Origin of the sequence: Legionella parisiensis (genome assembly GCF_001467945.1) — a bacterium.
Classification (GTDB): Bacteria; Pseudomonadota; Gammaproteobacteria; order Legionellales; family Legionellaceae; genus Legionella; species Legionella parisiensis.
The window spans coordinates 1450418-1508088 of record NZ_LNYQ01000013.1; the positions used below are offsets into that span (position 1 = coordinate 1450418).

Below are 57671 nucleotides of genomic sequence, written 5' to 3' on the forward strand. Positions count from 1 at the left end.
CAAATCGTAGGAAAACACAGTATGTATTAAGTACATCTGTTTCACAGTAATTACGAATACTTTTTATTTGGCCTGATAAATACTGCTCCCATACTTTGGAGCCACTCATGCCCATTTTTCCAGGGAATCCAAGCATACTGGATATCTCATCCAAGGGGGCAAAAGCTTTATTTTGATATCCTGCAATGACATCCATAAGATCAAGATGTCGATAATGAAATCGACTTAAGTAATTGTTCCAACGGAAATTTTGTTGATTGTCACCGTTTTCCCAATAAGTGGGTGCTGTAATTCCATGCAATAAAGAGCGGTAATGTAAAACCGGCAAATCAAAGCCACTCCCATTCCAGCTGACTAATGTCGGGGTATGTTTGTCAATTCCAGCAAAAAAACGAGTTATTAGTTCCTTTTCGTCAGAGGTTTCATCACCTAATGACCAAACTTTTATTTGTGAGCCATGGCTCATAACTAAAGAGATGGCACAAATTTTTTGTAGATAGTGAGGTAAAAAATCATGGCCAACTTTGGAGCGGCGTAATGCAAACATCGCTTCTGCAGTATCTTTATCCGACAATCCGTGCAAATCATATAAATTACGTCCTGCTTCAATATCGGGGATGGTTTCTATATCGAATACAAGAATAGTCATTAGCTTAACTTAAATTATCATGAATGAATTCATATCTTAACACGGGGCAATTCATGGAAATAGTAGTTTATTTTTTAAAATAACAACTTATTTTGAGTTCGTCATGCGTGGATTGTAGCGCTTAAATTTGGTAAAATGATCTTTTTATTGTTTGGCTGCTCATGGACGCTTTATTGCAAAATGTTAAGAAGTTGCGAATAGGCTTTTTGTTGTTTACTTTGTTCCTTACTGCTTGTGTTAGCCATCCTCCTGCGGATGTCAATAACCTTTGTAATATATTTAGACAATACCCTAAATGGTATAAAGACGCTAAGGATGTCGAACGTCGATGGAGGGTTCCAGTTCCAGTACAAATGGCTATTATCCATCAGGAATCAAAATTTAATGCTCGGGCACGGCCGGCACGCAAAAAACTCTTCTGTGTTATTCCCTGGAAAAGACCTTCTTCAGCTTATGGATATACCCAAGCGTTAGATGGAACCTGGAGTCACTATAAACAAAATTGTGGAGGATGGTTTGCTTCACGAGGTGATTTTAGTGATGGTGTCGATTTTATCGGTTGGTATGCAAATGAGGCTTATAAAAAAGCAAGAATTCCTCGTACGGATGCTTATGCACTTTATTTAGCCTACCATGAAGGTATAGGTGGTTATCAGCGTAAAACCTATTTGAGAAAATCATGGTTAATACCAGTTGCACGCAAAGTCAAAGCGCGTTCACAGCTTTATGCAGCGCAACTTAATTCGTGTAAAAGGATGTTTGAATCACGCTCCTGGTTTTAGGTGTTCAATGAGAAAGCTGCCGGGGCGGAAGGTTAGGTTGTATTTGAATTTATATGGTTTAATAAGTAATAATATATTCAGTAATTAAAACTGATAGATTACTAAGGAGTTTTTTAATGCGATTAATGCTTTTGGGTGGGCCGGGTGCAGGAAAAGGAACCCAGGCTTTGCGGTTGATAGAACGTTATCAAATTCCGCAAGTCTCCACAGGTGACATGCTGCGTGCAGCTATTGCACAAGGAACTTCCTTGGGACTAAGTGCTAAAAAAATTATGGAAACAGGCGGTTTGGTACCTGATGATATTATTATTGGTTTAGTTAAAGAACGCTTAAAAAAGAGTGATTGTGACAATGGCTTTCTATTTGATGGTTTTCCTAGAACGATTGTACAGGCAAATGCACTGAAACAAGCAGAGATCTATTTAGATCATGTCATTGAAATTGATGTTAATGATGATGAAATTATTAAACGAATCAGTGGACGACGTATCCATCAACCTTCTGGGCGTGTATATCATATTCAAACTCATCCCCCAAAGCGCGAGGGTGTAGATGATGTTACTGGTGAGGCTTTAATTCAACGTGAAGATGATAAAGAGGAAACTGTAAGAAAGCGTTTAGAAGTTTATCGCAATCAAACAGCTCCTTTAGTTAATTATTATAAATCATGGGCTGAGAGCGGAACTCATGGTGCTCCTGAGTTTCATAGTATTTGTGGTACTGGCGATGTAGAGGAAGTCTTTCAAAAAATTGTCAATTCAATCGAAGCTAAGGAAGAAATATGACAAGCCTCAATGTTACTCATGCTGAGTTTCAATCTCTAATTGATGAAAACGAAATTGTATTTATTGATTTTTGGGCTGACTGGTGCGCTCCATGTAAACAATTTTCTAAGGTTTATGAGCAAGTTGCTGAACAGTTTCCTAATATAAAATTTGCAAAAGTAAATATTGAAGCGGAGCAACAATTATCTGATTTTTTTGAAATACGCTCAATTCCTCATCTGATGGTTTTCAAAGAAGGTATTGTAATTTATTCAAATGCTGGCAGTATGCCAGCCTCTACGCTAAAGGAGCTGGTTGAGCAGGCAGTGGCAGTTGATGTCAGTGCAATAAAAGCGGAGCTTCAAGAAAAGGATGAGAAGTAACCTGCGATAAGTACTTTGCAAGTTCTTTTTTTCCCACTTCATCGATGATTAGATCGAGCTTGGTCCGTCGCTTGAGTATATCATCACAACTTTGTGCCCATTCTTCTAAAATCAAATAATCTACTTCAACCTGATAAAGGTAGGTACAGTACTTTTTCCCCAAGGATTCCCTACTATTACAAGGAGCAAGGAATCTTTCCATACGACTTCCATAAGTATATAAATAGCGCTCTAGTAAGTCTTTATCCATCCATTTGTATTTTTCATTAGCATATTGTGTATATTGCTCAAAATTCATTTCTTCAAAAACAGCACCGGGTAAAGGAGTTGAGGCAGTAATTGAAGGACCCATTTGTGGGAATGTCTGCAGAAGTTGGTTGATGACCTCTTCTGCTAATTGGCGATAAGTGGTTATTTTTCCACCATAAATTGTAATGATAGGTGCCGGTATAAAATGTACTTTATAAGAATAGTCACGGCTTAAAGCCCTTGCCTCCCTGCTTTCATCGGCAAGTAAAGACCTAATGCCGCTCCAAGTATAAATAATATCTTTTTCGGATATTTTGCATTCAAAATATAAATTAACTAACTCAATTAAATACATAGTCTCTTCATTGCTAATCGTTGCATTCCCAGGATTATTACCAGTTAATGGAATATCGGTTGTACCTATCATACTAAATCCATGATAAGGAATAACGAAGATGATACGTTTGTCCTTATGCTGTAATAAATATGCGTGATTACCCTTATAAATTTGGGGAACAATAATATGACTTCCCTTAATTAAACTAATTTTCTGTCGATCAGGAGTTTGAGTAAGCTGTTCTACGGATTTAACCCACGGACCTGCCGCATTAATCACTGATTTAGCATAGAGTATATAGCTTGAACCTATTTTAGGTTGTACTGTTAATTGCCATAAATTATTTATAATTTCAGCATGAATTACTGTAGAGTGCGTTCGTATGCTTGCTCCATGATTCTTGGCTTGAATTGCATTAACAATCGTTAGGCGAGCGTCATCAGTTACCGCGTCATAGAATAGAAAACCCATATTCAGCTTGTTGATCAGGGCAGTAAAATAGTCTTTTTTACTCTTTCTATAAATTATTTTGCATTTGGGAAGGCGATTTTTGCTGCTCAAATGATCATAAATATATAAACCCAACCGCAAAAACCAGGCAGAACGCATGTGCTTGTCATAGGGGAGCACCATAGCTTGAGGATGGACCAAATGCGGCGCCAGGTCTAAAAGTCTTTGTCTTTCGGTTATTGCTTTTTTAACCATTCCAAACTCATAGTTTTCTAAATATCTTAGCCCGCCATGAATGAGCTTTGTACTGCTTGAGGATGTTTTAGAAGCTAAATCATCTTGTTCCAAGAGCACTACAGACAATCCTCTCAATGCTGCATCCGCAGCACAACCACAGCCATTGATGCCGCCGCCAATAATTGCAACATCAAAAACCGAATTCATATTTTGGTCTCCACAAAAAAAGTATACACTTACAATATACACATAATAGTTGGGACAAGGAACTCTGCAACAATGAATTATTTACTGGCGCTAGATCAAGGAACGAGTAGCACACGTGCAATGATATATACTGTTCATGGTGAATTAGTTGCCACCAGTCAATATCCAATCACACAGCATTATCCTCAAGCGGGTTGGGTCGAACATGATCCGGAAGAAATATGGCAAAAAACTTTAGCCGCAATGCGTGATGTGGTATCTCAAGTTTCAGTTGATCAGATCGTATCTTGTGGCCTCACTAATCAAAGAGAAACTACTGTTATCTGGAGTAAAAAAACCGGTGTATGTCTTGCTCCAGCTATTGTATGGCAGGATCGTAGAACAGCTGAATATTGCGATGCTTTGGTAGCTGATGAATCCATGATTCAAGAGAAAACTGGTTTAATTCCCGATTCTTATTTTTCTGCAACCAAATTAAAATGGCTTTTAGAAAATAATCCTGAAGCGAAAATGTTGGCAGATAAGGGTGACTTAGCTTTTGGTACCATTGATAGTTTCCTGATTTGGCGCCTAACGACAGAGCATTTGCATTTAACGGATGTGACTAATGCGTCAAGAACGATGCTATTTAATATCAAAGAAGAACAATGGGATCTAGATTTACTTAATTATTTTAAAATTCCTGAGTCTGTTTTACCTAAAGTTTGTGCAAGTGACAGTCATTTTGGGATGATTGATAAACAGTGGATTGGTTTTGAATTACCAATTACAGGAGTTGCTGGTGATCAGCAAGCTGGATTAATTGGCCAAGGCTGTTTCAAAATGGGGATGGTAAAAGCAACTTTTGGAACGGGGGCATTTTTATTACTAAATACAGGAAGCAAACCTGTATTATCGCAACATAAACTTTTAACAACAGTGGCTTATAAGATTCAAGGACAAACAACTTATGGACTGGAAGGAAGCATTTATCATGCGGGCACAGCTGTAAAATGGTTAAGAGACTCAATGAAACTGATTACTCATGCTGATGAAACTGAGACACTAGCGAATTCATTGAGTGGAAATGAGGGGGTTTATCTCGTTTCAGCATTTACAGGTTTAGGGGCTCCTCATTGGTTATCAGCATCTGGTGCATCCATGGTTGGTTTAAGTTTATCGAGTAATAGGGCGCATTTTGCCAGAGCCGTATTGGAAGGTGTTTGTTATCAAACTCGAGAGGTATGTCTTTGTATGCGAGAAGATAGCCAGTTGGATATATCACTATTACGTGTTGACGGTGGAATGGCGGTCAATCGATGGTTTTTACAATTTTTAGCTGATCAATGCCAATTAGAGATCCAAAAACCCAAGAATATTGAAACAACAGCTAAAGGTGCGGCAATATTAGCAGCTTTGGGGTGTGGCATCTTTAACTCTTTGGATGAACTGCATTCAATTTGGGATGTAGAACAAGCGTTTATACCACAAAGAGCCTTAGAGCAAGTGGAATTGGATTATCGTGGCTGGAGACATGCTTTACAAAAAATGGAAGTTAATTAGAACTATGAATGCAAGAGTCGTTAGTGAAGTAAGAGGCTAAATACCCACATCCCGCCCCGCGAACAAGTCGTGGGCGGATGATTACATTTTAGATGTTAGGGAACATCTCTGGTTTTTTCACCAGTATAAAGCTGACGAGGTCTACCAATTCTTGATTTGGTGGCAACCATCTCCATCCAGTGACTCATCCAGCCAACAGTACGAGCCAATGCAAAAACTACCGTAAACATATTGGTTGGAATTCCTATAGCACTTAAAGTCAGACCCGAGTAGAAATCAACATTGGGATAAAGTTTTTTCTCAATAAAATAATCATCTTCAAGGGCAATGCGTTCAAGTTCCATAGCGAGCTTGAATAATGGAGCATCTTTAGCTCCTACAGCTTCCAGAACGTCATAGCAGGTCTGGCGCATTACTTTTGCTCTAGGATCATAACTTTTATAAACACGATGGCCAAATCCCATTAATCGGAATGGATCATCTTTGTCTTTTGCTCGTTTGATGTAATGTTGAATACGATCAACACTGCCAATTTCTTTAAGCATATTGAGGCATGCTTCATTTGCACCCCCATGCGCAGGTCCCCATAATGCACCGATTCCTGCCGAGATGCATGCAAAAGGATTTGCACCAGTTGATCCAGCGAGACGAACAGTTGAAGTAGACGCATTTTGCTCATGATCTGCATGCAATATGAAAATTGTATCCATAGCGCGTACCAGGACTGGATCAGGAGTGGAGTTCTCTGTAGGGACACTAAACATCATATGCAAGAAATTTTCGGCATAAGACATTTTATTTTGTGGATAGATATAAGGCAATCCTATTGAATATTTGTAACTCATTGCTGCAATAGTAGGCATTTTGGCAACCATACGAATTGCAGAAATAAAGCGGTCTTCCGCGTTATTCAAATCCATGGTGTCGTGATAAAATGCAGATAGGGCGCCAACCATACCTACCATAATTGCCATAGGATGTGCGTCACGACGGAAACCATTCAAGAATTGATACATTTGCTGATGTACCATAGTGTGATTGTTAATTAAATTAACAAACTTCTTCTTCTCTTCAGCATTGGGCAGTTCACCATTGAGTAAAAGATAACTTACATCAAGAAAATCTTTCTTCTCTGCCAATTGCTCAATAGGATAGCCTCGATAAAGCAATATGCCTTTATCCCCATCGATATAGGTAATTTTAGATTCACAGGAGGCAGTCGATAAAAAACCTTGGTCAAAGGTGAAGACGCCATGTGCACCCAGTTGAGTGATATCAATCACATCATTCCCTAATGTGGGATTATATACGGGTAATTCAAGCGGTTCTTGGCCTTCAAGGCTAAGTTTAGCTGTTTTTTTTGTCATTGCTTCTCCTGATAAAGGATTCATTTGAATTGTGCGTGGCACTATATACAAAATGAGCACTTACAGTCAATTTTATTATGGTTTAGAATCTTTAAGAAAGACAGTAAAATATAATATATTTATCTCCTCAAGGCAGGGTTACACTCCTCAATTGCATTATATCGTTTTACCCTATATTTGAGGACTTTGTTTGAACTACATTTTAGTATAGATGATTTAATTAAATCCGTCTGTGTGGTATCCTTTATTATTAAAAATTTATCGTCAAGGATACGTCCAAACTATGGTTTATCTAGCTAAAGAAGTCTTGCCAGTTAATATTGAAGATGAGTTAAAGCAATCTTATTTAGATTATGCGATGAGTGTCATTGTAGGCAGGGCTTTGCCTGACGTTCGTGATGGATTGAAACCGGTTCATCGACGTGTCTTATATGCGATGAGTGAATTGGGTAATGATTGGAATAAACCCTATAAAAAATCTGCGCGTGTAGTAGGGGACGTAATCGGTAAATACCATCCACATGGAGATACAGCAGTTTATGACACTATAGTCCGCATGGCTCAGCCTTTTTCGATGCGTTATCTTTTGGTGGATGGACAAGGTAACTTCGGTTCTGTAGATGGTGATGCTCCTGCGGCAATGCGATATACCGAAGTAAGAATGTCCAAGGTTGCTCATGCTTTACTAGCGGATCTTGAGAAAGAAACTGTTGATTTTAGCCCTAACTATGATGAAACGGAATTCGCTCCAGTAGTTTTGCCTTCACGTATACCTAATTTATTAGTAAATGGCTCTTCAGGTATCGCTGTAGGTATGGCAACTAATATCCCACCGCATAACCTTACTGAAGTTATCAATGCGTGTATTGCTCTGGTTGATGATCCTGAATTAAGCCTAGATGACATTATGGAAATTATTCCTGGTCCAGATTTTCCAACAGCAGCTATTATTAATGGCCGAGCTGGAATTATTCAGGGCTATCGTACCGGAAAAGGACGTGCCATTATTCGAGCGCGCACAGAAATTGAAACAGATGATGATACTGGGCGACAAGCAATTATTATCACGGAGCTTCCTTATCAAGTGAACAAAGCCCGCTTGGTTGAACGGATTGCTGAATTGGTGCGAGACAAGAAGATTGAAGGTATCTCTGGGCTTAGAGATGAGTCTGATAAACAGGGAATGCGTGTTGTTATCGAACTAAAGCGCAATGAAGTTGCTGATGTCATTTTAAATAATTTGTACGCTCATACTCAAATGCAAAATGTTTTTGGAATCAATATGGTTGCCCTAGTTGATGGGCAGCCGCGCACATTAAATTTAAAACAAATTCTTGAGTATTTTATAAAGCATAGACGTGAAGTTGTAACCAGAAGAACTTTATTTGATCTGAAAAAAGCGCGTGCTCGTGCTCATTTATTAGAAGGGTTGGGAATTGCTTTAGCTAATATTGATGAAATGATCGCTTTAATTAAAAAATCACCTACACCTCAAGATGCTAAAGAGGGGTTACTTGCCAAATTATGGCAGCCAGGAATGGTTAAAGCAATGCTGGAAAAAGCAGGTTCCAATGCATCTCGACCCGATGATTTGGCTCCTGAATTTGGTTTAAGTGCTGATGGATATAAACTATCAGAAGCGCAGGCTCAGGCTATTCTTGAGTTAAGACTTCATCGCTTGACTGCCTTGGAGCAGGATAAAATTTTAGGTGAGTTTGAAGAATTATTAAAATTGATTCGCGAGTTGTTGGAAATATTAGCTTCTCCAGAACGACTTATGCAAGTGATCCGTGATGAGTTGCTTGAAATAAAAACCCAATTTGGTGACGAACGTCGGACTGAAATCACCGCATCACAAGAAGATTTGACAATTGAAGACCTCATCACTGAAGAAAATGTGGTGGTAACTCTATCGCATCAAGGGTATGTAAAATACCAGCCTCTCACTGCGTATCAGGCCCAACGCCGTGGCGGGAAGGGTAAATCTGCGACAAATGTTAAAGATGAGGACTTTGTTTCACGCTTGGTTATTGCCAGCACGCACGATACATTGCTCTGTTTCTCTAACCATGGAAAACTATATTGGTTAAAGGCATATCAGCTTCCATTAGCCAGTCGTATTTCTCGTGGTCGTCCTATTATTAACATATTGCCACTTGCTGAAAGCGAGGAAATTAATGCCATGTTGCCAGTTAGGGAATATCAGGATGGTTATTATGTATTTATGGCTACTAAAAAAGGAACAGTGAAGAAAGTACCTTTGAATGCGTTTAGCAGACCTCGTTCTAATGGAATTATTGCTGTTGATTTGGATGATGATGACAGTTTAGTTGGAGTTGATATCACTGATGGTAGTAAGGATATCATGCTATTTACTGATGCAGGTAAAGTAGTTCGCTTTGATGAAAACAAAGTGCGGCCTATGGGACGTACTGCTCGCGGAGTGCGAGGTATACGCATCGAACAGGGCCAAGCAGTGATCTCCCTGGTAGTGGCTCATGCAGATGGAACCATATTGACAGCAACAGAAAATGGATATGGTAAACGTACTTCAATTGAAGAGTATCGGGTTTCTGGACGTGGTGGACAAGGTGTGATTTCCATTCAGGTAAGTGAACGCAATGGTAAAGTTGTTCGTTCAGTACAGGTTACAGATGGAGATGAGGCTATGTTAATTACTGATAAAGGTACGCTGGTACGTTTTAAGATCAGTGAGTTATCTGTAATTGGTCGAAATACACAAGGTGTTCGTTTGATAAATGTCAGCCCAGGTGAAAAAGTAGTTGGTATGCAAAAAATTGAAGATTTGGGCGAGGAGTCCAATGATTTGAGTGAGGACTCCGATGAGTCCAATGATGTAACTGAAGTTGAAGATAACAGTGATGACAACTCGAGTTTATAATTTTGGTGCAGGTCCTTCTATGCTTCCTGAGGCTGTTCTTAAGGAAGCTCAGGAAGAATTTCTTGATTGGAAAAATCTTGGTGTTTCTATTCTTGAGGTGGGGCATCGTAGTCCGGAGTTTTCAGCTCTATTAAACCATGCAGAGCAGTCCTTAAGAGAATTGCTTTTTATACCCCAAAATTACCATGTTTTATTTTTGGGAGGAGCAGCCCGCACCCAATTTGCCATGATTCCAATGAATCTCTTAAATCCAGAAGAGCAGGCGGGATATCTGGTTACCGGAGTATGGTCACAGATGGCTTTTTCTGAAGCACAGCACTTAAAAAGCGCATATTGTATTGCGAGTAATGAAGAAACTGGTTATAAAACAATTCCTGAGCAGAAAAATTGGAAGATAAAAGAAAACACAACTTACATTTACTATACCCCAAATGAAACTGTAAATGGGATTCGCTTTCCTTTTGTCCCTAACTCCAAGGGAATTTCATTAATCGCTGATATGACATCATCGCTGTTGAGCGAGCCTGTAGATATCAAAAATTTTGGCTTAATCTTTGCTGGAGCACAGAAAAACATAGCTAATGCTGGATTAACCATAGTAATTATTAGGGATGATTTATTAGAAAGAATGCCTGTTCCCCCTGTACCTACAATGCTAAGTTATAAAACTCAAGCAGAGCATCATTCGCTTTATGCTACTTCGCCAGTTTTTAATTGCTATTTGGCTGATAAGATATTTGATTGGATGAAAGCACAGGGTGGAGTTGAAGAGATATATCGTTTAAACTGCCAAAAAGCCGCGAAATTATATCAATACTTGGACAGATCTGATTTTTATACTACTCATGTAAATCCTGAAGCACGTTCTATAGTTAACGTTTGTTTTTCGCTCAAAAATGATAAATTAGAGAATGAATTCCTTCGATTAGCTCAACTCAGAGGTTTATATGCTTTAAAGGGACATCGTTTGGTAGGTGGGTTGCGTGCCAGTCTTTATAATGCAATGCCAATGGCTGGAGTTGATGCACTTATTGAATTCATGTCTGAATTTGCAAAGGAACATAGTCGGTGAGAATACATAATTTTATAAGTAAACCTGTTCATTCAATAAAAGGTCAAATCACCGTGCCAGGTGATAAGTCAATTTCTCATCGCTCCATTATTTTTGGTGCTATAGCTAAAGGAACAACAATTATCAATGGATTTCTCGATGGTGATGATTGCATGGCTACCCTCAAAGCATTTCAATCCATGGGAGTCACAATAGAAGGACCCGATGAACAACAAGTGGTAATTTACGGTGTTGGTAAACAAGGACTGCAAAAACCAGAAAAGATTGTTGATTGTGGGAACTCTGGAACCAGCATGCGTTTATTAGCAGGATTATTGACCGCGCAATCTTTCGATAGTCAATTAACCGGGGATGAGAGTTTATTGAAGAGACCTATGCTGCGTGTTAGTAAACCATTAGCACAAATGGGTGCCGATATTACTACTGTCGATGGTAAGCCTCCTATTACAATTAAAGGAGGGAAAAAACTTACAGGGATTCATTATGTAATGCCTGAAGCGAGCGCTCAGGTAAAGTCATGTATTCTATTAGCAGGGCTTTATGCTGAAGGTGAAACGCGGATTACAGAAATAGGGGTAAGCCGTGATCACACAGAGTTAATGCTCAAAAACTTTTCTTATCCAGTGCATCGCTCGGACAATACTCTAATTATTAACTCTGCGAATGAATGTATAGGCACTGATATCTATATTCCAGGAGATATTTCATCTGCGGCATTTTTTATTGTTGCCGCTTCTATTATCCCTGGCTCCGATATTCTCATTCGTAATGTAGGTATTAACCCAACTCGTACAGGGATAATTCATATTTTGCTGGAAATGGGAGCTAATATTACACTTTTAGAGCAGCGACAGTTGGGTGAGGAGTGGGTCGCTGATCTACGAATTAAATATGCACCATTAAGAGGAATTAATATTGAAGCAAGTCTGGTTCCACTTGCAATTGATGAGTTTCCTGTTATTTTTATAGCCGCAGCGTGTGCCCAAGGAAAAACTACGCTGCATGGTGCAAGCGAGTTACGTTTTAAAGAAAGTGATCGAATTGCTGCAATGGTCGATGGTCTAAAAAAATTAGGTATTCATGCGCAAGCATTAGATGATGGAATAATAATTGAAGGAGGAACGATACATGGAGGTACAGTTGAGAGCAAAGGTGATCACCGTATTGCCATGTCTTTTGCAATTGCTGGGGCTGTAGCTAGTGATCCTGTTACTATAAAAAATTGTGTCAATGTAGCTACCTCGTTTCCTTTGTTTGTGGAAACTGCAAAGGAACTTCAATTACACATAGAGGAAACTATTGATAATGTACAATGACACTGTACCTGTGATAACCCTGGACGGACCAAGTGGAACTGGTAAAGGAACGCTTTGCCAATTACTTGCAAAACATCTTAAATGGAATATGCTTGATAGCGGCGCAATTTATCGTGTTCTTGCTTATGCAGCCAGAAAAAATAAAATCGATTTTCAAGAAGTACATGAATTAACTGCACTCGCGCGCTCTCTTAATTTACGTTTTGCATCCTCAGATGATTATGAAACACAAGTAATTTTGGATGATATAGATATCAGCGCAGAAATTCGCAGTGAGCAATGTGGCCAGGATGCTTCTCAGATAGCGGCCATTCAGGAAGTAAGGCAAGCTTTGCTTGAACGACAACGAAATTTTGCCCAACGTCCTGGTTTAGTTACGGATGGTCGAGATATGGGAACAGTGGTCTTTCCTAAGGCAATTTTAAAAGTCTTTTTATATGCAAGTGAAGAAGAAAGAGCGAATAGACGTTATTTACAGTTGAAACAAAAAGGAATTAATGTTAGCCTCGCGCAGGTTGTAGAAGAGTTGGCTAAACGTGATGTAAGGGATACTGCTCGTACGCATGCGCCATTAAAGCCTGCAGATGATGCAGTGCAAATTGATACAACCAGATTATCCATTGTACAAGTGTTTAATATTGTATTAAAATTAATTAACGAACGTTTGTTTGATGTTTAACTATTTGTTGGGGGAAAGATGAGTGGAACTCATTCTTTCATTTTTTTACTAAAGAGTTTATTAACATGTCTGAAAGTTTCAAAGAATTGTTTGAGCAAAGTATTGCCGGTGCTCAATTTTATCCAGGTGCCATTATTAATGCCAAAGTTATCGGTATCGATAATGATTATGTCATTTTAAATGCCGGTCTAAAATCCGAAGGTATTGTACCTAAAGAAGAATTTTATGATAAAGATGGTGCGTTGGAAGTTAACCTGGGCGATACCGTTGAAGTAGCTTTAGATTCTGTAGAAGATGGCTACGGTGAAACGATACTTTCGAGAGAAAAAGCGAAACGTCAGGAAGCTTGGCGTAAATTATCTAAATCACATGAGAACAATGAAACAGTTACCGGTCTTATTTCTGGAAAAGTCAAAGGTGGATTCACTGTTGAAATTGGTACTATACGCGCTTTCTTACCTGGTTCATTAGTAGACGTCAGACCTGTAAGAGATCCTTCTTATCTGGAAGGCAAAGAGCTTGAATTCAAAGTAATTAAAATGGATTTAAAGCGTAACAATATTGTTGTATCACGTCGTGCAGTCGTTGAAGAAGAAAGCAGCGCTGACAGGCAAGCATTGCTCGAGTCCTTGCATGAAGGTCAAGAGCTCCATGGTATCGTTAAAAATCTTACCGATTATGGTGCCTTTATTGACTTGGGCGGCATAGATGGCTTGTTGCATATAACTGATATTTCATGGAAACGTGTAAAACATCCTAGTGAAGTATTATCCGTTGGCCAAGATGTAAAAGTAAAAGTATTAAGTTTTGATAGCGAAAGAAACCGTGTTTCTTTAGGTATGAAACAATTAGGTAACGATCCTTGGGTTGATCTCGTTGAGCGTTATCCTATAGGCAAAAAATTACAAGGTAAAGTAACGAATATTACAGATTACGGTTGCTTTGTTGAAATAGAGGAAGGTGTGGAAGGTTTAGTCCACATGTCAGAAATGGATTGGACCAATAAAAACGTACATCCGAGTAAAGTGGTATCTTTGGGTGATGTGGTTGATGTTATGGTTCTTGAAATCGATGAAGAAAGACGCCGTATTTCTTTAGGTATGAAGCAATGTGTTGGCAATCCATGGCAACAATTCGCTGCAAGCCATTCTAAAGGTCAAAAAGTAAACGGTAAGATTCGTTCAATTACTGATTTTGGAATATTTATCGGCTTGGATGGGGATATTGATGGCTTAGTTCATTTGTCTGATATTTCCTGGACTGTTGCTGGCGAAGAAGCTGTAAAACAGTTCAAGAAAGGTCAAGAGATGGAAGCGGTTATTCTCGCTATAGATCCTGAGCGTGAGCGTATTTCTTTGGGTATTAAACAACTTGAAGGCGATAATTTTGCAAGTTTTGTTGATGAGTACACCAAAGGTGCTATTGTAAAAGGTACTGTTGTGGCTGTGGATTCTAAGACAGTTACTGTAGCACTGGCAGATGACATTACGGGTACTATTCGCGCAAGTGAATTGTCTGATGAGCGTGTTGATGATGCTACTACTCTTGTCAAAGAAGGTGATGAGATTGAAGCAAAAATTATAAATGTCGACCGCAAAAATCGTTCAATTACTCTTTCAGTAAAAGCGAAAGATGCTCAAGATGAAGCAGATGCGATTAAGAAATATTCTAGAACCGAAGGGGCTTCAACAACCTTAGGTGATTTGCTGAAAGAAAAAATGGCAAGTAAAGAGAGTGATTAATTTCTTTATTGTCAACTAGTTAAGAAAGCGTAGATTCTTCTACGCTTTTTTTTGTTTGTATATTTAAATAGCCTGAGAGTGACGCAAAGCATAACTTAGGTTATTGTTGTATTGTGTCTTGGGGAACGCCTGGGACTATTTCGCTCTGCCTGGGTAACAAAAAAGGAAGAATTTATGCGCATATTAATGCTGGTTATTTATATACTTTTGATCATTATTGGCGTTAGTTTTGCAGCTCTAAATGCTACTTCGGTAGATGTTAATTTGTATTTTAAAGTAATATCGATGCCTATCTCTGTTCTAATGACAATTATGCTGGGCATCGGTATTTTAATAGGTTTTATAATTTTTATGTGGCGATATTGGCGCTTAAAAGCTGAATGTCACAAAATTAAAAACCAATTAAAATTAACTGAAAAAGAAATTAAAAACTTACGATCAATTCCATTGCAAGATCAACATTAGTTTTTTTATTATAAACTTGACATGCACAGAGGAGGGTAATAATGATAGATTTATGGCCATTACTATTGCCTGCTGCTGCTTGGTCTGGTTGGTGGATGGCGAATCGTAATAAAGCTAAGGAAGATCCAACTTTTTATAATCGTTTGTCACGTGAATATGTTGTCGGACTCAATTATCTTCTAAATGAACAACCAGATAAGGCTGTTGATGTTTTTATTAAATTATTAGAGGTTGATAGCGATACGGTAGAAACACATCTTGCCTTGGGGAGTTTATTCAGGCGCCGTGGCGAGGTAGATAGAGCCATCCGTATACATCAAAATTTAATTGCAAGACCCCAGTTAAGTATTTTGCAGAGAAAAGAATCTTTAATGGCTCTAGGCCAGGATTATATGAGTGCCGGTTTATTTGATCGTGCAGAACGAATTTTTTTAGAGGTTGTAGAACTGGGCGGCTCTAAAGAAACAAGTAGTTTGCATGGCTTATTAGCAATTTATCAACAAGAAAAAGCATGGGAAAAAGCTTTAGATGTAATTAAAAAACTGGAGATTTCGACAGGGACAAGTTTTCATAACCAAGCGGCGCATTACTATTGTGAAATGGCGACTCAGGCATTAAAAACAAATGCAATTGATAGGGCGGCTTATTGTATTAAACAGGCAATCTCTGTCGACAATCAATCAGTACGAGCAAGTTTAATGAATGCAAGCCTTGAAATGAAAGAAGGGCGCTTTAAACAAGCAATTCGTTCATTAAAACGTATACCTCAACAAGATGCTGATTTTTTAACTGAAATTATCGAGCCTTTAGTTATATGTCATAAAGAATTAAATACAATGGATGAATGCGTCAAGTATCTTGAAGAGACCTTAGAGGATAATCCCAGAGCTTCAGTAATTTTTGTAATAGCGGAGTATTTAAGGCAACAAAAAAATATGGATGCAGCTATAGATTTCGTAGCCGATAATTTGAGCAAACATCCATCAATTCGGGGTTTAAATCAGTTAATCTATTGGCATCTTGAATCTGCTCACGGAAAAGTGCGTGACAAGTTACAAATGCTTTATGATATAACAAGTAAGTTTTTAGACAATAAGCCAGTTTATCGATGTGTTCATTGTGGTTTTGGTGGAAAACATCTTCATTGGCATTGCCCTAGTTGTAAAAATTGGGGAAGAATGAAACCTGTCCATGGCTTGGAAGGATATTAATTAATTTTTAAGAGATTATGATGCAATTTATCGATTTAAAAAAACAATATTCAATAATAGAAAACGAAATTTTGACTGGTATTAAAAACGTTTTGAATCATGGTCAATACATTATGGGGCCTGAAGTTGCACAACTTGAAAAGCAATTGGCTGATTTTGTAGGCGTGAAACATGCTATTGTCAATTCCAGTGGAACTGATGCTTTACTAATGGCATTAATGGCTTTGGAAATTCAGCCCGGCGATGAGGTGATTACTACTCCGTTTAGTTTTTTTGCTACTACCGAGGTGATTAGTCTTTGTCAAGCTAAGCCTGTTTTTGTAGATATCGATCCGCTTACTTATAATATGGATCCTAACAAGTTAGAGGCTGCAATTACTAGTAAAACTAAGGCAATAATGCCAGTTGGATTATATGGTCAATGTGCTGATCATGATGAAATTAATGCTATTGCCGCTCGTTACGGTATCCCAGTAATTGAAGATGCTGCACAAAGTTTTGGTGCTACTTATAACGGTAAATATTCTTGTGCTTTATCAACGATTGGATGCACCAGTTTTTTCCCTTCCAAACCTTTAGGTGGTTATGGGGACTCCGGAGCCTGTTTTACCAATGATGATGTTTTAGCCCAAAAGCTTATTGAAATAAGAATTCATGGCCAAAATGCACGTTATTGCCATAATCGTATAGGTATTAATGGACGAATGGATACAATTCAAGCAGCTGTTCTAATTGAAAAGTTGAAACTTTTTCCAGATGAAATCATTATGCGTCAACGTGTGGCTAAGTCTTATGACCAAATGCTTTCACCTTTTGTCAAAACACCTTTTATTCATAGTCATAACACCAGTGTTTATGCACAATATACTATTGAAGTAAATAATCGCGATGCGTTTCAAAAAGCGATGCAAGAATCAGGAATTCCAACAGCCGTTCATTATCCAGTACCCCTACATCAGCAAATAGCTATGGCTTATTTAGGGTATAAAGTGGGTGATTTTCCGCATGCGGAATATGCAAGTAGCCGAGTTATCAGTTTGCCTATGCATCCTTATTTGCAAGAAGCTGAACAAATGAGAATCGTTGCCGCAGTAAAAAATGCTCTAGAAATGCATAAAGAAGAGGCAGTAGCATAAATGACGCCTAAATTAATTGTTGCTTTGGATTTTGATAATGAGCATGATGCTTTAAATTTGGTTGAAAGATTTGATCCGGAACGTTGTGCATTAAAAGTGGGTAGTGAACTTTTTACACTACTTGGGACAAACTTTGTGAAACAACTCATCAAAAGACAATTTAAAGTTTTTTTAGATTTAAAATTTCATGATATTCCTAATACGGTTGCAAAAGCTTGTAAAGCTGGAGCTGAGCTAGGTGTTTGGATGATGAATGTTCACGCCTCAGGTGGAATGAGTATGATGCAGGCTGCAAGAAAAGCAATTGATTCATATGGTACCAATAGACCATTATTAATTGCTGTAACTGTTTTAACTAGTTTTGACCAAGTGGAATTAACTTCTATTGGAGTAGATGTACCGGTAATAAACCAGGTGAAAAATTTGGCAATTTTGACTAAAGAGTCAGGTTTGGATGGTGTTGTCTGTTCTGCTCAAGAAGTGAAAATAATAAAAAGTGCGTGTAATGATCAATTTATTACGGTTACTCCGGGTATTAGGCTTACAAGTAATTCAAATGATGATCAATCAAGAGTAATGACTCCTAAACAAGCAATTGCAGAAGGGAGTGATTTTCTAGTAGTAGGGCGTCCCATCACTCAAGCAACTAACCCGGAACTAGTTGTAGACGAAATTTTAAGCAGTATACAGAATATTTAATCCTCTCCGTGCAAACTCAGCATGAGTCTATAAAAAATTAGATAATGTAGAAAGGAGAAATGCTGGACTGTTAAGCTCAGCATTTCTTGAATGAGTTTTACTTATGAAATCCTGCAGTTCTACTTTGAGCCACCATTTATTCATTCTTTGACATTATGGGCATTCGATTTATGGGTGATTCAATCAATGAAACGATCCGACAGATCTGCTCTATTTAATTTCTGATAAATTTGTGTTAATTATATTTGTGATGGTTAAAAATAATAAAACCAACAAGCAGCCATCATATGTTTGGAACAAGAGATAATGGAGAAAAGTAAGACTCGAGTTAATTAAAGCAAGATCAATTGAGCAATATATCAACTGGAGTGATTCAATTATTGCTGAATGTTAATGGATTATCATAACTTAAGGATAAGTCATGACACCACAACACTTAATAAGTCAGCTGCTTGCATCTGACACACACCAATATCCTCAAAATCTGGATTTATTAAAAAAAATTATCATTACGGCCTATTTAGGACGTTTACAAATTAATGGATTGCCACCAGATAATAAAATTGCTTTTGGTAACTATCTATTTGATAACGAACAAATAATGTTCGATTTTACCCGAGTGAGTGATGAAAAAAGAGCATTGTTTAAGCAATGGTTTTTGGAGCCACATCAAAAAGATAAAACAAAGGCATTTTTAAGTGGTGTTACGGTGAATGAATATCGCGGTTTTACCGCCGAGGTTGCCTTAACATGGTGGGGTAGGCTCGTAAGTTGGTTTCAGGGAAAATATCAAGAACATTGGAAAATAAGTGATTTAGATTTATCACTGAAAAATATATCCCATTATCAATTGACTGGTATTCAAATGTGTCATGGCACTCATGGTACACTAATTGGTTTTAATCAATTCCTAGTCCCCGGTATAGGGACAAAATATAATGATCCTAATGATTCACAGCAAGAGCCGTTAGGGAATACCAAACGAGTTTTTATTACTGATAAATTAGTTGATAAGCTTATTGCGCTTAATATAAAAAATATCAAATTTGAATCAATATGCAAAAGCCCTCATCCACAATCTATAGAAGTATCCGATCCCCAAGAACGTTTGGATAAAATGCATGATTACCGGAAAATGCAGCGTTTTGTGTCACTGAAGCCATGGTATGCTCGAATTTGGAGTTGGTTTTTTCCTTGGTTAAATGATGAAAAAGTTAAAAGTAAATCAATTAAAGAGAAACAAGTAGTATCGCTGTATAAAACAAAAAAAATTGAGGTTTTCCGATTTTTAAAATCACATGAGATTCTGGTTAGAGAAAGAAAACCCAATATTGAAAATATAGTATTTTGTGGTGGTGGTGCAAAAATTTTTGCACATGTTGGGGTCTGGAAAGCGTTAAATGAAGCCAAAATATACCCTGATAAATTTGCTGGTAGCTCAGCAGGTGCGATCATGGCTTTATTGTGCTACTTAGGTTACTCTGCATCTGAAATTGAAGAGTTATTTAAACATTTCAAGCATGAGCATTTAGTTCATTTTGATATCAATATCAATGGGTTTTCTGAAGCAAACTCATTAAAGACAGCGCTTGATTATGCGATTGCTCATAAATTAAATCAAATTGTCACCGAATACCAAATCCCATATCCGCAAGGTAAAATTACTTTTGCTACTTTAGAGGCAATTCGGCAAAAATACCCTGGTTGTGGAATTGGAAAAGAGCTAATAGTTACGGCGACAAATAAACGCCAGGGCACAACTCGATATTTTTCTTTTTTACATTCACCAGAGTTTGAGGTAAGTGAGGCTGTTAAAACATCTGCAAGTTTTCCTATAGTCTATAGATCAACGCTTATTGATGGTGAAGAACATAATGATGGCGGTATATTAAATAATCTCCCCACTGAGCCTTTTTCTGATGATCATTCAACCTTACTTGAATCTGAATATGGAAATAATTTGAAAGTATTGGCTGTTAAGTTTGATGATGGGCCTGAGCGTAAGGCAATAGATCGGGTCATGGATAGGGTTTATAGAGAAAATGTTGTATTAAACTGGATTTATAGATTGCTAACCGGTGTGAGTGACCCGGCGAGCGGTTGGGAAAAAGATCGCTTGAAATTGAGAAAATATGCATGTCAATCCATCGTGATAAATGTCGATAATGTATCAACTTCGTCATTCACCGTAGGAGAAGAGACCAGGAAGCAAATGATCGATGCAGGTTACGAGGAGACAAAAAACTATTTGAATATGCGATATCGAAAAAATGATTCTGAAGAATGGGAAAATGAAGAATTTATGTATACGACTTTTAGTTCTCTAGGTGAATTACTTTCTTACTGTTGTTATCGAGGGGATAGGCACTGGTTTGAAATAGTATACCGACTTATTGAGGAATCCAGCGTACCAAATCGAACAGAGTTAATGCAACAAGCTGATGAGCTGAGGAGTCTTTATTTCAGTACAACTGCAATTTCGCCTAAAACTCCAAAACAGGATGAGAGTCCTTTAACTTTTTTTGGCAATGAAATAATACCACATACTTCATCTACCTCTATTGGGAATGAGAATCATAAGATTTTACTTGCTGTATACCCCGTGCTTTTAAAATTATCACAAGACTTACTCAATGACAGTACAGATAAAAAAATCTTTGATTTTGCTCGTCATTCTTTTTCATTGAAAACACCTTTTACATGTTTGAATCATTTTGCAAAAATTTATAATGAAACGCATGTAATTTTTCACATTACACTGAATTTATTAAAAGAACTGAAAAAAAATCCCAGTGATTCAGTATATGAAGCATTTGCACAACTGCTTGAATTGCTTAATAGCAGCAATAAAAACATGAACAAAGAAGAGTATTTTGCACGTTGGGATTTATCTTTTACCCAAAGTTTGCGCATATTAGGTTTATTGCGTAAGGATTCTAAAGTTCATCCTCGATTGCTTCGTTCATTAAGCCGGGGAAGTGAACCTATGCAAAGAGTTATTGATGGGGTTTTTTGTGAGGACAATTACGATGATTTGGAGTCAGAGGAAACTTTTTCTTTTAGTATGTAGAGCCTATTTATAATTCTACTATCTTGGTCGCAAGGTTTTGATTTAAAGTAAGTTTCGCTTCAGTACTCAAAAGTTAATACTTGCAGCTCAATTCAGTAAATTGTATTGAGACCCTGGTAATTTCATAAAACTATGATATTTTATTTTGTATCTCGCAAACAGGAAGTAAATAGGAAATAAGTTTTATTTATGAAAGTAAAAGGGTTTACGCTGCTTGAATTAGTGATAACCATGTCATTGTTTTTAGGTTTATCTATGGTTGGCATTGGCTCATATACCTATTTTATGAGAAAAAATGAACAGAAAGCCCTCATTGATGAACTGCGTACGGCAATACAGTATGCCAAGATGCAGGCTATTATCCTTGGAAACTCTGTATATCTTGCGCCAATAGATGCTACATGCAGTTGGTCAAAAGGGATGATTTTGAGTTTTTTAAATAAAGAAACAAATACAATTGAACCAATATATCAATGGCAATGGAGCCATCCTCGTTGGGAGTTGAATTGGGAAGGGGTAAGTGCAACAAATAAGATTGTATTCTCAACTTATCCAGGGCAGGCAATTAGTTATGGACGTTTTATTTTAATTAATAAAAATACCCATGAGCAGTTTATTATCATATTAAATCGACTTGGTAGAATAAGAATTAGCAATAACTTGTCGCTGCTTCGTTAATTTTGTAAGATCTTGCTGAATATATTTTTGTAATAGTACTAAATCCATGCCTATTAATACTCATTCTATTTATACAATAAATGCACAGAGTTCTGAGACGCTCAAAGAGTGGCTTAATTATCAAGACTCATTAACTGATAAACTACAACAAATTAAAGGTGATGCGCAAGTTGAGCTGATTTCCCAATGTTGGACGAATACGGACTGGTGGGATAAAAGCTTTTTGCAAATTGAAGAGAGGTTGGTTTTTCAACGTGAAATTGTTATGAAAAGCCACAATGTTGCTTATTGGTACGCTCGAAGTATTATTCCAAAGAAATGTTATGATCTTGATCCTGCTTTTTTTGGTCGTTTGGAAAATGAATCAATAAAAAACTTAATCTTTAATGAAGATAAAGTGTATCGTGTTCAGTCAATCAATTACCCAATTGATCAACAATGTTTGGAATATTATTGGGTAAAGAGAAATTTGGGCTCTGTAGATGGCGTACTTTGGGTTCGGCTTGCAGAGTTTATATTTCAGCAAAACGAGTCATTTTATCTAGCTGAAATTATGTTACCTGAACTTGAGAGTGTTAACTCATGAAATGGAATGCATATTGGCGGCTAATGCGTTTTGATAAGCCGGTGGGAATTTTATTGCTCTGGTTTCCAACAGCATGGGCTTTATGGTTAGCGAATAAAGGAATGCCGACACTTAGACTTTTAATCCTTTTTATATGTGGCACTGTATTCATGCGTGCCGCAGGGTGCGTGATAAATGATATAGCAGATCGGAATATCGATAAACACGTCGTACGCACTAAATTTAGGCCATTAACTTCTGGTGAAGTTACTTTGCCAGAAGCCTTTCTTTTATTAATAATTTTGCTTTTTGCTGCATTATTAATATTAATTCAGTTACCCCGAAATTGTTTTTATTTCGGATTAATCGCATTATTTATTTCTTTTTTATATCCGTTTTGTAAGCGGTTTCTAGATGCCCCCCAACTCATCCTGGGTTTAGCGTTCTCCATGGGAATTCCTATGGCTTATGTTGCCTCAAATCTTCCCTTAAATAGTGAGTTTTGCTTATTATTTTTAATCAATTTTTCCTGGATTCTTGTTTATGACACGATGTATGCCATGGCCGATAAAGCAGATGATTTGCGAATCGGTGTGAAATCTACTGCAATTTATTTTGCCAGTTACGATCGAATGATTATTGGTTTGTTACAAGCTTTACTTCATAGTTTGTGGCTATGTTGGGCATTGATGAATCACATAAGTTTATTGTTTTATATTTTTTGGTTTATGGCAGGAATCGTCTTGATTTACCAACAAAAGTTGATTAATAAAAGAATCCCTCAAGAGTGTTTTAAGGCTTTTGTTATTAGCGTGTATTACGGTACATTAATGTGGCTAGCTGTTGTAAGCAGATGATGAGCCGATTTGTTCTTCGTTCGTGGTAGTTTTCCAAAGTTCCATAAAAGAATAAATTAATTGCTCAAAATTTATAAAAATCATAAAGCTTCGTATCTATAAAAATGGATATTGTACTCACAAGGATTGTTGTTGATGATGTATTTAAAGATTTTTAAGTGTTTTTTCATTGTAGACATGTTTTTTACCTGTTTGCATTGGATAATTGATTCACAGATTATTGGAGTGAAATAAGAAACTCATTAACATCACAATCAACCTCATTTAAGAGGTAATAATACATATAAGTCAATATTGAATATGACAATTAAATCAACGGTTGTTATCATATTGTTTTATGATTTTTTTTCTTTTCTATTAGGATATAAAATATATCTCTCCACGTTCGAGATAATTATTTATTTTATATTTATTCGAACAGCATTTTTGAACCATAAATATGTGCACTCTCCCTCAAACAAAGTACCCGTACTATTTAAGTTTCTGCAAGAAATAATACTTGTTGATAAAAAATATCATAGAACTCATCATAATAATGATATTAAAACCTAAAAATTTTAGTTTTTTGTTTGGATTAATAGATCGACCTTGTAGCTATTTATTCAACGCTTCATATAAAAAGTATTTTGGCGAGTGGTGGGCAATAATAAAACTAAGTAACATTTTGTTGGGGTTAAGAGACAAGTATATGAAAACAATTATATTTCAATGAGTTATTTACTTGGAATTATGCATGGTTACCGTGGCGCCTTTAAGGAAGCATCAGTACCCGTGTTAGGGCATGATCCACTTCATACTTACGAATATATTTATGGATGACTAATATCCACGTATACCGCAAACAAGTCGCGGTACGTAGTGGGGATTGTTAATACACTCTATTTGACTTTCGGCTTTAATAGGCTTCGCTACCATTATCTGCAACAACACGTGTGTTTTTTCCATAGATTACGAGAATTTTTTGCTTCGTTTTTAGCTTCAGATCTTCCGCCTGGACTACAGAAATAATTCCGCCTGAATTTAATCTAATCACATACTCAACGCCATGAGATTGACTGTAGCCATTATCATCAAAACTATTGCTTGTGTTTTTAGTAATATTGCTCATGCTTCGACGCAAATTCACAGGCCGTTTTGAAATTATCGTGCCTGGAATTACTTTTTTTACTTTACCTACTTCAGCTGAGTCATACTCGCCTGGAGGCAATGTTTTGTTACAGCTGAGTAAAATAAAACCAAAGAGTAATACTAAAAGGGACTTAAATAAGTTTTTTCGATTCATAGGGCTTAAACTCCAGTTAGGAACATGAACGGAATAATATGCCTACTAGATAGTATCTTTCAGCAAAAAGGTAATTATCTGGGGCACATTAACATTAATTTTACTAGCCTTGCGCAGTATAACCGAGAATTAATTTATTTTTAACAGTTCTTCCAATAAACTGCTGGCACCAATTCGAAACCAGCTCTTATTAATTTGCTTGTCGAGCATCAACTCTGCGAGTCTTGCATAATTATAGGCGTACTGCGGTTTTCTAATGCCTCCTGAAATCTTGATCCCACAATATGTATTCATCTCGCGAATAGCGCATAAAATTGCAAATACTGCCGATAAAGATGCTCCTGATTGGGTTTTACCTGTGGAGGTTTTAATGAAATCGCATCCTAACTCAATTAACTGTTTGCTTGTGTTGTAAATTGTTTCCATATCAGGAAAAGAGCCTGTTTCTAAAATAATTTTTAAAACAAGTTTTTGTTGTTTGCATAATTGCGTAATAACCTGACATTGATTTAAAGCTTTTTCCTTTTGTCCCTGCAGATAAAGAACATAAGGAAAGACATAGTCAATTTCTGCAGCACCCAATTGAATCGCTTTTTCTATAGATGCAATTGAATCAGCCAACTCTTCAATTCCTTGCGGAAAATTAATCACTGTAGCTAAGTCAATGGAATTTTGCGAAGAGAATTGACTGAGATGCTGCAGATAAACACATAGTGCAGCAACCTGGTTTTGATTGGCACTGTATTTTAATTGGTTTAGTAATTCAACAGTCGCATATTCATCCAATAGGGTTAGATCAATGGTGTGAATGAGTTGCTTAGCGGTAATGCTACTCTTAGAGTAACTGCCAAGCAATGCATCCATAACTTCATTAAAATGGATTTCTAAACTCACTTTAAACTCGCAATGTATTGTTTTAGTATCAAATTAAGTTTTTCTGCGGCACTTTCTGCCATCGCAATCACCGATTCATGGCTGTGAGCTGTTTTTGAAAAGCCGGTAGCATAGTTGGTAATCATAGCAATAACTGCTACATGCATACCACAATGATTTGCTACCAATACCTCTGGCACTGTAGACATCCCTACAGCATCGGCTCCCCAAAGTTTAAATGCTCTGATTTCAGCAGCTGTTTCATAATGCGGCCCAAGTACAGATATATAAACTCCTTCTGTGAGGCGGATTGAGTTTTTGACAGCAATGGATAATAAATCAAAACGCATTTCTTTATCATATGCATTATCTAAAGGATAAAATCTTGGACCAAACTTATCATCGTTAGGGCCAATTAGAGGATTACTGGGTTGCAAATTAATATGATCGGAAATAAGCATCAATTCACCGGGACCAACATCTTCTCTTAATGAGCCTGATGCATTAGTGGCAATGAAATAATTGCATCCTAAGAGCTTTAAAGTACGAATGTAGGTTTTAACTGTTTCATAATTTTCCAAACCTTCATATGTATGAGCTCGACCTTGTAAACATACTACACCTACATTATTCCAATACCCAAAAATTAAATTACCGCCGTGACCTTGAACTGTTATTTTGGGGAACCCTGGAAGTTCTTCATAACTGATTCGAGTCGAATCTTGTAATTCCTCAGCAAATTTACCTAGACCAGACCCCAATACCACACCTATTGTTGGTTTAAATGAAGGATATAATTTTTTAATATAATTTGCCGCTAAATGGGCATAGCTCTGCTTTAGTGGGGTATCTGTCATAAAAATTTTCCTATTAGTTAGAGGCTGTTTCCATTTCTACAATGTTGGCCAAACCGTCCTGATTTTCTGCGCATTAGCGCTCAAAAAAGTCTGGCCATTTTGGCTCATGCTAGTGAAATGTCAACAGGGCCTAAGGTTTAAAATCAAGTTTAAAAGCCAAGGGTAGTAGTTCATTAATCTTTAAGCTATGTAATATTGAATTTTTATCACATAGATGGATCAAGGTATCAGGTGTTGAAAATTCATAAACTCTTTGCCTGCATGCCCCGCAGGGTGAACATAATAAATTTGTTCCTGCCAATACAACCATACTTTTAATACGTTGCTCGCCTGCAGAAACCATGGCAGAAATTGCTGAGGTTTCTGCACACACTGCCAACCCATAAGAGCTGTTTTCTACATTGACGCCTGTATATAAATTATCTTTGTCGGTACAAATACAACAGGCCACGCTAAATTTAGAGTAGGGTGAGTAAGAATAGGCAAGTGCCTTCTGTGCCTTTGAAATCATGTTCGCAATTGTTTGATCCATAATAAAGCTCAATTAAAACTGAAGGGAGTCAATTATAAAAGAGTCTTGCGCTGAAGACTATGCTCCGCTTGATTTTCTTTAATATCAGGTAATTCAATAGTATTGGAAGTAGAGAGTTTGGGAAATAAACAGTTGAAGAAACCAGGTTCTGGTGAGTTAGAGGGCTCTTCTGAAATTGAAGGCCCTAAGCTATCGCTCATTTCTGTGTAACTTCCTGGAATTTGGTCTGGTTTATGATTTCCAAAAGTGCAATTTAGCCAAAATTCAAATGCCAATGCACCAAGTCCTGCACAAATAATCAGAGAAAAAATAGTAATTGGTATTGCCATGGGCGGAAAAAAAAATATAAGGGTAGCCGAAATCGCGGCAACCAGGCTTATAGACATTGATGTTGCCGCATAAGCTACGTAGCTTTTTTGTCGCGTCGATGAGTAGTTAGGATCATTTTTTGGTGGATTTTTAAGTTTATGATATTCTCCAATTGCCCATATTGCATTACCAATCAGGAAGAGCCAAGCTGCTGGAGGAAATAGCGCAGGTATAAAAACTGCAGCGACACTGATTATTGTTGCGGTTAACCCTACAAATGAGGACAAAAGGAACTGTTCTTTAATTTGCGCAAAACCGTACCATTTACGGTAATTGACTGGATGGTCTGGGTGGAGAAGGGACGCTGTAAGCCAAGAAAGATATGCAAATGAATAGATTCCCAACGAAACGAATCTGAAAATAGCTGATGCGAGCGGGAAAGGAATATACTGGAGCTTTGAAAGCAAAAAGCCAGTGAAGAAAAAGACACCACTTGCTTTATCTAATTTCTGGGCTATGGTCATGTAAAAGTGATCCTAATGCTTCTATTACCCGGCATATTGTACCTTAATTAGACAGAGAATAACAGTTCTGCTTTATAAGAGATTATTTAGTTAAGTTTCTGTAACTGAATTCAATTCAGATGCTTTATTTTTGATTTGAGGTGTTGAATGAAGAATAATTCGTACAAGTAACCCTCCATCAGGCTTATTTGAAGCTGTAATTTCACCATGATGTAATTGAATTGCACGAAATGCGATAGCTAATCCCAAACCATACCCACCTGTTTTTTTTGTTCTTGATGTGTCCACACGATAAAATGGATTAAAAATTCTATCTAGCTGACTTTCAGGTACTCCTGGACCTTTATCACTGATATCAATATATATATATTCTTTAGTTTCATCATATTGTAATGTAACAATAATTTTTTCGCTGGCAGGTGAGTAATGGAGGGCATTGCGAACTACATTTTCTATTGCTCTGTGAATCAGGCGTTCATCGATTAACAAGCGGCACGCCTCAATTATTCCTGCTTTTACACGAGGCGTTTCTTCTCCAACTTCATAATTGGCATCATTAATGATGCCGAATAAAAGATCAGAAAGATCAATTTCGTTTAAATTAAGATCAGTTGTTGATTTTTCCAAACGAGCAAATTCCAACACCTCAGTGATTAAAGCATTTAACCTGGAGCATTCAAGTTCCATACGATTAAACTCAGTGTCTGCCAAATGAAGTGTTTTATTGCGTCCTAATTCAATAGCAATTTGCAATCGAGCGAGAGGGGAGCGTAATTCATGTGAAATATCTTGTAACAATCTTTCTTTTGAACTGACTAATGTTTCCAGTTGTTCGGCCATACGATCAAATTCGTGGCTTAATTGGGCAATTTCGTCATTATGATGACCTCTTAAACGACCAACACGTGTATTTAACTTTCCAGTAGCAATTGATTTGGCTGCCATTCCCAAAGACCGTAAGGGTTGAGTTAGATATCGTGATAATAAATAACAGATAAGACCACTAATAAATGTTGCTAAAGCGAGACGGATGGCTAGGCCAGCCCAGGGAACTCCGACAAAATGATAGATAGGCTTTTCACTCACGGCAGCAAGACGGTAAAATTTTCCTGAAGTGGATAAAATTTCATGGCTAACAATGAGTTTCCCTGATTTTAAAATACCTTCGCTCAGCTGATCCTGGAGCAAATTTTCTGCAACCCTCTTCACATTTTCTGGTGCAGCCTGGGTTCCAATGATTTCACCAGTACTGGTTAACAGGTAAATTGACATATGGCGTGAAATACCAATTTTATTGAGCCATTTTAATAATGCAGTTTGTCTTCCTGACTCATAAGTTGCAACTGCCGCATTGGCATAGCTGTCCATAAATAATTGTTCTTGGGCAGGCAATGATGATTTTTGTACAATATGACTGATTACCCAGGCGGTAGTGAAAATAATAAGTATTGTGGCTAACCAAAATGAAATAAAAATTTTCCAATATAAACTACGCATTAAACATATATCCAAATCCGCGTACGGTCTTGACTATAGGTTCACCTTGCGGGTTATCACCTAATTTATTCCTCAAGTTACTAATATGAACATCAATACTACGATCATATGCGGTGTATTTTATGCCTAGAGCATATTCAGTAAGTTCTTCTTTTGAAAATGCTTGTCCTGGTGATTTAATAAGCATCTCTAAAATATTAAATTCAGCATTTGTGAGTTCAAGATAATTTCCGGCCAAAGTTACATGACGCTTAGAACAGTCAACTACAATATTATGTTGTTCTATGATAGGTCTTGATGTGGGAATTTTTTGAGTACGTCGTAAAATTGCCCGTAAACGAGCTACCAACTCACGTGGATTACATGGTTTGGGTAAATAATCGTCTGCACCTATTTCCAGACCTACGATACGATCTATATCATCACCTCGGGCAGTTAACATAAGGACTGGGGTATCCAAATGTTCACGAATCGCTTTTAATACTTCAAAACCGTTTAGTTTAGGTAACATGACATCAAGAATAATAGCATCAAAAGCCTGATTTAAGGCTTTTTTCACTCCGCTTTCACCGTCATGAACACAAATAGCATGGAAACCCTCAGGTTCCAGATATTGGGTTAATAAATCAGTGAGCTCTATATCGTCATCAATTATGAGAATATTACCATTCATACTTCATTATGCCTTGCGTTTATCAATACATTCCATCAACTTGATTCTTCTTGCGTCCGCATTAATAATTCTAAACTCAAAAGAATCAATCGTAATGGTTTCCCCTCGTGAAGGTAAACGACCAAAACTATTCATTACAATACCACCTATTGTATCATAAAATTCATTACTAAAATCTGCTTTAAGTTGTTCATTGAACTCATCAATAGGCATATGGGCTTTTACAATATAGTGTCCGTCTTCATGTACTTTAATGTAGGCATCTTCATCGATATCGAATTCATCTTCTATATCGCCAATTATCTGTTCGATAATGTCTTCAATAGTGACAAAGCCTGAAACTTCGCCATATTCGTCTACAACAATAGCCATGTGATTCTTGTTACTGCGGAACTCACTGAGCAAGCTGTCTAAGCGTCTACTTTCAGGAACAAAAGTAACTTGCCGACAAATATCGAGCAAATTAAAGGTGTCAAGGTTAGTAGATTGATAGCGTAATAAATCTTTTGCATGCAATATCCCAATGACTTCATCTGAATCTCCGGCAATTACCGGGAATCTTGAATGGCCAGTTTGGGTTACTGTTTTAATAATATCGCAGAATTCATCATCTTGCTTAATGCAAACCATCTGATTCTTTGGCAACATGATGTCGCGAACACGCATTTTGGAGAAAGAAATTGCCCCTTCGATCATTGCTAAAGTTTCAGCACTGATAAGCGAACGAATTTGTGCGTCTCTTAATAAACTTACAAGCTCTTCTTGATTTTGGGGTTCTCCTTGTAAAAACTGTTTAAACCGTGCGAACCATGTGCTGCTATCTTCCTCTTTATTCAAGTTCATTACCCTCTGCGTCATAAGGATTAGAAAATCCGAGTTCAGCTAATAATTTAATTTCAATAGCTTGCATTATGACTGCTTCATCATCACTAATATGATCATAGCCCAATAAATGCAAGATTCCATGAATCACAATCAATGCCCAATGCGAGTCTAAATTTTTTTTAAGTTGCTTGCTTTCTTCTAACAAGACTTGTGGACAAATGATAACATCGCCTAGTAGCGGGCATTCCAATTGAATTTCAGGCGGTAAGGCACTGGGGAATGCCAATACATTGGTGGTTTTATTTTGCTTTCTGTATGTATAGTTTAAGTGGATCATCTCTTCTTCTGTAACCAAACGAACAGTGAGTTCAGCTTCTTTTTGATAATCCCTTAGAGCCAGTGATGCCAAACGTGTTAATTCTTCTTCACTAACAGGTAGCGGCTCATCAGTTGCATTTTGAATATCGATAAAATAACTCATTTATTTTTTTCCTGTTGATGCATGATCATAGCAATCAACAATTTTAGATACTAACGGATGTCGCACTACTTCACGACTTGTGAAAGTATGAATACTAATTTCCGGTATTTTTTTGAATAATCCTACTGCATGGGCGAGTCCGGAATCAATACCTTTTGGTAAATCAACTTGGGTCATATCCCCGGTTACTACGGCTTTTGAGCCAAAACCTATACGCGTTAAAAACATTTTCATTTGCATAATGGTTGTGTTTTGTGCTTCATCAAGAATAATAAATGACTCATTTAAAGTTCTGCCGCGCATGAATGCTAATGGTAAAACTTCGATAATATCTGTTTGAATTAGCTTTTGCGTTTCTTTAAAACCTATCATTTCATAGAGTGCATCATAAATGGGCCTTAAATACGGAAGGACTTTTTCTACTAAATCTCCAGGAAGAAACCCTAATTTTTCACCAGCTTCGACTGCTGGCCTTACAAAAATCAACCTTTGGACCTCACCTTTTTCAAAACATTGTATGGCTTTAGAAACAGCCAAATAAGTTTTCCCAGTTCCAGCAGGACCGACAGCAAAGGTTATGTCGGAACGGTCAATTGCATCAAGAAAATCAGCTTGTTTATTATTTCGTGCTGCGATTGATTTTCGACATAATTTAACATGATGAACATTATGAATCATTATTTTTTGGTTTTCCTCAATAAAGTAATATATATTATGAGTATAGTATTTATTATACTTTTTGACCGTGCAAGGATTTATAGGCACACAAGAATAGTGCAGAAAGCTCATCTTCTGCAAGATTTATGCTACAATCATTTTTTTTGATATTAACACTAATTCATGATCGATCTTCATTGTCATAGCAATTTTTCTGATGGCGCTTTAAGTCCAACAGAATTAATACAAAAAGCAAACAACCAAGAAATTAGGTGTCTGTCGCTTACAGATCATGATACTGTTGCCGGCTATACCGAATTGTTGCAAGCAGCTTCTTCAACATCTATAAAAATAATTAATGGTATCGAATTTAGTGTCCGATGGAAAAAGCATGAGTTACACATTCTAGGTTACCAAATTAAGCATACCTCAGACTTTCTTGAACTGATTGAACGACAAAACCAAAGCAGGATAGCGCGTGCTCAACAAATGGGAGAAGCATTAGCTTCACTCGGTATTTCAGATGCTTATTTAAAGGCAAGTGAAATAGCCGGTCATAATCGAGTTGGAAGACCCCATTTCGCACGGCTTCTTGTTAATGAGGGTAAAGCTCATGATCTTGGTGCAGCATTTAAACGGTTTTTGGGTCGAGGTAAATTTGCTTATGTTCCCACTCCCTGGATTACTATTCAGGAAGCCGTAGAGGGTATTATTGCTGCAGATGGGCAGGCAGTTATCGCTCATCCACTTAAATACGGATTGACGCGTTCCAAATTGCATGAGTTAATTAGCGAATTTAAAGAGACTGGTGGTGTAGGAATAGAAGTGGTTTCAGGTGAAATGACAGTAACAGAAGTGAATGAAATGGCCGCTACATGCCTAAGATTCCATTTGTTGGCTTCTTCTGGTTCAGATTATCATAGCGATATTGCTTCGCGAGTGAACCTCGGAAGACAAAAAAAACTACCAGTAAACTGTACACCTATTTGGCATGAATGGAACATTTAACAGGGGACTTTATGAGTCAGTTTTTTGCGTTACATCCTGATAATCCTCAAGCTCGTTTGTTGAGGAAGGCGGTGAATATTATTGAGGAAGGTGGGTTAATTGTTTACCCTACAGACTCAGGCTATGCCTTGGGTTGTGGATTAGGTAATAAAGCGGCACTTGAACGTATTAGACGATTACGGCAATTGGACAAAAATCATAATATGACTCTTGTTTGTCGTGATTTATCTCAGCTTGGTACTTATGCCAGAGTATCTAATCCTATATTCCGATTATTGAAAGCATTCACACCTGGTGCTTATACTTTTATTCTTAATGCAACACATGAAGTGCCCCGTTTAATGTTACATCCAAAAAGAAAAACTCTTGGATTACGTGTTCCAGATAACAATATTACACTTGCATTGTTGGAATGTCTTGAGGCTCCTTTAATGAGCACTACTCTAATTCTTCCTGGTGCTAAAGCCCCATTGAGTGAACCTGAAGCGATCCGCGATATTTTGGGAGAGCAAACAGATTTGGTTATTGATGGTGGTCATTGTGGGCAGGAGCCTACAACAGTAGTTGATTTAACTGGCGATTATCCAGTGATAATAAGAGAAGGCAAAGGTGATCCTGAACCCTTTAGGTAATTAATTTATTTATAAAGAGGATATTGATGTCAGCATTATTTAGTTCCAATAAACGAGTTGTTTCTGGAATGAGAGTTAGTGGCAGATTACATCTTGGTCACTATCATGGTGTAATAAAAAATTGGATTAAATTACAACATCAATATGATTGCTTCTTTTTTGCAGCTGATTGGCATGGTTTAACAACGCAATATGATGAACCTGGTTTTATAGAGCAACATTTGTGGGATATGATTGTGGATTGGCTGGCTTGCGGAGTAAATCCTGGCTTGTCGCGAATATTTATTCAATCCTGGGTTCCTGAGCATGCAGAACTGCACCTCCTTTTATCTATGATTACTCCTTTGGGGTGGTTAGAGCGAGTACCCAGCTTTAAAGATCAGCAAGAAAAATTAAAAGAAAAAGACTTATCAACGTATGGTTTTTTAGGCTATCCCCTTTTACAAAGTGCTGACGTACTGATTTATCATGCCGATTATGTTCCTGTTGGCGAAGATCAGGTTTCACATATCGAACTTACCAGAGAAATTGCACGTAGGTTTAATCATATTTATGGTAAGGAACCTAATTTTGAAGAATTAGCAGCCGAAGCAATTAAGAAAATGGGGAAAAAGAACGGTAAATATTATAGTGAATTACGTCGACAGTTTCAAGAGCACGGAAATCACGAAGCGATTAAGACAGCACAAGCCCTTTTAGAAGACCAACCTAGTTTATCTATCGGTGATAAAGAGCGTCTATTAGGTTATATAGAAGGTAGTGGTAAAATTATTCTACCTGAACCTTATCCATTACTTACAGAAACTGCAAAAATGCCTGGTCTTGACGGACAAAAAATGTCTAAGTCTTATCATAATACTATAATGCTCAGAGAACCGCCTGAGCAGGTTGAGAAAAAGATACTAACAATGCCAACTGATCCTGCCCGTGTCAAACGAACTGATCCGGGTGAACCAGAAAAATGTCCAGTTTGGCAATTCCATAAAATTTATTCAAATGATGAAGTTAGAGGTTGGGTACAAAAAGGATGCCGTACCGCTGGAATTGGTTGTATTGAATGTAAAAGACCGATTGTCGACGCGATTAACAAAGAGTTACAACCCATCCAGGAATCAATTGCCGAATATGAATCTGATTTAAGTTCAGTAAAACGAATTGTTTCGGAAGGAAGTGAGTCAGCGAGAGAAGTGGCTTGTAAAAATTTGGGTACAGTCCGAGAAGTTATGGGACTCGATTATTAATGCTCGGTTGTTGTATGCGAACCTTTGAAAATCAAACCTGGATGAAACATTGTATCGTCTGGGTTTTACATTATTTTATCCTCACGATGGTTATAAATGTGTGTTCAGTCTTTGAAGGTATATCTGTGAAGAACCTAATAAGAATGAGTTATTAGCATGGATATTGAACTATCAAGCAAATCGGAAATAAAAGCAGTTGTTGCTGGCAAGGAGCTTACGGAGCTTCCTGATGATTTATTTATTCCTCCAGATGCACTTGAGGTACTATTAGACTCCTTTAGCGGCCCCCTCGATTTGCTTTTATATCTCATTCGCAAACAGAATATTGACATATTGGATATTCCGATTGTAAGTATTACAAAGCAATATTTGCACTATATTCAATTGATGGAATGTAGGCGTTTGGAATTAGCTGCTGATTATTTATTAATGGCGGCAATGCTTGCAGAAATTAAATCGCGACTGTTATTACCGTCACCAGCTGGAAATGAAGAGGATGATGAAGAAGATCCTCGTATGAGTCTAGTACGGAAACTTCAAGCATATGAGCAAATTAAAATTGCAGCGGAATTTCTTGATGCACTTCCTCGGCAAGAACGGGATCATTTCATTATTCAAGTGAGTCCTTCTGAATTTGAGCGAATAATAGTTCATCCCGAAGTTACTCTTGAGGATTTAGTTGAAGCCATGGAAACATTGTTGCAACGAGAAGAGCACACAAGCCATCATCAGGTCTCTCGGGAAGCGCTGTCTGTGCGTGAACGCATGAGTAACATTTTGTCACTACTCCAGGAGCACAATGTTTTGGAGTTTAATCAATTATTTTCTATTAAAGAGGGGCGAATTGGGTTAGTTGTTTCACTGCTGGCTATTTTAGAACTAGCAAGACAGTCGCTCATTGTAATTACCCAAAATGAAGCATTTTCGCCAATACATTTACGAGCAGCATAAGATGGACGAAAAAGAACTAAAAAACATAGTTGAGGCAATACTTTTAAGTGCTAATGAACCAATCTCTCTAGATAGACTATTAGAGGTTTTTGATGAATGGCAAAGACCTACTAAAGAGCATTTGGGAATAATTATAAATGACTTAAAGGAAGACTTTGTTTCTCGATCATTTGAGATTGTTCAAGTTGCAACAGGCTTTACCATACAGACTAAGAAAGAATATAGTAACTGGATTGCACGCATGCAAATTGAAAAACCAACTAAATATTCCCGAGCTTTACTTGAAACTTTAGCGATTATTGCTTATAAGCAACCAGTAACACGAGCAGATATAGAAGATATACGTGGTGTGGCAGTAAGCAGTCAAATAATAAAGACATTGTTGGAAAGAGAATGGATTCGTATTTCTGGTTATAAAAATGTTGCGGGTAAACCCGCTGTATATACAACTACAAGAGAGTTTTTAAATTACTTTAATTTAAAATATTTAAATGAACTTCCAACCTTACCCGAGGTTACGGAAGCATTGACCCTACATAATCCTAATGAAGAGCATATAACTGAATGAGCAGCGAAAGGTTACAAAAAATACTAAGCCAGGCAGGCCTTGGTTCTCGACGTGAAATGGAACGTTGGATAGAAAATGGTTGGGTCCAAGTTAATGGAAAACCTACAAAAGTAGGTGATTCAGCAAGTGCTGACGATAAAATTACGGTAAAAGGGAAACTGATCCCTAATCCACTTAAAGTAAGGCAAAATATACGTATTCTGCTTTATCACAAACCTGTAGGTGAAATCTCAAGTCGCCATGATCCTAAATTTGAAAAAACAGTATTTGATCATCTACCTCGCTTACGGCAGGGGCGTTGGGTTCAGGTAGGACGCTTGGATTTGAATACATCAGGTTTACTTATCTTTACCAATAATGGTGATTTAGCCAATCAATTAATGCATCCAAAATATGGACTAGAAAGAGAGTATGCGGTTAGAGTTCATGGTCAAATTAGTCCTGAAGCTTTAAATAATCTTCAAAAGGGTGTTGAGTTAGAAGATGGGGTTGCTAAATTTACTCGTTTGGAGTTCCGAGGCGGAGAGGGCGCGAACTCTTGGTATCATGTAACTTTAAATGAAGGTCGTAATAGGGAAGTACGGCGCTTATGGGAATCACAAGGTTTGGAAGTGAGTCGCTTGATTCGTATTCGTTATGGCGTATTGGCTATGCCAAGATATTTGTCACGGGGACAGCATTACGAATTAACACCAAAAGAGGTAACTGAGTTTTTAGCTTCTTTGCCTAAAGAATAATTGCTAATAGCCTAGACTGGGGTCAGCTATTGGATCCGGGCATTTTGGTTGTTAAGCCCGGAATCCACTGAGCCCAAGCTATTAAACTGATTCTTAAGCTGTATATTCACTCTTACCGAATGGTTTCAGCGATTCTCCAATGTGTTTATACAGCTCAGGAAGCCATCTGGGTTGAGCAAAAGTAGATGTTGATGGTTTGTTTTTGCGCAAATCATTGGGTGCGATAATTACCTGAATATTACTTAAGCCAACACGACGTGCTAAAATAAAAAGTTGATCTATTGCAAGATCGCCTACAGCCAAACAGCCAACAGATAAATTTTTCCCATGAATAAAAATATTATTACCTAGATTTCTTCTCCCATCTTGATAACCTTTTTCTCTATCGAAATTGTTGGGATAATTAATCATCATTGATAAATGCATGCTGCTAAAGGGATTAAAATTAACCAGTCTATAAACACCTTCAGGAATTTGTTTGTCATTTTCACGTAACTTAGGTCCCAACCGACCACTAAAGCCGGTTAAAGGATAGTCATGAATATGTTTCCAAACTTTATTGGAGTTTTTAGCCCAGAGCTCAACTTTTCTTTCTGATTTGAAAGCAAGCAAAGCGATATCGTTTGGAGGATAACTCACTCCAGCTTTGGAAAAATAAGATTTAAGTTGAGGTTCAACTCGTAATCCATAGCGTTTTATTGCTCGGTCAACAGCCTGATCCCAATTGAGTTTGGGTGCCATAGCATAGCAATTAAGGCTTAAAATCATTATGATAAAAGCAAGTAACTGTTTCATATAAATATTATCGTGATGAGTTGTTGAAATCTTATCAAATATTAATTGAAAGAACAATTTAACTTAGAACAAGGATTAAAGCAGGTTCATCAGCTTGAGTGGTTTATTAAACCCATCAATATCTTTAACTTTTATTTTTTTGTTTTAATAGAATTTGTTTTTTCACAGGTAATGATAATTGCGTTGTAATAAAATCTGGGCTTGTCGCTAAATGTCCTATAGACGGTAATAAACCATAATAATTAGGGCAAAGATAGGCTACTGAACTGTCTTGATTAACTTTATAAAAAATATACTTACTCTCACAATAATCAGGCTTGTCAATAAGAGCTACTTGCATTATGGGAGTACCCTCCATCTTGCTCTCTATAAAAAAAGCATTAATCCAAAGATTGCTAATAACAACAATTGCTCCTACGACTAAAAGTGCATTGATAAATGTGCTGGTATATTTGAAGGCTGGACCATTGATACTCAAGTGTGACATGACATGTATTAACGAAAGGACCAATATGAGCAAATTAAATGAATATATTCCAGCATTAAGATATCCAAAATATGTTCCAAAAATTTGATTTCCTGCGAATTGAAAATTAATGAGTGCAGCAATAAGGCTGAGCCAAAGTGATGAAATAATGCAATAAATAGCGCTTTTTTTAGTTCCAATAATAAAGAGTATTAGAGCAATTAATGGAAAAAGAGTTTGGATTAATTTTCCCAGTGTGTACATTTGATTCATACTCATCAGAATGAAAAGGTGTTTATTTTAAAAACTATGTAGTTATATCAGTTATTTCTATGTATGTACATATAATGGTTAACCTGAATATGGTTTGATAAGAAACAGAGCTAGTAACTTATTTTCAAAAAAAACAATCCTCGGACAATTGTACTCAGAATAGACCTTAAATACATAATACTTACTTAATTTTTATAAAGCCATATTAAGAATATATATGTTTCATTGGTTTTTATTGGTTTTTTTCACACAAACATAAGCGTATTTTGAATTAGGAGAATCAAATCACTAATAGAAAATACTCCGGGGTAGGCGGTGCGATCAATTAATGAGCAAACCAATTTTAAACCTCATTAGAACATAACTTAAATAATGTTATCTATGGTTTAATACAAACTGGTTATTACTTAATAAGGTGTAAGAGTTTCATTTTCTTTCTTTGATGAGCGTTAGGTAAGGCTGTGTTGGATATATTGTTGTTTTAATCATAGTATCTGGAAGCTTTATCTGTTTGACAGCAAATGGATGTTCCGCTTTAAACATATAATTCAATGGGTTAACCAAATTAGGAAAATAACCCAGGTTGCTTTTTTGTTTGTTTGCACGATTCGAGGGATGAATGCTGCCTATCCATAATGGTTTGTTTAAATTTAACAAATTATAATTTGACTCCCAAATTCTTAATTCAAGTGTTAGCTTAGTTTGTGGATCTGTATAAGTCATAATCAGTACAGGGGGTTTATTTTCATATAATTGAGTTAATAATGGGAGCTTAATGCTGTTAGGTTGTTGATTCATTCGCATAAGCAGGTTTGTAAAAAATGAATCTTTGTGTGGCTGCCAACCATTTTCTTCCAAGCTGTTTTGTAATATATCCAAGTCTCCAGCGAATTGAAGATTTAAGAAACTAATTCTTTTTCCTATTCTGCTAAATTGATAAACAGGGAGAGTGGGTTTTTCCTGATCCCACCATGTGCCTTCGCTCAAAGTAAATTTTTTATAGTATGGGGTATGGTTGTACGATAAAGTTTTAAAATTAAAATATGTAGCTACTGATGAAGATAAAAAGATACTGATAAAAAGCGGAAGAATCATTAAAGATGAATGTGCTGTTTTTTTGCTAGAAATATTTGATTTTCTGTAATGCAAGCAATGGATTAAACAAATTGTCGTGCCTAAAAGATAAGATGCTAAAATATCTGTGAACCAATGGTCCCCTAAATAGAGAGAGCCTAAACCACTAAAGCTAAGAATTGTAAATACAATCGATTTAAGCGGACCTGTAAATAATGTATAAGTACTATTTATGTAGAATAAGATAAAGCCGTACAATGCAGTAGCAATCAGTAGGTTAATTGCAGGAAAAGAAGATCCTGGCATAACAACCAACAGCCCCGGAGGTCTAGGGCTATTAACAAAGTAGCTGAGTGATAGAGCTATAAAGCTACTAAAAATAAGCAAACTGCATAAGTGTATAACTGCTATCCTATTTTTATTATAAGTAAGCCAGAAACAACAAATAATAAAAAGGGTGAGCACTGTTATTGTCGATGTTAATTGAGTGCAGCAGATAAAAAATACTCTTAGTATTGGGGTATTAAAACTTTGTAAAAGTAAATTAGTTGGAAGATTAATAGGAGTAAGGAGTTGAGCAACGGTTAATCCTAAAAGGATAAGAAAAAAAAGCAGACATAGCACTGTTATGAGCACAGTGGAAGCAGTGTGATAATGATTTGCTTCATCTTTTGGTGTAAACGCACTATATACATAAACCAAAAGAGAATTATTTTTTAGTTTCAACCAAAAATGATGTAAATTTATTCTTAAAAAGGAGCTTAATAATCTAATTAACCATTTTATAAATATACTAAATAACCAAATGCCTGCAAGCATAATAAGGATTAATAAAAATAAACGTGTCGCACTTTCTGTGGACAGCTCATGGCTGGCTGCTCCTATTACTACACCAGGCATTATATACAAAATAGACCATCCAATTGCAGATATCACATTTGCTATAAAAAAACGCCATTGTTTCATATGCATTATTCCAGCAATAACTGGAATGATTGAGCGTAAAGGTCCAACAAAACGACCAATTAATACACTTTTTCCACCATGGGTTTCAAAAAAATCTTTGCCATATTGTATCCACTTGGGGTATTTACTAAATGGCCAAATTTCAAGCAATCGATCACTATAATAATAGCCCAGCAGGTAACTTAGACTATCGCCAGCAACCGCACCTAAAATTGCTGCTAATAACGTAAGATCAATGCGCATAATTCCTGAGCCAGCAAGTATTCCTATGGCAGTCATTGTGACACTGCCTGGTACAATGCTGCCCACAATTGCCAGGGACTCCGTTAAAGAAATAAGAAATGTGATGAATAAAGACCAGTGCGGGTTCTGTTGCAACCAGTTAGTAAGTGGCTGTACGTAGTCTACGAACAAGTTCATATTTCTCAGGGAAAAAATTGTTGCAGAAAATATTGCACAAAATGTTGATTGACTGTATCCATCTTTACGTCAGGAACAAAATGGCTTATTTGAGTCATTTCCATTTTTTCAAATCCACAAGGATTTATTCCTGAAAAAGGTTTTAAGTCCATATCGACATTAAGCGCAATTCCATGATAAGTACAACCATTTTTTACTCTTAATCCTATTGATGCTATTTTTTGCTCATTTACATATACCCCAGGTGCACCACAACGAATAGAAGCATCTATTTGATATTGTGCAAGAACAGATATTAATATCTCCTCCAATTTGCTTACCAATGTTCTTATTCCTAAATTTTTTCTGCTGATATCCATTAAAACATATGCAATAAGCTGGCCTGGTCCATGATAAGTTACTTGTCCTCCGCGATCAGATTGTACCACGGGTATGGAAGCAGGGTTGAGTATGTGCTCAGGTTTTCCCGCTTGTCCTTGTGTATAGACTGGAAAGTGTTCTAAAAGCCAAAGCTCATCTTGAGTAGTTGTTTCACGCTTTTGTGTAAATTGCTTCATTAGCAGCCAAACATCATTGTAATTTTGAATACCTAGCTGTTGTATTTTCATTATAGAACCATTTTTACTTCTGGATGCTGTGTAATGGCTCTATAAAATGCGTCAAGTATTTCTTGATTTTCAGCAAAAACAGTGACTGTTATTGCCAAATAATTAGAGTCTTTGCTCATTTTATGAGTCAGTGCATCTTCTTTAATATGAGGAAAGTGAGTGACAGCAATTTGTCTGATTTCTTCAAGAAAAACGGACGAATTATTCCCTATTATTTTTATAGGAAAATAGCAGGGAAATTCGATTAAAGTCGTTTTTGTCATCCTCAAATCCTATCAGGTCTTAGGAGCTAAACCAGCGTTTAAAAGCCAAACTTATAGAGTCTTTGGTTCGTGTATAAAAACCACCTGGCTCAACATCTTGTAAGGCATATAGTGGCCGAGTTAATACGACATTATTATCAAATTGAACCACTAAATCACCTATCTTATCACCTTTCTTAATTGGTGCCTCGACGAAGGAAGGAATTTTAGTGGAAATATTAAGACGCTGATATTGACCAGTGGGAATGGTGATATATTGATCTTCATTTAAGCCTATGCTTATCTTATCAACTTGTCCTTTATAAAGAGGAAGTTCTGATATTGACTGGCCTGACTTGTAAAGCTGGTGGGTTTCAAAAAATCTGAAGCCATAATTGAGTAATTTTTCACTATCATCTGCACGGGAAGAGTCACTTGGTTCGCCGAGGACCACAGCAAGTAAACGCATATTGTCACGTTTGGCAGAAGATACTAGACAAAATCCTGCTTCATTGGTATGACCAGTTTTTATACCATCTACTTGATTATCACGCCACAGCAAGCGATTTCTGTTAGGTTGGCGAATACCATTATAGGTAAACCACTTTTGTTTATACCAATCATAATATTGTGGAAAGTCAATAATTAATGCTCTACCGAGAATCGCTAAGTCTTTTGCAGTGGTATATAAATTAGGGTCGGGTAAACCAGTGCTATCAGTAAAATGGCTGTTTTTCATTCCAAGATTTTGAGCTTGTTGATTCATAAGATCAGTAAATGAGTTCTCAGTTCCGCCAACATGTTCTGCCATGGCAATACAGGCATCGTTTCCTGAGTCAACAATGATCCCCTTAAGCAAGTCCTCTACAGGAACTTGTTGCCCTTCTTTGATAAACATCCGTGAACCACCTATTTTCCATGCATCACGGCTGACTCGCACATTATCAGTAAGGTGAATTTGTTCGTGATGTAGTGCATTTGATAAAACATATAAGGTCATCATTTTAGTTAAACTCGCAGGAGGCAAACGTTCCTCGCTGTTTTTTTCTGCAATGATTTTGCCGCTGTATACATCAATCAATATGTAAGCTTTTGCATTAAGAATTGGAGGCGCAGGGGTAACCAACGGTTTATTTGTCACTGTTGGAGAAGGTCTTTCAAGGTCTGCGATAGGTTTATTAGGTAGCGAACCATCATCTGCCATAGAATTGGTTGATTGTACAAATAAAGTGATGATAAACAGTGTAGTTAATAAAATAGACGTTGTTCTTGTCATGTTGTTATCTAGTCCTATTGCAAAAAATGTGAATATAGTAACACAGCCTTTTGTTTGCAACAAAATAGCAGATGAAAAATAATGTAATATTTTTCAAGTTAAAATAAATCTTCGAAATTATGCGATATTTCTGTATATTAACCAGAAAACAATTATTCAAACTGGATACTATGCGAAAGATACTTATTGCCGTGACAATTATATTAACAGGGTGCCAAACTGCAAATCAGTCTTTTGATTCTTCAGCATCGGGAACAAAAAAATCTACACGACAAGTAACTCAAAGTACGAATAATTCAATATATAATCGCTATAAAAATAAAACAAATCGATATACTCAGCATCAAGATGGCGCACCCGCTAAATTGAGAAACATCAGTTTTAAAGAGCCTGTGCCGTCCAAAGAGCCTTTAAGCCGATATGGCAACATATCAGAATATTCTGTTGATGGACGATCATATCAAGTGATGCGAAGCTCATCAGGGTATAAAGCGAGAGGCATCGCTTCCTGGTATGGAACAAAATTCCATAAACAAAGAACTTCCAGCGGTGAGCCTTACAACATGTATGTAATGTCTGCTGCACATAAAACCCTACCTTTACCGACTTATGTAAAAGTTAAAAATTTAGACAATGGAAAGGTTGCAATCGTTAAAGTAAACGATCGCGGTCCATTTCATTCCAATAGGATTATCGATTTATCCTACGCTGCAGCTTTAAAACTGGGTGTATTTCCAAAAGGAACAGCCCGTGTTGAAATTGAGACGTTAATGGGGCCTGCTGGAAAAGCACATTATTATCTGCAGGCAGGTGCTTTTACAACGAAAGCATCGGCAACACGTTTAAAAGAAAGATTAACTCATATTACTCCATCCCCAGTGTATGTTGAGCACTATAATCAGCATTATGTCGTGAGAGTAGGGCCATTTGGTTCAAAAAATATGGCTGATAGCTTGAAACGAAAATTAGCACTTAATGGTGTAAGAGGATCTTTTTCCGTTTTAATTTAGGCTGTTATGGAATTATTGATAGCCAATTCATGAATTAATGGATAAAATTGTTAGTCAATTTTTAAAAATCATTAGAATTGAATGTAGCGATTGTTGACGATTTGCTATTTTGGCTAGGGGAGAATTGTAAATAGGCTCTAATAAAATTCTAGTCTTATAAAGCACAATGTAAGTCCGTTTTTAATTCAGTTATCTTATTTTATTGCGCTTTTTTAGAGCTTCAGTTATTCAAAATAAGGTTGGTTATTATATTTAATATTGAGGTACTCAATCAATGCATGAAAGCTCTGTATTTTACACAATATTCTTAATCTTCGCAGGCGCTGCATTTCTTTCAACCTTGGTTCTTTATACCAAACAATCTTTGTTGGTTGCTTATATTCTTCTTGGAGCCTTTTTTGGACCATGGGGATTAAAGCTGGTATCTGATGTGACTATTGTCAAGCAAATTGGTGATATTGGAATAGTCTTTCTATTGTTTCTACTTGGACTGCATTTACAACCCCAAAATCTTGTCCACATGTTAAAGAAAGTGACATGGATAGCTTTGGTTAGTTCAGTTCTTTTTGCTGTAACTTCATATGGGATTAGCAGGCTTTTTGGCCTAAGTGTGACTGAGTCATGGATTGTAGGGTGTGCCATGATGTTTTCAAGCACTATTATTGGCTTGAAATTATTACCAACAACTATCTTGCACCATCAGCATACTGGTGAAGTAATGATTAGCGTACTATTGATGCAGGATGTTATTGCAATCATTGTGCTGATCTTAATTCACGGAGCACAACAAACAGGCGGGTTCTCGTTCGATGATATTATTTTAGTGGGTATTGATTTACCTGCATTGATTCTTTTTGCCTTTGCTGTTGAGAAATATGTTTTGATCCGATTACTGGCTCGTTTTGATAGAACTCAGGAATATGTATTTCTGTTATCAATTGGCTGGTGTCTGGGGATGTCGGTTCTTGCACAAAAAATAGGTCTTTCAGAAGATATTGGTGCTTTTCTAGCTGGGGTAGCTCTGGCAGCAAGTCCTATTTCTCTTTTTATTGCTGAGAGCCTAAAACCTTTGAGAGATTTTTTTCTGGTGATGTTTTTCTTTTCAATCGGAGCGACTTTTAATTTTGGCTTAGCGCAGCAAGTGCTTATTCCTGCCCTTATTTTGTCGCTTTTAGTCTTACTATTCAAACCGATTCTATTTTATTTGCTTCTTGGAAAGTCGGGTGAAAAAAAGCATGTTGCAAAAGAGGTTGGTATTCGTTTGGGACAAGCAAGTGAGTTCTCATTACTTGTTGCCAGTATTGCTTTAAGTACGGAACTTATTTCGGATAAAGCATCTAATTTAATTCAAGCTACTACCATTTTAACATTTATTGTTTCATCATATTTTGTTGTATTGAAATACCCAACCCCCATAGCACTATCTGAAAAAATGCGTAAGGATTAAATAATGAAATTATTAGTTATATTGTTGAGCTTATTGAGTGAACGTTTTTTGATTCACTCTGTTTCTTACCAACGTTTTTATTGGTTTTTTGATTATTGTCAAAAGATAAAGATGAGTACCAATAAACAAAGTTTTTTAACTAACCCCTGGGTGCTTTTGGCCCTTATAATAATTCCTATTGTACTTCTTGTATCGATAATTTACTGTTTGTTAGATCAGCTGGTGTTTGGGTTGATAGGATTCTTTTTAAGTATTTTAATTTTCTTTTATTGCCTTGGGCCTCAAAATGTATTTTATCCAGTAGTTCAATCTGATAATAGGACTAATCAGGAGCTTGTAGGAGACTATTTTGTTTTAGTCAATAGACAATTATTTTCTCTTGTATTTTGGTATATCATTGCTGGTCCTATTGGCGCATTGGCTTATCGTTTAATCACTTTATGTCGTGATGTCAATTTTGTTAGTGAACAGGCACATGAAATAACCGATTTACTTGAATGGATACCTGCTCGATTAACCGTATTGCTTTTTTTGCTTGTAGGAAATTTTCAACGAGGTTTTTCTTCGTTTACCAGTTACTTTCTTGCAAAACCTGATAAGAATAATGACATGTTGCGTGTCTGCGGTTTGTTAGCGGTTAAAACAAATGAAACAGAAGAAATTCCGATGCCTGTAGCAGAAGGTTTGGTTGATCATGCAATTATTGTTATGCTGGTTTTTATTGCTTTATTTACATTAATTACTTGGTTGTAGTTTTCATTTATGAGTTAAGAATAGGGTCAATTCGCAAGATTGAGCCAATATAGTAGTGTGATTTTAGAGCATCGAAATGCAATGCACATGAAGTATGTGAGTATAGCAGCACATAAAATCGCATCGTTATGGTCAGGATAGTAGAATTGTTTATAGAACCCTGGCATTGGACTGAAGCATTTAATCTACATAATCATTTATTGCGGATAAGACCTATATGATTTCTTTTTTGCGTCTGATTTGTTGTACTATAATTTTAGGGCTTTGTGGTTGTTACGGATTACAACATAATGTACTTAAAGGGCAGGCATTGGCGCAATGCAATATGACTTGTGAGCAGCATTTTGAGTTTTGTAGACAAAGTTGCACTAACAACTGCCCCAATTGTTCTTACATATCACAAATTGATGCAGAAAAGAACTTTTTAAAATATGTGCATGAAAAAAGAGTTGAGGGTAAAAAGGTGATGCGTGAGTTGAAATCTTACCGCGATCCACTACAATGCCGCAAAGTAACATGCGATTGCTTATCAGATTTCGCAATTTGTAAGAAAGGTTGCACAGGTGTAATTCCTACAAAATTACAGGCTGTACCTTACTGTGTTTAATAGATTTCGGGGAACACTTTCATGGCAAATGAAACTAATTTAGATTTGGATCCTATAGAAACGCGTGAATGGCTGGATGCCCTGCAAGCTGTATTAATCAATGATGGCCCGAAGCGAGGCGCTTTTCTTTTAAAACAGCTTCTTAATAAAGCAAATGCAGAAGGGGTTAATTTAACCAGTTCAATTAATACCCCTTATAGAAATACAATCAAACCACATGAAGAAAAGCAAATGCCACCTGATGAAGGTCTTGGTAAGCGTATTAGTGCCTTGATTCGCTGGAATGCTGTGGCAATGGTATTGCGGGCAGGAAAATATGCTCCTGAACTTGGTGGTCATATTGCATCTTATGCTTCTTCGTCTACTTTATATGAAACAGGGTTTAATTACTTTTTTAAAGGCCCTAAGGGTGAATATGGCGGGGATTTAATCTACATTCAAGGCCATTCTTCTCCTGGTATTTATGCACGTGCCTTCCTTGAGGGGCGGCTTAGTGAAGAGCAATTAAATAAATTCCGACAAGAAGTGGAAGTGGATGGTTTATCTTCATATCCCCATCCCTGGTTAATGAGTGAGTTTTGGCAATTCCCTACGGTATCTATGGGACTAGGGCCATTGCAAGCTATTTATCAAGCACGATTTTTAAAATATCTAGAAAATAGGGGACTCATCAAAGCGGATGATAGAAAAGTATGGGCTTTTCTTGGGGATGGTGAGATGGATGAGGTTGAGTCTGTCGGCGCTTTAAGTATTGCTGCGCGAGAGAAGCTTGATAATCTTATTTTTGTTGTGAATTGTAATTTACAGAGACTCGATGGACCTGTTCGTGGTAATGGTAAAATTATTCAAGAACTTGAAGGTCTATTCCGTGGCGCTGGCTGGAATGTAATAAAAGTTATTTGGGGTGGTCGATGGGATCCATTACTTGCGCGCGATAAAGATGGCTGGTTACAAAAACGTATGGAAGAATGTGTTGATGGCGACTATCAAGCTTACAAAGCAAATGATGGAGCCTATGTGAGACAACATTTCTTTAATCAATATCCAGAATTAAAGAAGATGGTTGAAAACTATACCGATGAAGAAATCTGGAGATTGAATAGAGGCGGTCATGATTCTCAAAAAGTTTATGCGGCTTATGCTAAGGCTGTAGAGCATAAAGGTTCTCCAACTGTTATTTTGGCAAAAACAATTAAAGGTTATGGAATGGGAGCTGCTGGTGAAGGACAAAATATAACCCACCAGCAAAAAAAAATGACCGTAGAGCAATTAAAGGCATTTAGAGACAGATTTAGCATTCCTATCAGTGATGATCAAATTGCAGAGATACCATTTTATAAACCGGCAGATGATAGTCCTGAGATAAAATACATTAAAAAGCAAAGAGAAATGCTGGGTGGCTATTTACCTGCACGTTCTACAGAAACTGAACCTCTTAAAGTTCCTGCTTTGGCTGACTTTTCGTCAGTCACTAAGGGATTAGGTGATCGCGAAATTTCAACTACAATGGCTTTTGTACGTATTCTTTCAGTATTACTTAAAAATAAGGAGATCAGTGAGCGTATTGTTCCAATCGTTCCTGATGAGTGCAGAACGTTTGGAATGGAAGGTTTATTCAGGCAAATCGGTATTTATTCTCCAGTAGGTCAGCTTTATACACCTGTAGATCATGAACAAGTCATGTTTTATCGCGAAGCTAAAGACGGACAAATTCTTGAGGAAGGAATTAATGAAGCGGGAGCTTTTTGTTCGTGGATTGCTGCAGCGACCTCATACAGTTCAAATAAATTGGCCATGATCCCATTTTATATTTACTACTCGATGTTTGGATTTCAGCGTATTGGTGATTTGGCATGGGCTGCAGGAGATATGCAGGCCAGAGGTTTTCTATTAGGCGGAACTGCCGGGCGAACAACCCTTGCGGGCGAAGGATTACAACATCAGGATGGTCATAGCCATTTATATGCTTCTACAATTCCAAATTGCGTCTCATATGATCCGACTTATGCTTATGAGCTTGCTGTAATCATCCAGGATGGTTTGTACCGTATGTATGAAAAACAGGAGAATGTTTTTTATTATATTACCGTAATGAATGAAAATTACATGCATCCGGATATGCCAAAGGGAGCTGAAGAAGGCATTATTAAAGGAATGTATTTATTGCAAGAAAGTAGGAAAAAATCCAAACAACACGTCCAGTTAATGGGAAGTGGAACCATACTGCGTGAAGTTATCAAAGCAGCACAAATGTTAAAAGAAGATTATTCTGTAACTGCAGATATTTGGAGTGTAACAAGCTTTAATGAATTAAGAAGGGATGGGTTGGCTGTAGAACGCTATAATGCAATGCATCCTCAAGGAGAAGAACAAAAAAGCTATGTTGCTACACAATTAAAAGGCAGACCTGGACCTGTAATTGCTGCAACTGATTATTTACGAATATATGCAGATCAAATCAGACCTTTCGTACCTAACCACTATGTCACTTTAGGTACTGATGGTTATGGAAGAAGTGACACGCGTGAGCGTTTACGCCATTTCTTTGAAGTAGATGCTAAATTTATAGTTTTAGCGACATTAAATGCTTTAGTTGCGGAAGGAAGTATCGATAAATCCAAAGTTGTAGATGCAATAAAGCGCTATAACATTGATCCTGATAAACTGAATCCGGTTAATCATTAGAAAAGTATTTACTAGGCTTAGTAATTCCATCTGTGATTGTAATGGAGCAAGCAACATGCGCTTAAATGAGTTTCCATTACAATTATGACTTGAATATACTGAGTAATCTTTTGAGGAAAGACATGTCAAACGAAATAGAAGTTAAGATTCCTGATATTGGTGGAGCGACTCAGGTTGATGTGATTGAAATAATGGTCCAAGTAGGAGACTTGATCGAAATCGATACACCGCTCATTACTTTGGAGTCAGATAAAGCTAGTATGGAAATTCCTTCCCCTGTTGCAGGAAAAATCACAAAACTGAATATCAAAGTAGGGGATAAGGTATCCGAAGGGGATGTGATTCTTTTTGCCACGGTTGAAAAAAAATCAGACACTGAAAAAGAGAGTAAAGCTCAAACAGTTAATAAAGAACCTGAAAATGAAACTAAAGTTATAACACAGGAAAATAAGTCAGAAAGAACAAAAGAGGTTAAAGTTCCTGATATTGGTGGTGCTACCCAAGTTGACGTAATTGAGGTTATGGTTCGGGTAGGAGACCAAATCGAAATCAATACACCGCTTATTACCTTGGAATCAGATAAAGCCAGCATGGAAATTCCTTCTCCAGTTGCAGGTAAAATCACTAAGCTGAACCTTAAAGTAGGTAATAAGGTATCTGAAGGAGATGTGATCCTTTTAGCTGCTACAGAGAATGGAGCAAAAGCTGAAAAAAGTGAAACAACCCCAGCTGAACAAGAACCGGTAAGTGCTCTTGAAGCATCCAGCTCAGTAGAACCAGAAAAAAAGAGCGAGCTGATTGTACCCCAACCTGTTCCTGCTGATACAGAATTTTCAAATTTTATTGCCGCCGGTCCTGCTGTCAGGCGTCTTGCTCGAGAGTTAGGTGTCAACTTGGCAGCGGTTAAAGGTACAGGCCGTAAGGGTCGTATTACTAAAGAAGACGTGCACACTTATGTGAAAACCCGTTTAAGTGAGCAATCGGGTCAAGGATCTTTCGGTATTCCATCCAATCCTGTAATTGATTTTGCGCAGTTTGGTGAAATTGAATCCAAGCCCCTTAGTAAAATTAAAAGGCTTACTGGTGTTAATGTTCATCGTTCATGGATAACAATCCCGCATGTAACTCAATTTGATGCAGCAGATATTACTGATCTCGAGGCATTTAGAAAGTCTGAAGCAGAGCATACTAAAGAAAAAGGATATAAGCTTACCTTACTAGCATTCGTTTGTGCTGTAGTGAGTAAAGCGTTAAAGGTCTTCCCACAATTTAATGCATCATTAGATGCCACGAGCACCAATCTTATTTATAAGAAATACTGCAACATAGGTATTGCAGTAGAAACACCGAACGGTTTGGTAGTTCCAGTAATTAGAAATGTTGACACGTTAAGTGTTGCTGAAGTTGCAATGGAAATGGCACGGTTAAGTACTAAGGCTCGAGATAAGGGCTTAATGCCAGCAGATATGGCAGGTGGATGTTTTACAATTTCCAGCTTGGGTGGAATTGGTGGCACGGCGTTTACACCAATAGTGAATAGTCCTGAGGTGGCGATTCTTGGATTATCTCGCTCGGAAATAAAACCTGTTTATGAAAATGGTACATTTCAACCAAGACTTATGTTGCCTTTATCCTTATCCTATGATCATCGGGTGATAGACGGTGCAGAAGCGGCACGCTTCACTCGTTTTGTCTGTGAGTGTTTAAGTGATATAAGACGAATTCTACTCTAATTTTTTATAATATCTAAAATGAAAGAGGCTTGTAATGGCTAATAAAATAAAAACAGATGTCCTTGTATTAGGAAGTGGCCCTGGTGGATACACAGCTGCGTTTAGAGCAGCAGATTTGGGGAAAAAGGTTGTATTAGTAGAGCGTTATGACTCACTGGGAGGTGTTTGTTTAAATGTAGGCTGCATTCCCTCTAAAGCGTTATTGCATATTGCTAAAGTTGTTGATGAAGCTCATGAAATGTCTGAGCAAGGTGTTAGTTTTGGTAAACCTAAGCTGGATAATAAAAAAATCGTTGCATGGAAAAACTCTGTAGTGTCGAAATTAACAGGCGGTTTGAAAGCTTTATCAAAGCAACGTAAAGTTGAAGTGGTTACCGGCATAGGTAAGTTCTCAGGCGCGCATCAGGTGACTGTGGCAACTAAAGATGGCTCTGTAGAAGTTGAATTTGAAAATGCAATTATTGCCGTGGGTTCTGAATCGATTAATTTACCTTTTATCCCCGAGGATAAACGTATTTTCAGCTCAACCGGTGCTTTAGAGCTTGCCGATATCAAAGGCAGTTTATTGGTTTTAGGTGGTGGAATTATTGGTCTGGAAATGGCTACTGTCTATTCATCTTTAGGCGTTGATGTAACTGTTGTCGAATTTATGGATCAGCTGATTCCAGGTGCCGATTTTGATTTGGTAAATGTTTTACAAAAACGCATGCAGAAAAAAGGTATCACATTCCTTTTAAAAACTAAAGTAACTGCCATGGAAGCAAAAAAAGATGGTATCTATGTTTCAATGGAAGGCGAGCATGGAACAGATAAGCCTCTTTGCTTTCAACAAGTTCTTGTTTCAGTTGGAAGAAAACCTAATGGTGGTGTAATTGATGCAGAAAAGGCGGGCATAAAAGTTGATGAGCGTGGCTTTATTAGAGTAGATAATCAACAAAGAACAAATGTAGCACATATTTTTGCCATTGGAGACGTAGTTGGACAGCCAATGCTTGCCCACAAAGCAATCCCGGAAGGGAAGGTTGCTGCAGAAGTTATTGCGGGTAAAAAGCATTACTTTGATCCTAAATGTATTGCTAGTGTTGCTTATACCGATCCAGAGCTAGCTTGGGCAGGTTTAACTGAAAAAGAAGCTAAGGAAAAAAATATTCGTTATGAAAAAGCTACCTTTCCCTGGGCAGCCAGTGGGCGCGCGCTTAGCATGGGACGGGAAGAGGGAATGACTAAATTATTGTTCTGTCCAGATACTAATCGCATATTGGGTGCAGGTATTGTAGGTATTAATGCAGGTGATTTAATTGCTGAAACGGCATTAGCTATTGAAATGTGCTGTGATGTTGAAGATATTGCCTTGACAATACATCCTCATCCAACACTTTCTGAAACTATTGCTCAAGCAGCAGAGGCATTTGAAGGAACAATTACTGATCTTTATTTGCCAAAAAAGAAAAAAAGTACTGAATAAATATGTAATATGTAGCCTGGGTACGGTAAAGAAGCAGGAAGTTAGAGCCTCTTCACCCAGGTTTTTCTACGTTGCCAGGTTACACTTGTTTATTTGGGAGCAGCAGAAATGACTCTTAATATTCGACGCATGGCTGAATCAGATATTGATACTGTTTATGCTATTGAGAAAGAAGTACATATTGCCCCTTGGGATAGAGATATCTTAAGAGATTGCGTGCGGGTGGGATATGATTGTCGAGTATTTGAAGTAAATATAAAAAATAGCCTAATAATTTGTGGTTATATTATTTCTAGGCCCAGCAATAATTGCTGTCATATTTTAAATTTCTGTATTGCTAAACCTTTTCAATCGCAAGGTTACGGGCGGCAATTTTTGCAACAAGTACTTACCTCATTAAATGCGTCACAGTATATTGATCATGTGATTCTTGAAGTAAGACCCAGTAATCAGGCAGCCTTACATCTGTATCATAGTGTGGGCTTTAAACAAATAGAAATTAAACCAGCATATTATGTGGAAGACAATAATATTGAAGATGCGATTGTGCTGAAAAAAATATTGTCTGCTTAAAATAAAATTCAATTTAAAAAAATTTTTGTAAATATATTCTGTCAATACTGTTTTTTAATTTTTTCTTTGTTATCATGTACGACCAATTCTGTGAATCCCCTAGCTTCCCTTCCTGTGGATAACTTTTTTTAAAATTCCTATTTCTATTTCTATTTTTATGTCAAAAATTAACATAAGCCTTATGAGGAACGAGATTACTTTCTTTGTATGGATGAGATAATGATGGATGTTATCCACAAAATCTGTGGATAACATTGTGCATAGTACCATGAATTACTTGATAAATAAGCTCATTTTATAGTTGATATAATATTAACCAAAAAAAATGAATATGAATAGGTGTGCAAGGAACGCTCTAGGGACAGATTAATCTATTAAAGTCTTCATTAAATAGTTTATTTATTCCTACGTCCCGCGACTTATCCATGAGATCCTGGGAGTTTGTAATAAAATAAGATTCCACGGAAATGCTCCCGTAACATAAGAGATAGATAATGAAAAATTGATTATCATTTTGACTGGAAACAGCAAAAATATTTAAAAAAGGCGAGTTCTAGCTTAGATAATGGTACAGTACTTTTGGCAGCAGTTTATCTCTTTCTCCTCTTTGTTCTTATTGCTCTGATTTAGCGATTGAGGAGAAGGTTGGAACAAACGATTACTAAAACTCGCATCTGTATTTATTCTGTTATCAATATCAATTTTTAACTTTGGTTTGCGTGCATATCGCGATCTTATTCCAACTGTTTCATAATGATCATCATCAATCTCAGAGGTTGTATATTTATTTACTTCTACCTCGTTGATAATAGAGGGAGTATATTTTAAAAAATCAGATACCTGGAGTTGTTGGATAACCCCTTCAATCGCACGGCAATGACTTTCATAAACGAGATTAGCATTTTGGGATAAGCTAAGAAATTTACTTAGCATATATCGCATTTCTTCGTCAGTGGGCATGTAATGACCACTTTCATTGCTTATTTTGATTAACACACCTTCTTCCAACTCTAGTTTACCAGCAGCCAATACTTTCTTTCCATTCGCAAGAGCTGAATGAAAGAATTTTCCATTATCTTCTACATAAATAATTTGCTCGTTGGACAAAACCACATATAGGAATAAACCATTGAGCAACTCATTTTTTACATTATAAAAGCCCATTAGAATCCACTTTAATTTTGGCTTCTTGTTGCTGGTCATAGGAAAAATAATTGTAAAGAGAAGATGCTCTCTCTTGAAACATTCTTTCTGATTGACGTTCTTGTTTTGCCTTTGGCTTAAGAGAAATAAGTATTTTTGATTCCATAATTTATTAATTGTTGACTGATGCAATACCTATTTTAGTAACTACAAATTAAGAATTTATTATCTTTTGTATAAATTTTATTTGGGATCTATATAAAAAATTATGGAAAAATAAATTTCTATTTTTTACAGAATCGCAAACAGCTGAACTTATTATCTTTAATAACGTTTCTATCTCCAGGAGGGGGCAAAAAACTAATAAATCAAATAAACAATTTAAATTGGGAAAAATTGAGCTACGGACGTCAACAGATTCTTAGGGGTATTCTACTCTTACATTAACTTTGAGTACTCGTATTGAAGTAGCTTCTATAAAATGCACAGTTTAATATTTAGAGTTTATTAGAGGCTGTTTCCATTTCCAACTTTTGGTTCAATCGTACTATTTATTCTTCAGATACTCGCCAGTTCCGTAAAAATATTTGTAATTTATGTAATTAATATGCTCATCTTGAGCATTGTAGCAACATATCACCATGACAAATATAAATCGTCTGTGGTACTCTAACATCTTGAAAAATGCAATCTTTCGCATAACGATTGCTACAGGAATTGAAGTTGACTAAATGATTTATTTGTTGAGAACATTTTCATGAGAAGAGCAAAATCAAAACCGAATTCTGTGACGCAAACTGCTCAAATTGATAATTTAAGCCATGATGGAAAAGGAATAGCTCGTATTAATGGTAAAGCTACTTTTATCCAAGGGGCTTTGCCTGGTGAACAAATTGAGTTCCAATATACCAGAATAAAAAAAGATTTTGATGAGGGGCTCTTACTTAAAGTGCTTGCACCGTCATCTATAAGGGCGGAGGCAAAGTGCCCTCATTATTCAATGTGTGGTGGCTGCTCATTACAACATGTAAGCGAAGAACAGCAAATTCTTTTTAAACAAGATCAATTACTAGATTTATTGTCGCGATATGGTCATGCTCAACCACAAGTTGTGTTGCCACCTTTAAGTTCAGGATACTGGAATTACCGGAACAAAGCGCGATTAAGCGTACGCTATGTGGAGAAAAAACAAAGCGCTATGGTAGGGTTTAGAGAGCGTAGTAATCCGCGCTACATTACCGAGATCACTCAATGCCCGGTTTTAAACGCAAAACTTGATGCCGATATCATTCCTTTAAGGCGACTGATTGACTCAATGCAAGACAAACATTGTATTGCGCAAATTGAGGTTGCAGCAGGGGATGATGAGATTGCTCTGATTTTCAGAAATTTGACTCCCTTAAACCTTGATGATGAATTAAAAATCAAAGAATTTGCTGAACAATATCAATATAAAATTTTCCTGCAGCCAGGTTCTCCTGATACTGTATTTTGTTTTTACCCATCTAAATCAAGTGAGTATCTCTCTTATAAATTACCAGATTATCAAATTACCTTTTTCTTTCATCCAACAGATTTTACCCAAGTTAATTCTGCATTGAATCGCTCTATGGTATCACAGGCCATACAGCTAATGGACTTAAAAAGTACTGATATAGTGCTAGACTTATTCTGTGGGCTGGGTAATTTTTCACTCCCAATGGCTAAGTTTTGCACCAAGGTACTTGGGGTGGAAGGCAGTAAAACTATGGTTGAGAGAGCATACATGAATGCGCAACTGAATCATATTCAGAATGTGGATTTTTATGCTGCAAACTTGGATGATGTGAATGAAGTCAAGAAGTTGGTTCAGCAATCTTGCAACAAAGTACTAATTGACCCTCCTCGCTCAGGAGCCTTGGAAATTGTGAAGCAAATTGATGCGCTTAACCCAGAGCGTATTGTTTACGTATCATGTAATCCCATAACATTAGCTCGTGATACAGATATTTTGGTCAATCAAAAAGGCTATACATTAATAAAGGCAGGCGTAATGGACATGTTTCCTCATACTGCTCACGTAGAGTCGATTGCGTTGTTTGAAAAAGGATAAAGCTCATGGTTCGAGTAAAAGATACTATTCCATTGTGTGAAGACGGAAGCATTGATGTTGATTTATGGCTCCATCAACTAGGCGCAAAGGGTTATTTGGATAATCTTGAACTCATTCGCAGTGCATGCACTTTAAGTCAGCTTGCTGGGCAAGAACATGCTACAGAAACTGGCCAATCGTGTCTGCAACAAGGTTTGTCTATGGCTGATTTGCTCGCAGATCTTGAAGTGGATCAGGAAACGCTTGCGGCGGCAATTATTTTTGAAAACGTGCACTATGCCGATTTATCCATTGATGATGTTGCGGAGCAATTAGGTCCCAATATTGCGAAATTAGTCAAAGGCATAGAACGCATGAGCGCAATGCACAGTTTTCAGGGATTAAATAAATACCCACAAAATAAACAACAAATTGATAATCTTCGTAAAATGTTGTTGGCCATGGTGGATGATGTTCGTGTCGTGTTGATTAAACTTGCTGAACGCCTATGTGTTTTAAGAACGGCAGGACATTTATCTGATGAGTTACGCAAACAACTGGCGACTGAGGCGATGGAAATCTATGCACCATTGGCTAACAGATTGGGTATCGGGGCCATTAAATGGGAAATGGAAGATTTAGCTTTTCGGCATTTGCATCCTGAAGAGTATAAAGAGATTGCCAAAGGTCTGAAAGCAAAGCGATTAGAACGAGATAGTTTTGTTAACGCAATTGTTGCTCAGATGAATGAGCAGATTAAAGCAAGTGGGATCGATCACTTTGCTGTTTATGGACGTTCGAAACACATCCACAGTATCTATAAAAAAATGACCCGAAAGAATGTGTCACTCGATGAAATATATGATGCCACTGCGGTACGTGTCCTTGTTAATACTCAGCCTCAATGTTATGAAGTCTTAGGCATGGTACATACACTTTGGAAACAAATTCCTGCTGAATTTGATGATTATATTATTAATCCTAAGGCGAATGGATATCAATCACTACATACTGCAGTCAAAGGCCCGGAGGGTAGAGCTTTTGAGGTGCAAATTCGA

General features: G+C 37.1%; 53 protein-coding genes (2 of these 53 running past the window's edge). 32 read left to right on the forward strand and 21 right to left on the reverse strand.

What is annotated here, in order from left to right; translation table 11 throughout:
- Positions 1–649, reverse strand: partial view of a 3'-5' exonuclease gene (locus tag Lpar_RS12520; RefSeq protein WP_058518239.1) — the 5' portion only. The gene continues 122 nt to the left of window position 1, outside the view; only the first 649 of its 771 coding nucleotides appear in the window; the start codon lies at positions 647–649; the stop codon falls past the left edge of the window.
- A gap of 161 nt (positions 650–810) precedes the next feature.
- Here Lpar_RS12520 and Lpar_RS12525 point away from each other — a divergent pair, with 161 nt between their 5' ends.
- The 3 genes from Lpar_RS12525 (at position 811) to Lpar_RS12535 (ending at position 2578) form a co-directional block, all read left to right on the forward strand.
- A complete protein-coding gene (locus tag Lpar_RS12525) occupies positions 811–1431 on the forward strand; it encodes a transglycosylase SLT domain-containing protein (RefSeq protein ID WP_058518240.1) in 621 nt (206 codons plus the stop codon).
- 116 nt (positions 1432–1547) lie between these two features.
- A complete protein-coding gene (gene adk, locus Lpar_RS12530; RefSeq protein ID WP_058518241.1) occupies positions 1548–2216 on the forward strand; it encodes an adenylate kinase in 669 nt (222 codons plus the stop codon).
- Positions 2213–2578: a thioredoxin family protein gene (locus Lpar_RS12535; protein WP_058518242.1), complete on the forward strand. Its 366-nt coding sequence runs from the start codon at positions 2213–2215 to the stop codon at positions 2576–2578. The genes adk and Lpar_RS12535 overlap by 4 nt, the downstream gene beginning before the upstream one ends.
- On the opposite strand, the gene glpD is transcribed toward Lpar_RS12535, so the two are convergent.
- Positions 2535–4058, reverse strand: a complete 1524-nt coding sequence (gene glpD / locus Lpar_RS12540) for a glycerol-3-phosphate dehydrogenase (protein ID WP_058518243.1) — start codon at positions 4056–4058, stop codon at positions 2535–2537. The genes Lpar_RS12535 and glpD overlap by 44 nt on opposite strands.
- A 72-nt stretch (positions 4059–4130) precedes the next feature.
- Here glpD and glpK point away from each other — a divergent pair, with 72 nt between their 5' ends.
- Positions 4131–5600 (forward strand): glycerol kinase GlpK, encoded by a 1470-nt coding sequence (gene glpK / locus Lpar_RS12545; protein ID WP_058518244.1) that lies wholly within the window; start codon positions 4131–4133, stop codon positions 5598–5600.
- A 95-nt stretch (positions 5601–5695) separates the two neighbouring features.
- Here the strand turns inward: glpK and gltA are convergent, their stop codons facing one another.
- Positions 5696–6967: a citrate synthase gene (gltA, locus tag Lpar_RS12550; protein WP_058518245.1), complete on the reverse strand. Its 1272-nt coding sequence runs from the start codon at positions 6965–6967 to the stop codon at positions 5696–5698.
- A gap of 283 nt (positions 6968–7250) precedes the next feature.
- Here gltA and gyrA point away from each other — a divergent pair, with 283 nt between their 5' ends.
- From gyrA to ubiA, 13 genes are all read left to right on the forward strand, one after another.
- Complete coding sequence (gene gyrA, locus Lpar_RS12555) at positions 7251–9869, forward strand: DNA gyrase subunit A (protein ID WP_058518246.1); 2619 nt, start codon at positions 7251–7253, stop codon at positions 9867–9869.
- Positions 9850–10941, forward strand: a complete 1092-nt coding sequence (gene serC / locus Lpar_RS12560; protein WP_058518247.1) for a 3-phosphoserine/phosphohydroxythreonine transaminase — start codon at positions 9850–9852, stop codon at positions 10939–10941. The genes gyrA and serC overlap by 20 nt, the downstream gene beginning before the upstream one ends.
- Positions 10938–12257 (forward strand): 3-phosphoshikimate 1-carboxyvinyltransferase, encoded by a 1320-nt coding sequence (aroA, locus tag Lpar_RS12565; protein ID WP_058518248.1) that lies wholly within the window; start codon positions 10938–10940, stop codon positions 12255–12257. Before serC ends, aroA begins: the two co-directional genes overlap by 4 nt.
- On the forward strand, positions 12247–12936 hold the full coding sequence (gene cmk / locus Lpar_RS12570) for a (d)CMP kinase (protein WP_058518249.1): 690 nt from the start codon (positions 12247–12249) through the stop codon (positions 12934–12936). The genes aroA and cmk overlap by 11 nt, the downstream gene beginning before the upstream one ends.
- A gap of 65 nt (positions 12937–13001) precedes the next feature.
- Complete coding sequence (gene rpsA / locus Lpar_RS12575; RefSeq protein WP_058518250.1) at positions 13002–14678, forward strand: 30S ribosomal protein S1; 1677 nt, start codon at positions 13002–13004, stop codon at positions 14676–14678.
- A gap of 174 nt (positions 14679–14852) precedes the next feature.
- Positions 14853–15143, forward strand: a complete 291-nt coding sequence (locus Lpar_RS12580; RefSeq protein ID WP_058518251.1) for a LapA family protein — start codon at positions 14853–14855, stop codon at positions 15141–15143.
- A 41-nt stretch (positions 15144–15184) separates the two neighbouring features.
- Positions 15185–16354 (forward strand): lipopolysaccharide assembly protein LapB, encoded by a 1170-nt coding sequence (lapB, locus tag Lpar_RS12585; protein ID WP_058518252.1) that lies wholly within the window; start codon positions 15185–15187, stop codon positions 16352–16354.
- Between the two features lie 20 nt (positions 16355–16374).
- Complete coding sequence (locus Lpar_RS12590) at positions 16375–17490, forward strand: DegT/DnrJ/EryC1/StrS family aminotransferase (protein WP_058519267.1); 1116 nt, start codon at positions 16375–16377, stop codon at positions 17488–17490.
- On the forward strand, positions 17491–18189 hold the full coding sequence (pyrF, locus tag Lpar_RS12595; protein WP_058518253.1) for an orotidine-5'-phosphate decarboxylase: 699 nt from the start codon (positions 17491–17493) through the stop codon (positions 18187–18189). It abuts the gene before it with no gap.
- 421 nt (positions 18190–18610) lie between these two features.
- Positions 18611–21259, forward strand: a complete 2649-nt coding sequence (gene vpdC / locus Lpar_RS12600) for a Dot/Icm T4SS effector VpdC (RefSeq protein ID WP_058518254.1) — start codon at positions 18611–18613, stop codon at positions 21257–21259.
- A 189-nt stretch (positions 21260–21448) separates the two neighbouring features.
- Entirely contained in the window at positions 21449–21937 is a 489-nt protein-coding gene (locus Lpar_RS12605) for a GspH/FimT family pseudopilin (RefSeq protein ID WP_058518255.1), read from the forward strand.
- Positions 21938–21983: 46 nt separating this feature from the next.
- Positions 21984–22523 (forward strand): chorismate--pyruvate lyase family protein, encoded by a 540-nt coding sequence (locus Lpar_RS12610; protein WP_058518256.1) that lies wholly within the window; start codon positions 21984–21986, stop codon positions 22521–22523.
- Complete coding sequence (ubiA, locus tag Lpar_RS12615) at positions 22520–23359, forward strand: 4-hydroxybenzoate octaprenyltransferase (RefSeq protein WP_082650384.1); 840 nt, start codon at positions 22520–22522, stop codon at positions 23357–23359. Before Lpar_RS12610 ends, ubiA begins: the two co-directional genes overlap by 4 nt.
- Before the next feature lie 895 nt (positions 23360–24254).
- On the opposite strand, the gene Lpar_RS12620 is transcribed toward ubiA, so the two are convergent.
- The 10 genes from Lpar_RS12620 to Lpar_RS12665 form a co-directional block, all read right to left on the reverse strand.
- Positions 24255–24641 (reverse strand): hypothetical protein, encoded by a 387-nt coding sequence (locus Lpar_RS12620; RefSeq protein WP_058518257.1) that lies wholly within the window; start codon positions 24639–24641, stop codon positions 24255–24257.
- Between the two features lie 129 nt (positions 24642–24770).
- Positions 24771–25535, reverse strand: a complete 765-nt coding sequence (locus Lpar_RS12625; protein ID WP_058518258.1) for a deoxyribose-phosphate aldolase — start codon at positions 25533–25535, stop codon at positions 24771–24773.
- Complete coding sequence (locus Lpar_RS12630; protein ID WP_058518259.1) at positions 25532–26371, reverse strand: purine-nucleoside phosphorylase; 840 nt, start codon at positions 26369–26371, stop codon at positions 25532–25534. Before Lpar_RS12630 ends, Lpar_RS12625 begins: the two co-directional genes overlap by 4 nt.
- A gap of 130 nt (positions 26372–26501) precedes the next feature.
- Positions 26502–26903, reverse strand: coding sequence for a cytidine deaminase (gene cdd / locus Lpar_RS12635; protein WP_058518260.1), 402 nt, complete (start codon positions 26901–26903; stop codon positions 26502–26504).
- Positions 26904–26935: 32 nt separating this feature from the next.
- A complete protein-coding gene (locus tag Lpar_RS12640; RefSeq protein WP_058518261.1) occupies positions 26936–27736 on the reverse strand; it encodes a hypothetical protein in 801 nt (266 codons plus the stop codon).
- 90 nt (positions 27737–27826) lie between these two features.
- Positions 27827–29233, reverse strand: a complete 1407-nt coding sequence (gene cpxA, locus Lpar_RS12645; RefSeq protein WP_058518262.1) for a two-component system sensor histidine kinase CpxA — start codon at positions 29231–29233, stop codon at positions 27827–27829.
- The gene (cpxR, locus tag Lpar_RS12650; RefSeq protein WP_058518263.1) at positions 29226–29906 is read right to left on the reverse strand and encodes a two-component system response regulator CpxR; all 681 of its coding nucleotides are present in this window, start codon (positions 29904–29906) and stop codon (positions 29226–29228) included. Before cpxR ends, cpxA begins: the two co-directional genes overlap by 8 nt.
- 6 nt (positions 29907–29912) lie before the next feature.
- Positions 29913–30749 (reverse strand): HlyC/CorC family transporter, encoded by an 837-nt coding sequence (locus Lpar_RS12655; RefSeq protein ID WP_237759410.1) that lies wholly within the window; start codon positions 30747–30749, stop codon positions 29913–29915.
- A complete protein-coding gene (gene ybeY, locus Lpar_RS12660; protein ID WP_058518264.1) occupies positions 30736–31212 on the reverse strand; it encodes an rRNA maturation RNase YbeY in 477 nt (158 codons plus the stop codon). The genes Lpar_RS12655 and ybeY overlap by 14 nt, the downstream gene beginning before the upstream one ends.
- A complete protein-coding gene (locus Lpar_RS12665) occupies positions 31213–31890 on the reverse strand; it encodes a PhoH family protein (protein WP_115341238.1) in 678 nt (225 codons plus the stop codon).
- A gap of 162 nt (positions 31891–32052) precedes the next feature.
- Here Lpar_RS12665 and Lpar_RS12670 point away from each other — a divergent pair, with 162 nt between their 5' ends.
- From Lpar_RS12670 to rluB, 6 genes are all read left to right on the forward strand, one after another.
- Positions 32053–32877 carry a PHP domain-containing protein gene (locus Lpar_RS12670; protein ID WP_058518265.1) on the forward strand — a complete coding sequence of 275 codons (825 nt, stop codon included), beginning with the start codon at positions 32053–32055 and terminating at the stop codon, positions 32875–32877.
- An 11-nt stretch (positions 32878–32888) separates the two neighbouring features.
- Positions 32889–33509 carry an L-threonylcarbamoyladenylate synthase gene (locus Lpar_RS12675; protein WP_058518266.1) on the forward strand — a complete coding sequence of 207 codons (621 nt, stop codon included), beginning with the start codon at positions 32889–32891 and terminating at the stop codon, positions 33507–33509.
- 26 nt (positions 33510–33535) lie between these two features.
- Complete coding sequence (locus Lpar_RS12680) at positions 33536–34750, forward strand: tryptophan--tRNA ligase (protein WP_058518267.1); 1215 nt, start codon at positions 33536–33538, stop codon at positions 34748–34750.
- A gap of 156 nt (positions 34751–34906) precedes the next feature.
- Positions 34907–35701 carry a segregation and condensation protein A gene (locus tag Lpar_RS12685; RefSeq protein ID WP_058518268.1) on the forward strand — a complete coding sequence of 265 codons (795 nt, stop codon included), beginning with the start codon at positions 34907–34909 and terminating at the stop codon, positions 35699–35701.
- Position 35702: 1 nt separating this feature from the next.
- A complete protein-coding gene (gene scpB, locus Lpar_RS12690; RefSeq protein ID WP_058518269.1) occupies positions 35703–36269 on the forward strand; it encodes an SMC-Scp complex subunit ScpB in 567 nt (188 codons plus the stop codon).
- A complete protein-coding gene (rluB, locus tag Lpar_RS12695; protein ID WP_058518270.1) occupies positions 36266–37006 on the forward strand; it encodes a 23S rRNA pseudouridine(2605) synthase RluB in 741 nt (246 codons plus the stop codon). Before scpB ends, rluB begins: the two co-directional genes overlap by 4 nt.
- A gap of 93 nt (positions 37007–37099) precedes the next feature.
- Here the strand turns inward: rluB and Lpar_RS12700 are convergent, their stop codons facing one another.
- The 6 genes from Lpar_RS12700 to Lpar_RS12725 form a co-directional block, all read right to left on the reverse strand.
- The gene (locus Lpar_RS12700; RefSeq protein WP_337589240.1) at positions 37100–37801 is read right to left on the reverse strand and encodes a L,D-transpeptidase family protein; all 702 of its coding nucleotides are present in this window, start codon (positions 37799–37801) and stop codon (positions 37100–37102) included.
- 124 nt (positions 37802–37925) lie between these two features.
- The gene (locus tag Lpar_RS12705; protein WP_058518271.1) at positions 37926–38531 is read right to left on the reverse strand and encodes a hypothetical protein; all 606 of its coding nucleotides are present in this window, start codon (positions 38529–38531) and stop codon (positions 37926–37928) included.
- Positions 38532–38966: 435 nt separating this feature from the next.
- Positions 38967–41000 carry a VTT domain-containing protein gene (locus tag Lpar_RS12710; RefSeq protein ID WP_058518272.1) on the reverse strand — a complete coding sequence of 678 codons (2034 nt, stop codon included), beginning with the start codon at positions 40998–41000 and terminating at the stop codon, positions 38967–38969.
- A gap of 5 nt (positions 41001–41005) precedes the next feature.
- On the reverse strand, positions 41006–41608 hold the full coding sequence (gene lipB, locus Lpar_RS12715; protein WP_058518273.1) for a lipoyl(octanoyl) transferase LipB: 603 nt from the start codon (positions 41606–41608) through the stop codon (positions 41006–41008).
- On the reverse strand, positions 41608–41871 hold the full coding sequence (locus tag Lpar_RS12720) for an HP0495 family protein (RefSeq protein WP_058518274.1): 264 nt from the start codon (positions 41869–41871) through the stop codon (positions 41608–41610). Before Lpar_RS12720 ends, lipB begins: the two co-directional genes overlap by 1 nt.
- 19 nt (positions 41872–41890) lie before the next feature.
- The gene (locus Lpar_RS12725; protein WP_058518275.1) at positions 41891–43126 is read right to left on the reverse strand and encodes a D-alanyl-D-alanine carboxypeptidase family protein; all 1236 of its coding nucleotides are present in this window, start codon (positions 43124–43126) and stop codon (positions 41891–41893) included.
- Positions 43127–43296: 170 nt separating this feature from the next.
- On the opposite strand from Lpar_RS12725, the gene Lpar_RS12730 reads away from it, so the two are divergent.
- From Lpar_RS12730 to rimI, 7 genes are all read left to right on the forward strand, one after another.
- A complete protein-coding gene (locus Lpar_RS12730; RefSeq protein WP_058518276.1) occupies positions 43297–44136 on the forward strand; it encodes a septal ring lytic transglycosylase RlpA family protein in 840 nt (279 codons plus the stop codon).
- A gap of 274 nt (positions 44137–44410) precedes the next feature.
- Entirely contained in the window at positions 44411–45583 is a 1173-nt protein-coding gene (locus tag Lpar_RS12735; RefSeq protein ID WP_058518277.1) for a cation:proton antiporter, read from the forward strand.
- Between the two features lie 3 nt (positions 45584–45586).
- Positions 45587–46336: a hypothetical protein gene (locus Lpar_RS12740; protein WP_058518278.1), complete on the forward strand. Its 750-nt coding sequence runs from the start codon at positions 45587–45589 to the stop codon at positions 46334–46336.
- A gap of 628 nt (positions 46337–46964) precedes the next feature.
- Positions 46965–49628, forward strand: a complete 2664-nt coding sequence (gene aceE, locus Lpar_RS12750; protein WP_058518280.1) for a pyruvate dehydrogenase (acetyl-transferring), homodimeric type — start codon at positions 46965–46967, stop codon at positions 49626–49628.
- Between the two features lie 122 nt (positions 49629–49750).
- Positions 49751–51361, forward strand: a complete 1611-nt coding sequence (aceF, locus tag Lpar_RS12755; protein WP_058518281.1) for a dihydrolipoyllysine-residue acetyltransferase — start codon at positions 49751–49753, stop codon at positions 51359–51361.
- A gap of 34 nt (positions 51362–51395) precedes the next feature.
- Positions 51396–52826: a dihydrolipoyl dehydrogenase gene (gene lpdA, locus Lpar_RS12760; RefSeq protein WP_058518282.1), complete on the forward strand. Its 1431-nt coding sequence runs from the start codon at positions 51396–51398 to the stop codon at positions 52824–52826.
- A gap of 108 nt (positions 52827–52934) precedes the next feature.
- Positions 52935–53399 carry a ribosomal protein S18-alanine N-acetyltransferase gene (rimI, locus tag Lpar_RS12765; RefSeq protein ID WP_058518283.1) on the forward strand — a complete coding sequence of 155 codons (465 nt, stop codon included), beginning with the start codon at positions 52935–52937 and terminating at the stop codon, positions 53397–53399.
- 558 nt (positions 53400–53957) lie between these two features.
- On the opposite strand, the gene Lpar_RS12770 is transcribed toward rimI, so the two are convergent.
- Positions 53958–54563 carry a hypothetical protein gene (locus Lpar_RS12770; protein WP_058518284.1) on the reverse strand — a complete coding sequence of 202 codons (606 nt, stop codon included), beginning with the start codon at positions 54561–54563 and terminating at the stop codon, positions 53958–53960.
- Positions 54550–54708 carry a hypothetical protein gene (locus Lpar_RS18885; protein WP_156416205.1) on the reverse strand — a complete coding sequence of 53 codons (159 nt, stop codon included), beginning with the start codon at positions 54706–54708 and terminating at the stop codon, positions 54550–54552. The genes Lpar_RS12770 and Lpar_RS18885 overlap by 14 nt, the downstream gene beginning before the upstream one ends.
- 591 nt (positions 54709–55299) lie before the next feature.
- On the opposite strand from Lpar_RS18885, the gene rlmD reads away from it, so the two are divergent.
- A complete protein-coding gene (gene rlmD, locus Lpar_RS12775) occupies positions 55300–56634 on the forward strand; it encodes a 23S rRNA (uracil(1939)-C(5))-methyltransferase RlmD (RefSeq protein WP_058518285.1) in 1335 nt (444 codons plus the stop codon).
- Between the two features lie 5 nt (positions 56635–56639).
- Positions 56640–57671, forward strand: partial view of a GTP diphosphokinase gene (relA, locus tag Lpar_RS12780; RefSeq protein WP_058518286.1) — the 5' end (the start) only. The gene runs 1173 nt beyond the window's last position; 1032 of the gene's 2205 nt are visible here — the first part of the coding sequence; it begins with the start codon at positions 56640–56642; its stop codon lies beyond the right edge, outside the window.

Bases quoted from the DNA above. Each gene is read 5' to 3' on its own strand.
- Lpar_RS12525 (WP_058518240.1), top strand. From the start codon at position 811: ATGGACGCTTTATTGCAAAATGTTAAGAAGTTGCGAATAGGCTTTTTG.
- adk (WP_058518241.1), top strand. From the start codon at position 1,548: ATGCGATTAATGCTTTTGGGTGGGCCGGGTGCAGGAAAAGGAACCCAG.
- Lpar_RS12535 (WP_058518242.1), top strand. From the start codon at position 2,213: ATGACAAGCCTCAATGTTACTCATGCTGAGTTTCAATCTCTAATTGAT.
- glpD (WP_058518243.1), bottom strand. From the start codon at position 4,058: ATGAATTCGGTTTTTGATGTTGCAATTATTGGCGGCGGCATCAATGGC.
- glpK (WP_058518244.1), top strand. From the start codon at position 4,131: ATGAATTATTTACTGGCGCTAGATCAAGGAACGAGTAGCACACGTGCA.
- gltA (WP_058518245.1), bottom strand. From the start codon at position 6,967: ATGACAAAAAAAACAGCTAAACTTAGCCTTGAAGGCCAAGAACCGCTT.
- gyrA (WP_058518246.1), top strand. From the start codon at position 7,251: ATGGTTTATCTAGCTAAAGAAGTCTTGCCAGTTAATATTGAAGATGAG.
- serC (WP_058518247.1), top strand. From the start codon at position 9,850: ATGACAACTCGAGTTTATAATTTTGGTGCAGGTCCTTCTATGCTTCCT.
- cmk (WP_058518249.1), top strand. From the start codon at position 12,247: ATGTACAATGACACTGTACCTGTGATAACCCTGGACGGACCAAGTGGA.
- rpsA (WP_058518250.1), top strand. From the start codon at position 13,002: ATGTCTGAAAGTTTCAAAGAATTGTTTGAGCAAAGTATTGCCGGTGCT.
- Lpar_RS12580 (WP_058518251.1), top strand. From the start codon at position 14,853: ATGCGCATATTAATGCTGGTTATTTATATACTTTTGATCATTATTGGC.
- lapB (WP_058518252.1), top strand. From the start codon at position 15,185: ATGATAGATTTATGGCCATTACTATTGCCTGCTGCTGCTTGGTCTGGT.
- Lpar_RS12590 (WP_058519267.1), top strand. From the start codon at position 16,375: ATGCAATTTATCGATTTAAAAAAACAATATTCAATAATAGAAAACGAA.
- pyrF (WP_058518253.1), top strand. From the start codon at position 17,491: ATGACGCCTAAATTAATTGTTGCTTTGGATTTTGATAATGAGCATGAT.
- vpdC (WP_058518254.1), top strand. From the start codon at position 18,611: ATGACACCACAACACTTAATAAGTCAGCTGCTTGCATCTGACACACAC.
- Lpar_RS12605 (WP_058518255.1), top strand. From the start codon at position 21,449: ATGAAAGTAAAAGGGTTTACGCTGCTTGAATTAGTGATAACCATGTCA.
- Lpar_RS12610 (WP_058518256.1), top strand. From the start codon at position 21,984: ATGCCTATTAATACTCATTCTATTTATACAATAAATGCACAGAGTTCT.
- ubiA (WP_082650384.1), top strand. From the start codon at position 22,520: ATGAAATGGAATGCATATTGGCGGCTAATGCGTTTTGATAAGCCGGTG.
- Lpar_RS12620 (WP_058518257.1), bottom strand. From the start codon at position 24,641: ATGAATCGAAAAAACTTATTTAAGTCCCTTTTAGTATTACTCTTTGGT.
- Lpar_RS12630 (WP_058518259.1), bottom strand. From the start codon at position 26,371: ATGACAGATACCCCACTAAAGCAGAGCTATGCCCATTTAGCGGCAAAT.
- cdd (WP_058518260.1), bottom strand. From the start codon at position 26,903: ATGGATCAAACAATTGCGAACATGATTTCAAAGGCACAGAAGGCACTT.
- Lpar_RS12640 (WP_058518261.1), bottom strand. From the start codon at position 27,736: ATGACCATAGCCCAGAAATTAGATAAAGCAAGTGGTGTCTTTTTCTTC.
- cpxA (WP_058518262.1), bottom strand. From the start codon at position 29,233: ATGCGTAGTTTATATTGGAAAATTTTTATTTCATTTTGGTTAGCCACA.
- cpxR (WP_058518263.1), bottom strand. From the start codon at position 29,906: ATGAATGGTAATATTCTCATAATTGATGACGATATAGAGCTCACTGAT.
- Lpar_RS12655 (WP_237759410.1), bottom strand. From the start codon at position 30,749: ATGAACTTGAATAAAGAGGAAGATAGCAGCACATGGTTCGCACGGTTT.
- ybeY (WP_058518264.1), bottom strand. From the start codon at position 31,212: ATGAGTTATTTTATCGATATTCAAAATGCAACTGATGAGCCGCTACCT.
- Lpar_RS12665 (WP_115341238.1), bottom strand. From the start codon at position 31,890: ATGATTCATAATGTTCATCATGTTAAATTATGTCGAAAATCAATCGCA.
- Lpar_RS12670 (WP_058518265.1), top strand. From the start codon at position 32,053: ATGATCGATCTTCATTGTCATAGCAATTTTTCTGATGGCGCTTTAAGT.
- Lpar_RS12675 (WP_058518266.1), top strand. From the start codon at position 32,889: ATGAGTCAGTTTTTTGCGTTACATCCTGATAATCCTCAAGCTCGTTTG.
- Lpar_RS12680 (WP_058518267.1), top strand. From the start codon at position 33,536: ATGTCAGCATTATTTAGTTCCAATAAACGAGTTGTTTCTGGAATGAGA.
- Lpar_RS12685 (WP_058518268.1), top strand. From the start codon at position 34,907: ATGGATATTGAACTATCAAGCAAATCGGAAATAAAAGCAGTTGTTGCT.
- scpB (WP_058518269.1), top strand. From the start codon at position 35,703: ATGGACGAAAAAGAACTAAAAAACATAGTTGAGGCAATACTTTTAAGT.
- rluB (WP_058518270.1), top strand. From the start codon at position 36,266: ATGAGCAGCGAAAGGTTACAAAAAATACTAAGCCAGGCAGGCCTTGGT.
- Lpar_RS12700 (WP_337589240.1), bottom strand. From the start codon at position 37,801: ATGAAACAGTTACTTGCTTTTATCATAATGATTTTAAGCCTTAATTGC.
- Lpar_RS12705 (WP_058518271.1), bottom strand. From the start codon at position 38,531: ATGTACACACTGGGAAAATTAATCCAAACTCTTTTTCCATTAATTGCT.
- Lpar_RS12710 (WP_058518272.1), bottom strand. From the start codon at position 41,000: ATGAACTTGTTCGTAGACTACGTACAGCCACTTACTAACTGGTTGCAA.
- lipB (WP_058518273.1), bottom strand. From the start codon at position 41,608: ATGAAAATACAACAGCTAGGTATTCAAAATTACAATGATGTTTGGCTG.
- Lpar_RS12720 (WP_058518274.1), bottom strand. From the start codon at position 41,871: ATGACAAAAACGACTTTAATCGAATTTCCCTGCTATTTTCCTATAAAA.
- Lpar_RS12725 (WP_058518275.1), bottom strand. From the start codon at position 43,126: ATGACAAGAACAACGTCTATTTTATTAACTACACTGTTTATCATCACT.
- Lpar_RS12730 (WP_058518276.1), top strand. From the start codon at position 43,297: ATGCGAAAGATACTTATTGCCGTGACAATTATATTAACAGGGTGCCAA.
- Lpar_RS12735 (WP_058518277.1), top strand. From the start codon at position 44,411: ATGCATGAAAGCTCTGTATTTTACACAATATTCTTAATCTTCGCAGGC.
- Lpar_RS12740 (WP_058518278.1), top strand. From the start codon at position 45,587: ATGAAATTATTAGTTATATTGTTGAGCTTATTGAGTGAACGTTTTTTG.
- aceE (WP_058518280.1), top strand. From the start codon at position 46,965: ATGGCAAATGAAACTAATTTAGATTTGGATCCTATAGAAACGCGTGAA.
- aceF (WP_058518281.1), top strand. From the start codon at position 49,751: ATGTCAAACGAAATAGAAGTTAAGATTCCTGATATTGGTGGAGCGACT.
- lpdA (WP_058518282.1), top strand. From the start codon at position 51,396: ATGGCTAATAAAATAAAAACAGATGTCCTTGTATTAGGAAGTGGCCCT.
- rimI (WP_058518283.1), top strand. From the start codon at position 52,935: ATGACTCTTAATATTCGACGCATGGCTGAATCAGATATTGATACTGTT.
- Lpar_RS12770 (WP_058518284.1), bottom strand. From the start codon at position 54,563: ATGGGCTTTTATAATGTAAAAAATGAGTTGCTCAATGGTTTATTCCTA.
- Lpar_RS18885 (WP_156416205.1), bottom strand. From the start codon at position 54,708: ATGGAATCAAAAATACTTATTTCTCTTAAGCCAAAGGCAAAACAAGAA.
- rlmD (WP_058518285.1), top strand. From the start codon at position 55,300: ATGAGAAGAGCAAAATCAAAACCGAATTCTGTGACGCAAACTGCTCAA.